51 protein-coding genes (1 of these 51 running past the window's edge) are annotated in these 57,671 nt (G+C 71.8%); 32 read left to right on the top strand and 19 right to left on the bottom strand.

Annotation, left to right across the window (positions count from 1 at the left end):
* Positions 1–13: 13 nt before the first annotated feature.
* The gene (locus QSK34_RS12875; protein WP_285583537.1) at positions 14–1,543 is read left to right on the top strand and encodes a S1 family serine peptidase; all 1,530 of its coding nucleotides are present in this window, start codon (positions 14–16) and stop codon (positions 1,541–1,543) included.
* 66 nt (positions 1,544–1,609) lie between these two features.
* Positions 1,610–2,062 carry a hypothetical protein gene (locus tag QSK34_RS12870; protein WP_285583536.1) on the top strand — a complete coding sequence of 151 codons (453 nt, stop codon included), beginning with the start codon at positions 1,610–1,612 and terminating at the stop codon, positions 2,060–2,062.
* Here the strand turns inward: QSK34_RS12870 and QSK34_RS12865 are convergent.
* Positions 2,059–3,240, bottom strand: a complete 1,182-nt coding sequence (locus QSK34_RS12865; RefSeq protein WP_285583534.1) for a hypothetical protein — start codon at positions 3,238–3,240, stop codon at positions 2,059–2,061. The genes QSK34_RS12870 and QSK34_RS12865 overlap by 4 nt on opposite strands.
* Positions 3,240–3,758, bottom strand: a complete 519-nt coding sequence (locus tag QSK34_RS12860) for a SigE family RNA polymerase sigma factor (RefSeq protein ID WP_285583532.1) — start codon at positions 3,756–3,758, stop codon at positions 3,240–3,242. Before QSK34_RS12860 ends, QSK34_RS12865 begins: the two co-directional genes overlap by 1 nt.
* 66 nt (positions 3,759–3,824) lie before the next feature.
* Here QSK34_RS12860 and QSK34_RS12855 point away from each other — a divergent pair, with 66 nt between their 5' ends.
* The 5 genes from QSK34_RS12855 to QSK34_RS12835 all read left to right on the top strand — a co-directional run bounded on the left by QSK34_RS12855 (position 3,825) and on the right by QSK34_RS12835 (position 11,851).
* Entirely contained in the window at positions 3,825–4,286 is a 462-nt protein-coding gene (locus QSK34_RS12855) for a nuclear transport factor 2 family protein (RefSeq protein ID WP_161478835.1), read from the top strand.
* Positions 4,287–4,338: 52 nt separating this feature from the next.
* Positions 4,339–6,666, top strand: coding sequence for an ABC transporter permease (locus QSK34_RS12850; protein WP_285583529.1), 2,328 nt, complete (start codon positions 4,339–4,341; stop codon positions 6,664–6,666).
* Between the two features lie 150 nt (positions 6,667–6,816).
* Positions 6,817–9,576, top strand: coding sequence for a glycoside hydrolase family 3 protein (locus QSK34_RS12845; RefSeq protein WP_285583527.1), 2,760 nt, complete (start codon positions 6,817–6,819; stop codon positions 9,574–9,576).
* A 5-nt stretch (positions 9,577–9,581) separates the two neighbouring features.
* Entirely contained in the window at positions 9,582–10,565 is a 984-nt protein-coding gene (locus QSK34_RS12840) for a LacI family DNA-binding transcriptional regulator (RefSeq protein ID WP_285584000.1), read from the top strand.
* Entirely contained in the window at positions 10,562–11,851 is a 1,290-nt protein-coding gene (locus QSK34_RS12835) for a GH1 family beta-glucosidase (protein ID WP_285583525.1), read from the top strand. The genes QSK34_RS12840 and QSK34_RS12835 overlap by 4 nt, the downstream gene beginning before the upstream one ends.
* On the opposite strand, the gene QSK34_RS12830 is transcribed toward QSK34_RS12835, so the two are convergent.
* The 4 genes from QSK34_RS12830 to QSK34_RS12815 all read right to left on the bottom strand — a co-directional run bounded on the left by QSK34_RS12830 (position 11,848) and on the right by QSK34_RS12815 (position 15,888).
* On the bottom strand, positions 11,848–12,294 hold the full coding sequence (locus tag QSK34_RS12830) for a hypothetical protein (RefSeq protein WP_285583523.1): 447 nt from the start codon (positions 12,292–12,294) through the stop codon (positions 11,848–11,850). The two genes, QSK34_RS12835 and QSK34_RS12830, sit on opposite strands and share 4 nt — an antisense overlap.
* Before the next feature lie 201 nt (positions 12,295–12,495).
* Positions 12,496–13,437 carry an isopenicillin N synthase family dioxygenase gene (locus tag QSK34_RS12825; RefSeq protein WP_285583521.1) on the bottom strand — a complete coding sequence of 314 codons (942 nt, stop codon included), beginning with the start codon at positions 13,435–13,437 and terminating at the stop codon, positions 12,496–12,498.
* A gap of 116 nt (positions 13,438–13,553) precedes the next feature.
* Positions 13,554–14,285, bottom strand: a complete 732-nt coding sequence (locus QSK34_RS12820) for a DoxX family protein (protein ID WP_161478842.1) — start codon at positions 14,283–14,285, stop codon at positions 13,554–13,556.
* A 67-nt stretch (positions 14,286–14,352) separates the two neighbouring features.
* A complete protein-coding gene (locus QSK34_RS12815; protein ID WP_285583517.1) occupies positions 14,353–15,888 on the bottom strand; it encodes an MFS transporter in 1,536 nt (511 codons plus the stop codon).
* A gap of 121 nt (positions 15,889–16,009) precedes the next feature.
* Between QSK34_RS12815 and QSK34_RS12810 the strand changes: the two genes are divergently transcribed.
* The 13 genes from QSK34_RS12810 (at position 16,010) to QSK34_RS12750 (ending at position 33,232) form a co-directional block, all read left to right on the top strand.
* Positions 16,010–17,020, top strand: coding sequence for an alpha/beta hydrolase (locus QSK34_RS12810; protein WP_285583514.1), 1,011 nt, complete (start codon positions 16,010–16,012; stop codon positions 17,018–17,020).
* A gap of 225 nt (positions 17,021–17,245) precedes the next feature.
* On the top strand, positions 17,246–18,904 hold the full coding sequence (locus tag QSK34_RS12805; protein ID WP_285583512.1) for a tetratricopeptide repeat protein: 1,659 nt from the start codon (positions 17,246–17,248) through the stop codon (positions 18,902–18,904).
* Positions 18,905–19,125: 221 nt separating this feature from the next.
* The gene (locus QSK34_RS12800; protein WP_407929400.1) at positions 19,126–21,309 is read left to right on the top strand and encodes an AAA family ATPase; all 2,184 of its coding nucleotides are present in this window, start codon (positions 19,126–19,128) and stop codon (positions 21,307–21,309) included.
* A gap of 59 nt (positions 21,310–21,368) precedes the next feature.
* The gene (locus QSK34_RS12795) at positions 21,369–23,114 is read left to right on the top strand and encodes an ABC transporter substrate-binding protein (RefSeq protein WP_285583508.1); all 1,746 of its coding nucleotides are present in this window, start codon (positions 21,369–21,371) and stop codon (positions 23,112–23,114) included.
* Positions 23,111–24,040 carry an ABC transporter ATP-binding protein gene (locus QSK34_RS12790; RefSeq protein WP_161478848.1) on the top strand — a complete coding sequence of 310 codons (930 nt, stop codon included), beginning with the start codon at positions 23,111–23,113 and terminating at the stop codon, positions 24,038–24,040. The genes QSK34_RS12795 and QSK34_RS12790 overlap by 4 nt, the downstream gene beginning before the upstream one ends.
* A complete protein-coding gene (locus tag QSK34_RS12785) occupies positions 24,037–25,014 on the top strand; it encodes an ABC transporter ATP-binding protein (protein ID WP_285583504.1) in 978 nt (325 codons plus the stop codon). Before QSK34_RS12790 ends, QSK34_RS12785 begins: the two co-directional genes overlap by 4 nt.
* Positions 25,011–25,931 (top strand): ABC transporter permease, encoded by a 921-nt coding sequence (locus QSK34_RS12780; RefSeq protein ID WP_161478850.1) that lies wholly within the window; start codon positions 25,011–25,013, stop codon positions 25,929–25,931. The genes QSK34_RS12785 and QSK34_RS12780 overlap by 4 nt, the downstream gene beginning before the upstream one ends.
* 3 nt (positions 25,932–25,934) lie before the next feature.
* Positions 25,935–26,888: an ABC transporter permease gene (locus QSK34_RS12775; protein ID WP_285583501.1), complete on the top strand. Its 954-nt coding sequence runs from the start codon at positions 25,935–25,937 to the stop codon at positions 26,886–26,888.
* Positions 26,889–26,938: 50 nt separating this feature from the next.
* Positions 26,939–27,883 (top strand): ABC transporter permease, encoded by a 945-nt coding sequence (locus QSK34_RS12770; protein ID WP_285583499.1) that lies wholly within the window; start codon positions 26,939–26,941, stop codon positions 27,881–27,883.
* Positions 27,880–28,752, top strand: coding sequence for an ABC transporter permease (locus QSK34_RS12765; RefSeq protein ID WP_285583497.1), 873 nt, complete (start codon positions 27,880–27,882; stop codon positions 28,750–28,752). Before QSK34_RS12770 ends, QSK34_RS12765 begins: the two co-directional genes overlap by 4 nt.
* Positions 28,749–30,428, top strand: a complete 1,680-nt coding sequence (locus tag QSK34_RS12760) for a dipeptide ABC transporter ATP-binding protein (protein WP_285583495.1) — start codon at positions 28,749–28,751, stop codon at positions 30,426–30,428. Before QSK34_RS12765 ends, QSK34_RS12760 begins: the two co-directional genes overlap by 4 nt.
* The gene (locus QSK34_RS12755) at positions 30,425–32,098 is read left to right on the top strand and encodes an ABC transporter family substrate-binding protein (RefSeq protein ID WP_285583492.1); all 1,674 of its coding nucleotides are present in this window, start codon (positions 30,425–30,427) and stop codon (positions 32,096–32,098) included. The genes QSK34_RS12760 and QSK34_RS12755 overlap by 4 nt, the downstream gene beginning before the upstream one ends.
* Positions 32,099–32,119: 21 nt before the next feature.
* Positions 32,120–33,232, top strand: a complete 1,113-nt coding sequence (locus tag QSK34_RS12750) for a DNA glycosylase AlkZ-like family protein (RefSeq protein ID WP_285583491.1) — start codon at positions 32,120–32,122, stop codon at positions 33,230–33,232.
* On the opposite strand, the gene QSK34_RS12745 is transcribed toward QSK34_RS12750, so the two are convergent.
* The 5 genes from QSK34_RS12745 to QSK34_RS12725 all read right to left on the bottom strand — a co-directional run bounded on the left by QSK34_RS12745 (position 33,186) and on the right by QSK34_RS12725 (position 37,240).
* Positions 33,186–34,037, bottom strand: a complete 852-nt coding sequence (locus QSK34_RS12745; protein ID WP_285583488.1) for a 5-oxoprolinase subunit C family protein — start codon at positions 34,035–34,037, stop codon at positions 33,186–33,188. The two genes, QSK34_RS12750 and QSK34_RS12745, sit on opposite strands and share 47 nt — an antisense overlap.
* Complete coding sequence (locus QSK34_RS12740; RefSeq protein WP_285583486.1) at positions 34,034–34,621, bottom strand: 5-oxoprolinase subunit B family protein; 588 nt, start codon at positions 34,619–34,621, stop codon at positions 34,034–34,036. The genes QSK34_RS12745 and QSK34_RS12740 overlap by 4 nt, the downstream gene beginning before the upstream one ends.
* Entirely contained in the window at positions 34,618–35,358 is a 741-nt protein-coding gene (locus QSK34_RS12735; protein WP_285583484.1) for a LamB/YcsF family protein, read from the bottom strand. Before QSK34_RS12735 ends, QSK34_RS12740 begins: the two co-directional genes overlap by 4 nt.
* 10 nt (positions 35,359–35,368) lie before the next feature.
* Positions 35,369–36,871, bottom strand: a complete 1,503-nt coding sequence (locus QSK34_RS12730; protein ID WP_285583482.1) for a hypothetical protein — start codon at positions 36,869–36,871, stop codon at positions 35,369–35,371.
* A gap of 126 nt (positions 36,872–36,997) precedes the next feature.
* A complete protein-coding gene (locus tag QSK34_RS12725; protein ID WP_161478857.1) occupies positions 36,998–37,240 on the bottom strand; it encodes a hypothetical protein in 243 nt (80 codons plus the stop codon).
* Between the two features lie 170 nt (positions 37,241–37,410).
* Here QSK34_RS12725 and QSK34_RS12720 point away from each other — a divergent pair, with 170 nt between their 5' ends.
* The 4 genes from QSK34_RS12720 to QSK34_RS12705 all read left to right on the top strand — a co-directional run bounded on the left by QSK34_RS12720 (position 37,411) and on the right by QSK34_RS12705 (position 43,240).
* Positions 37,411–37,977: an HhH-GPD-type base excision DNA repair protein gene (locus QSK34_RS12720; protein ID WP_285583481.1), complete on the top strand. Its 567-nt coding sequence runs from the start codon at positions 37,411–37,413 to the stop codon at positions 37,975–37,977.
* Between the two features lie 177 nt (positions 37,978–38,154).
* Positions 38,155–40,251 (top strand): SpoIIE family protein phosphatase, encoded by a 2,097-nt coding sequence (locus tag QSK34_RS12715; protein WP_285583479.1) that lies wholly within the window; start codon positions 38,155–38,157, stop codon positions 40,249–40,251.
* 218 nt (positions 40,252–40,469) lie between these two features.
* The gene (locus tag QSK34_RS12710; RefSeq protein ID WP_285583477.1) at positions 40,470–42,137 is read left to right on the top strand and encodes an RNA polymerase sigma factor; all 1,668 of its coding nucleotides are present in this window, start codon (positions 40,470–40,472) and stop codon (positions 42,135–42,137) included.
* A 200-nt stretch (positions 42,138–42,337) separates the two neighbouring features.
* Positions 42,338–43,240, top strand: coding sequence for a hypothetical protein (locus tag QSK34_RS12705; protein WP_285583475.1), 903 nt, complete (start codon positions 42,338–42,340; stop codon positions 43,238–43,240).
* Here the strand turns inward: QSK34_RS12705 and QSK34_RS12700 are convergent.
* From QSK34_RS12700 to QSK34_RS12690, 3 genes are read right to left on the bottom strand one after another with little or no spacing between them, the layout of a single operon-like run.
* On the bottom strand, positions 43,230–43,961 hold the full coding sequence (locus QSK34_RS12700; RefSeq protein ID WP_285583473.1) for a YaaA family protein: 732 nt from the start codon (positions 43,959–43,961) through the stop codon (positions 43,230–43,232). The genes QSK34_RS12705 and QSK34_RS12700 overlap by 11 nt on opposite strands.
* A complete protein-coding gene (locus tag QSK34_RS12695) occupies positions 43,955–44,119 on the bottom strand; it encodes a hypothetical protein (RefSeq protein WP_285583472.1) in 165 nt (54 codons plus the stop codon). Before QSK34_RS12695 ends, QSK34_RS12700 begins: the two co-directional genes overlap by 7 nt.
* A 28-nt stretch (positions 44,120–44,147) precedes the next feature.
* Entirely contained in the window at positions 44,148–44,378 is a 231-nt protein-coding gene (locus QSK34_RS12690; protein ID WP_030454612.1) for a DUF7455 domain-containing protein, read from the bottom strand.
* 236 nt (positions 44,379–44,614) lie between these two features.
* On the opposite strand from QSK34_RS12690, the gene QSK34_RS12685 reads away from it, so the two are divergent.
* Complete coding sequence (locus QSK34_RS12685) at positions 44,615–46,693, top strand: DNA gyrase/topoisomerase IV subunit B (protein WP_285583471.1); 2,079 nt, start codon at positions 44,615–44,617, stop codon at positions 46,691–46,693.
* Positions 46,694–46,960: 267 nt separating this feature from the next.
* Here QSK34_RS12685 and QSK34_RS12680 read toward each other — a convergent pair whose 3' ends face one another.
* The gene (locus QSK34_RS12680) at positions 46,961–47,710 is read right to left on the bottom strand and encodes a GNAT family N-acetyltransferase (RefSeq protein ID WP_285583469.1); all 750 of its coding nucleotides are present in this window, start codon (positions 47,708–47,710) and stop codon (positions 46,961–46,963) included.
* Entirely contained in the window at positions 47,710–48,228 is a 519-nt protein-coding gene (locus tag QSK34_RS12675; RefSeq protein WP_161478865.1) for a beta-class carbonic anhydrase, read from the bottom strand. The genes QSK34_RS12680 and QSK34_RS12675 overlap by 1 nt, the downstream gene beginning before the upstream one ends.
* A 137-nt stretch (positions 48,229–48,365) precedes the next feature.
* Between QSK34_RS12675 and QSK34_RS12670 the strand changes: the two genes are divergently transcribed.
* From QSK34_RS12670 to QSK34_RS12655, 4 genes are all read left to right on the top strand, one after another.
* Entirely contained in the window at positions 48,366–48,653 is a 288-nt protein-coding gene (locus QSK34_RS12670) for a hypothetical protein (RefSeq protein ID WP_285583466.1), read from the top strand.
* A gap of 380 nt (positions 48,654–49,033) precedes the next feature.
* Positions 49,034–49,396: a VOC family protein gene (locus tag QSK34_RS12665; protein WP_030454607.1), complete on the top strand. Its 363-nt coding sequence runs from the start codon at positions 49,034–49,036 to the stop codon at positions 49,394–49,396.
* A gap of 32 nt (positions 49,397–49,428) precedes the next feature.
* The gene (locus QSK34_RS12660; protein WP_030454606.1) at positions 49,429–49,731 is read left to right on the top strand and encodes an ArsR/SmtB family transcription factor; all 303 of its coding nucleotides are present in this window, start codon (positions 49,429–49,431) and stop codon (positions 49,729–49,731) included.
* Between the two features lie 3 nt (positions 49,732–49,734).
* Positions 49,735–50,226 (top strand): SRPBCC family protein, encoded by a 492-nt coding sequence (locus QSK34_RS12655; RefSeq protein WP_285583463.1) that lies wholly within the window; start codon positions 49,735–49,737, stop codon positions 50,224–50,226.
* Here the strand turns inward: QSK34_RS12655 and QSK34_RS12650 are convergent.
* Genes QSK34_RS12650 through QSK34_RS12640 form a run of 3 tightly spaced genes read right to left on the bottom strand, consistent with a single transcriptional unit; the run spans position 50,205 to position 53,339 of the window.
* On the bottom strand, positions 50,205–50,375 hold the full coding sequence (locus tag QSK34_RS12650; protein ID WP_285583461.1) for a hypothetical protein: 171 nt from the start codon (positions 50,373–50,375) through the stop codon (positions 50,205–50,207). The two genes, QSK34_RS12655 and QSK34_RS12650, sit on opposite strands and share 22 nt — an antisense overlap.
* Positions 50,372–52,813, bottom strand: a complete 2,442-nt coding sequence (locus tag QSK34_RS12645) for a DNA gyrase/topoisomerase IV subunit A (RefSeq protein WP_285583459.1) — start codon at positions 52,811–52,813, stop codon at positions 50,372–50,374. The genes QSK34_RS12650 and QSK34_RS12645 overlap by 4 nt, the downstream gene beginning before the upstream one ends.
* Before the next feature lie 37 nt (positions 52,814–52,850).
* Entirely contained in the window at positions 52,851–53,339 is a 489-nt protein-coding gene (locus QSK34_RS12640; RefSeq protein WP_285583457.1) for a GNAT family N-acetyltransferase, read from the bottom strand.
* A 44-nt stretch (positions 53,340–53,383) separates the two neighbouring features.
* On the opposite strand from QSK34_RS12640, the gene QSK34_RS12635 reads away from it, so the two are divergent.
* The 3 genes in view from QSK34_RS12635 to QSK34_RS12625 are tightly spaced (at most 13 nt apart) and all read left to right on the top strand, a layout consistent with a single transcriptional unit that may run on beyond the window.
* A complete protein-coding gene (locus QSK34_RS12635) occupies positions 53,384–55,441 on the top strand; it encodes a RecQ family ATP-dependent DNA helicase (protein WP_285583999.1) in 2,058 nt (685 codons plus the stop codon).
* Between the two features lie 13 nt (positions 55,442–55,454).
* Positions 55,455–56,645, top strand: coding sequence for an endo-1,4-beta-xylanase (locus QSK34_RS12630; protein WP_285583455.1), 1,191 nt, complete (start codon positions 55,455–55,457; stop codon positions 56,643–56,645).
* 4 nt (positions 56,646–56,649) lie between these two features.
* Positions 56,650–57,671: the 5' portion of a sensor histidine kinase gene (locus QSK34_RS12625; protein WP_285583454.1), read on the top strand. 49 nt of this gene lie beyond the right edge of the window; 1,022 of the gene's 1,071 nt are visible here — the first part of the coding sequence; the start codon lies at positions 56,650–56,652; its stop codon lies off the right edge, out of view.

Below are 57,671 nucleotides of genomic sequence, written 5' to 3'. Positions count from 1 at the left end.
CAGGGTGGGACGCATGCGAAAACGATCCCTCCTGGCCGGCGTGGTCCTCGCGCTGGCCGCGTCCCTCATGACCGTCACCCCGGCGCAGGCCGTCGTCGGCGGCGCCGAGTCGACCCGGGCCTACTCGTTCATGGGCTCCTTCCAGCCGTCCTATCCCGCGCCGCCGCGCCCCGACGGGCACGGGTGCGGGGTGGAGGTCCTGGCGCCGCAGTGGGTGCTGACCGCGAGCCACTGCGCCGGCAAGAACCCGACCGTCGCGAAAGTGGGCGTGCCGCGCGGCTGGAAGGTCCGGGTCGGGTCACTCGACACCACCTCCGGCGGCGAGGTCGCCGAGGTCGACCACTACTACCGGTTGTCGAACTTCCAGGAGGAGGGCGGCATCTGGGGCCGGGACCTCGCCCTGATGCACCTGCGGACCCCCGTCCGGGCCACGCCGGTGCGCATCGCCTCGGCCACACCCCCGGCCGGCACGCCCGTCCGCATCATGGGCTGGGGCATGACCTGCGACGACATCGCCGACCTCGCATGCTTCCCGACCCGGTTGCGGGAGGCCGACACCGTGGTGCAGCCGCTCTCGGCGTGCCCGTCGGCCGCCGAGGCCGGGGAGTTGTGCGTCGGCAGCCGTGACGGCGGCGTCGCCGCGAGCAACATGGACTCCGGCGGGCCCGTGCTCGTGCGCGAGGGTGGTCGGTGGGCGGTGGCCGGGGTGGTCAGCGGCCCCGGCGGTGACAAGGCGCCGACGTTGTACACCGACGCCACCAGGCACGCCGCGTGGATCAACGGCATCATCTCGGGCACCGACGTGCCCCCCGACGACCGCATCCCGAACGTGGAAGGGGCCGTGGACCTGGGCGACTGCGTGGGCTCCGTGGTCCGCGTCGCCGCCTCCCGCCCCGACGACCCGGCGCTGCTGCTCACCAACGGCCACTGCGTGCAGGGCAAGCGGCCCGCGCCCGGAACCGCGCTGGTGGACCGGCCCGCCGACCGCGAGGCGCCCGTCGCCGACCGCCAGGGCTATCCCCGGGTGACCGCCCGCGCGATCCGGCTGGTGTACGCGACCATGACCGGCACCGACATCGCCCTCTACCGCCTGAACATGACCTACGCGCAACTGGCGGCCAAGGGCGCGAAGGTCTTCCGGCTCGCCTCGGCTCCCGTGCGCGCGGGCGACCGGCTGTCCCTCGCGTACACCACCCGGCGCATGAAGTGCACCGCCGAAGCGGTGGTCGACCTGCGGGAGGGCGGCTACCGGCAGCACGACGCGATCCGCTACGCCACCGCCGAGGACTGTGTGCCCTTCCACGGCATGTCCGGGTCGGCGCTGCTGGCCCCCGGCGGCACCACGGTCGTGGGCGTCCACAACACCCACAACGAGGCGGGCGGCCGGTGCACCGACGACAACCCCTGCGAGGTGGGCCCGCACGGGAAGGTGACCTCGGTGAAGGGCCGGTCCTACGGCCAGCAGGTCCACCGGATCGCCGCCTGCCTGACCTCGGGATCGCGGCTGGACCTGACGCGCAGGGGCTGCTCTCTCAGCAGATAGACACGCCTTGTTTTAAGGTGTGGATTCCCCATTGACGGAGGTCCGGTCCGTACGGATATTCGGCCCATGGGTCGTTTATCGCGCATCATCGTCATCGCGCTGCTGGCCGTGCTCGCCACGCCGGCCGCCCCGGCGCGGGCCGCCTACGGGCCGGACCGCTCCGTCTCCATCGACGTGTACGGGCAGGGCGTCAAACTGTCCGGGGCCTACGGGTCGATCGCGTTCGACGACGGGAACGCCAAGTACCGCTACACGATCGCGGTCTGCTGGCAGTCCAGCTACAGCCGCCCCACCCTGTACGCCTCCGTCAACGGCGCCTGGCGCAGCCCGCTGCCCGTCACGCCCGGCACCTCGGTGTCGATCCCGCAGTGCACGGGCCAGGCCTCCCTGCTCTCGGGAGAGGTGACGCCCGGCGGGACCGTCGCCAACGTGACCATCACGGTCGACGGCGTGAAGTTCAACCCGCCGAACAGCACCTATCACACCAACTCCGCCTTCTACGACAACCCGTACAACTAGAAACCGGGCAGGACCAGCCCGCCGGCCCACGCGGGGAAGGAGTAGGTGTGCAGCTTGCGCGTCCTTCCCGTGGTGACGTCGATCGCGTAGGTGTCGAAGCCGAGGACGTTGCCCTCGCCCTTGGCCGGGCGGGCGTCGAGCTCCCTGGCGAGCATCGTGACCTCGGTCGGGTTGAGCCAGGGCCCGAGGCTCAGAGGGAGAAGATCCTCGGGCGCGTCCCGCAGCCGGACGCCGGTCCGGGCCTCGCCGGTGACGGCGTCCACGGTGGCGATCTCCGCGTCGAGGTCGGCCGGGTCGGTGGAGCCGCCGTTCTCGGGGTAGGCGCGGCTCAGATAGGCGATGGCCGTCCCGTCGGGGCTCGCCGGGCCGGGGGTGTGCCACGCCCGGCCGGCGAAGGGCGTCACCTCTCCGCCGGCGAACAGGCCGAGACGGCCGGTGTCGCCCACGACGACCGGGCCGCCGCCCGCGCCGACGTTGTGCACCGTCCAGCCCGCCGGGATCTCGGCGACGTCGCCGGTCTCCAGATCGGTCAGCGTGTTGAGCACGTCCGTCACGCTGACGGCCAGGTAGCGCCCGTCGGCCGACAACGCGATCTGCGCCGCGTTCCGCCGGATGTCGGGGTCGGCCACGACGGGCGGCGCCAGCAGGATCACGCCCGACTCCAGATCGCGGACCGCGAACCGGCGGTCCTTCTCGCTGTAATAGGCGATCTTCCGGCCGTCCGCGCTGATGCGCATCGGCGGTGCGTTGAGCATGTAGTCGTCGTCGGTCTTCCCGGCGTGGGCGCTCCTCGCCTCGGGCACGCGGTAGCGCTCGCCCGTCCGGGTGACCAGCTTCCACTGGAGGCAGTCGCGTCCGTGCAGGCGCGCGGTTCCGGAGGCCAGCTCGTCACCGCACCAGTCGTAATAGGCGTAGGCCGCCGGGCCCACCCCCTTGACGGGCAGTTCGCCCCGGCCCGGGGACGCGACCGGCGCGCCCGTCATCGGCGCCGCCTTCGGCCCCGCGCCGATCACGGTCAGAGTGATCATCGCGACGATCGTGACGGCTGCGGCCGTCACCACGGCGGCCGAGGCGAAGGCCGCGCGTCTGCGCCGGGCCCCGCGCAGCACGCGCTCGGTCAGGTCGACGTCGGGAGCGTGGTCGGCGATGCGTGCCAGTTCGTCGTGCAGCCGGCTCATCACTTCGCCTCCTGGGGGGCCGTGTCGGTGTCGTAGAGCAGTTCGGCGAGTTCCGGGGCGAGGGCGCGCAGCCGGGCGAGGGCGTGGCTGGTCTGGCTCTTGACCGTGCCCGGCGAGCAGCCGAGCAGGACGGCGGCCTCCTGGACGCTGCGGTCCTCGTAGAAGCGCAGCACCAGCACGGCCCGCTGCCGGGGCGTCAGCCGGGCCAGCGCCTGCCACAACACGATCCGGCTGACGCTCTCGTCGCCCGGATCGCGGCCCGTTCGCGGCGGCCCGGTGAACGCGAGGGCCCGCCGCTGCCGCCGCCACCACGAGATGTGCTCGTTGACGAGCGCCCGGCGCACATACGCCTCCGGGTTGTCCCCGGCGATCCCGCGCCAGTTCCCCGCCACCCTGACGAGCACGCTCTGCAACATCTCCTCGGCCTGGTGGGCGTCGCCGCAGAGCAGGTAGGAGGTCCGCATCAGCGCCATCTGCCGGGCGCGGAGGAACTCCCGGAAACCCTCGAATCGATCCACATCCTTAACGACGCCGAGGCAAGCACTCCGGTTGGAGGAAAGGCGATCTCGGGTACGCCCGACGCCATGACGACATCCGGCCCGCCCTTCACCAGGGAAAGCGCGCTAGAACGGGTCCGCCTTGCGGAGGACGCCTGGAACACCCGCGACCCCGAGCGGGTCTCGCACGGCTACTCCCTCGACAGCCACTGGCGCAACCGCGCCGAGTTCCTCACCGGCCGCGAGGCGATCGTCGCGTTCCTGACCCGCAAGTGGCGCCGGGAGCTCGAATACCGCCTCATCAAGGAGTTGTGGGCGTTCACCGGCAACCGGATCGCGGTGCGGTTCGCCTACGAGTGCCACGACGACTCCGGCCAGTGGTACCGCTCCTACGGCAACGAGCAGTGGGAGTTCGCCGACGACGGCCTGATGGCGTTCCGGCACGCCTCCATCAACGACCTCCCGATCGCCGAGCCGGAGCGGAAGTTCCACTGGCCCATCGGCCGCCGTCCCGACGACCACCCCGGGCTGAGCGACCTGGGCCTGTAACCGGGGGCCAGCACCCTTCGCGGCGGCCCTCCGGTGGAGCAGAGTCGGCGGTGTGGGATTTCTGACCGCCTGGTTCGGCGTCGAGGCCCGCCGCCGCGGGCGGGACCTGTGCGTCCTGGTGCTGCTGGTCGCGGCGGGGGTGAGCGTGGTGTCGGCCGCGCTGGCGGGGGCGCGGCGCGGCGAGAGCGCCCTCGACCGGCTGCGCGCGGTGACCCTGCCCGCCCACGCGCTGATCTCCAACCAGGATCCCGGCCTCGACTGGGACCGGGTGCGCGCCCTGCCCGGCGTCGAGGCGGTCGCCCCCTACGCCATCGCCGCGCTCTACGTCGACGACATGCCGCTGAACTGGCAGTGCGTCCCGCCCGTCGACGCCGCCCTGTGGCGCGACCTCGAACGGCCGGTGCTGCTGGCGGGCCGGCTGCCCGACCCGGCGCGGGCCGACGAGGTGGTCGTCCAGCACCGGTTCACGGTGCTCTACGGGAAGACCGTCGGCGACACCGTGACCATCAAGCTCAACACCCCCGAGGAGGCCGACCTCCTGGCGAACGCCGGCGGCGGCCTCGCGGGCGGCCACGGACCCCGGATCACCGCGCGCATCGTGGGCGTCATCCGGTCGCCGCGCTTCGCCGACGGGGTCGACGGCCCCGGTGTGGTGCTGCCCTCCTCCGGGCTCTACCAGACGTACCGCGACAACCTCATGGGCACCTCGGGCCGGGGCTTCTCGATCGCGCTGGCCCGGCTCACCGACGGCGCTGCCGGGGTGCCCCGGCTGCGCGCCCAGATGGCCGCCCTGACCGGGCAGCCCATGCAGGTGGACGACCTGGGCGCGACCGACCGCCACTACGACCGGCTCACCTCCTACCAGGCGCTCACCGTGCTCGCCTTCGGCCTGGCCGCGCTCGCCGTGGCCGCGGTGTCGACCGGCCTGTACGTCGCCCGCGTCGTCGAGTCGGCGCAGGCCGACCTGAGGGTGCTGCGGGCGGGCGGGCTGACCCCCCGGCAGGAGACGGCCGCCGCCGCGCTCGGCCCGGTCGCCGCCGCTCTGGCCGGGAGCGTGCTCGGCGTGGGCGCGGCGGCGGCGGCCTCCGTCTGGACGCCGATCGGGGCCGCCGCCGGTTTCGAGCCCGCGCCCGGCCTCGACGTCGACCTGCTGGTCCTGGCCCCGCCCCTCGTCGTGGTCCCGGTGCTGATCGCACTGGAGGTCGCGGTGCTCACCTGGGCCCGGCGCACCCCGCGCCCGCCCGCCGGGTCGGTCGTGGCGCCGGCCGTCGTCCGGCTGAACCTCCCGGTGCAGGTGGTCACCGGCCTGCGGCACGCCCTGAGCCGCTCGGTCACCGGCACCGTGACCGGCGTCTTCGGCCTGGTCGCGGCGCTGACCTTCTCGGCGGGGGTGGCCGACGCGTCGGGCGACCCGGCCCGCTTCGGCCAGACCCACCAGGCCATGGTGTTCCACGGCCAGAACGGCGAGCAGGTGGAGGGGGTGCTCGGGAAGGCGGCCCGGGATCCCGACGTGACCGGGGTGGCGGACGCCCGCGCCGCGATGGTCTCGGCCGGCGACGTGGTCTTCGTCGCCTACGGCGTCGCCCCGGTGTCCGGCCGGGTGCCGCCGATGGTGGTGCGGGGCAGGCCGCCGGCGACCGACGGCGAAGTGCTGCTGGCCGTCGGCACCGCGAACCGGATGGGCGCGGAGGTGGGCGACCGGGTCAGGCTCACCGGGCCCGACGGGGCGGGGGAGTTCCGCGTCTCGGCCGTCGGCCTGCTGCCCGTCGGGGTGTCCAACACCTACGACGACGGCGCGGTCCTCACCTCGGGCGGCTACGACCGGCTCTCCCGGTCGTTCGACCTCGGCCTCGGGCTGCTCGCCCTCCGGCCGGGGGCCGACGCGGGTGTGGTGCTGCGCCGCCTCCAGGAGGCGACGGGCCCGAGGGTCAGCGTGATCCCGGCCGTGCTGCCGCCGCAGTTCGCCGAGGTCCGGGACGTGCGGGTGCTGCCGATCGTGCTGGCGGGCTGCCTCGGGCTGCTCGCCGTGGCGACGCTGGCCCACGCGGTGGGCGCGACCGCGCGGCGGCGGCGGCACGACGTGGCGGTGCTGCGCGCGCTGGGCATGACGCCGGGGCAGGCGCGGTGGATCCCCCGCACCCAGGCGCTCGCGCTGGCGGGGGCGGGCCTGCTGGCCGGCGTGCCGCTCGGCGTGGCGGCCGGGCGCGCGCTCTGGCGGCTGGTGGCCGAGAGCACCCCGCTCGTGTACGTGCCGCCGACCCCGGTGGAGGCGCTCGTGCCGGCCGTGCCGGCCGCTCTGGTGGCCGCCCTCGTGCTGGCCGCGCTGCCCGGACGCCGGGCCGCGCGGCTCCACGTGGCGGGCACGCTGCGCGCGGAGTGACGTATTGGGTCTTGACCCCGAACCGGTTAAGCGGCACCCTTCGGATATGTCGGACTTAACACCGACGAAATGATTTCGAAGCGCTTCGACACCTGACCTCCAAGCGCTTCTTCCCGCGTAATTCGAAGCGCTTCGACCGAGGACGTGTCCATGAGCGAACCCTTCCGCGACCCCGCGCGCCCGGTCGCCGAACGCGTCGCCGACCTGGTGGCCCGGCTCACCGTCGACGAGAAGATCGCACTCCTGCACCAGTACCAGGCCCCCGTCGACCGGCTCGGCCTGGAGCCGTTCCGCACCGGCACCGAGGCCCTGCACGGCCTGGCCTGGCTCGGCCCGGCGACGGTGTTCCCGCAGGCCGTGGGCCTGGCCAGCACCTGGAACCCCGAGCTGGTCCGCCGGGTCGGCGCGGCCACCGCCGACGAGGTCGTCGCCTTCCACCGCAAGGACCGGTCGGGCGCCGGCCGCAACGTGTGGGCGCCGGTCGTGAACCCGTTACGCGACCCGCGCTGGGGCCGCAACGAGGAGGGCTACAGCGAGGACCCCTGGCTGACCGGCGTCATGGGCACCGCTTACGCCTCGGGCCTCAAGGGCGACGGCCGGGTGATGAAGACCGCCCCCACGCTGAAGCACTTTCTCGCGTACAACAACGAGACCGACCGCTGCTCGACCAGCAGCAACCTCCCGCCGAGGGTCCTGCACGAATACGAGCTGCGCGCCTTCCGCGCCCCCATCGAGGCGGGCGCGGCCGTGGCGGTGATGCCCAGCTACAACCTGGTGAACGGCCGCCCCGCCCACCTGTCGCCGCTGATCAACGACGTGCTGCGCACGTGGGCCCGCGACGACCTGCTGGTGGTCAGCGACGCCTACGCCCCCGCGAACCTTTTCGGCGTCCAGGCCTACTACGACGACCCGGCGGAGGCCTACGCCCACGCCCTGAAAGCCGGCCTCGACAGCTTCACCCAGGACGACGCCGACCCCGCCGCGACCCTGGGCCACCTGCGGGAGGCGCTGCGGCGCGGCCTGATCGACGAGTCCGACGTCGACACCGCCGTCCGGCACGCCCTGTCGATCCGGGTCCGGCTGGGGGAGTTCGACCCGAACGAGCCGTTCCTGGAGATCACCGAGGCGGTGGTCAACCGGCCCGAGCACCAGAGACTGGCCCGCGAGGCCGCCACCGAGTCGATGACGCTGCTGAAGAACGACGGCCTGCTGCCGCTGGCGGCGGCCACGAAGGTCGCCGTGGTCGGGCCGCTGTCCGACGTGCTGCTCGAAGACTGGTACAGCGGCACGCTGCCCTACCAGGTCACCGCCCGCGCGGGCCTGGCCGGGCGCACCGAGGTCCTGTGGTGCGAGGGCGTCGACCGGATCGTGCTGCGCGCCGAGGAGGGCTACGTCTCGGCCGGCGCGGAGACCACCGGTGGGCCGCTGACCATCGGCCCGTCGGCGGAGTTCGACCTGTTCGACTGGGGCGGCGGGGCGGTCGCGCTGCGCAGCGTGCCCAACGGCCGGCACGTCGGCGTCGGCGACGACGGCGTGCTCGTCAACGACCAGCCGGGGCCGAGCGGCTGGGAGGTCCGGCAGACGTTCCGGATGGAGGACCGCTTCAGGGGCGTGGTCCTCCGCCACATCTTCACCGGACGCTACGTCGGGATCAGCGACGGCGTTCTCGGACTCGCCGACGACCCCGAGAACGCCGCCGTCTTCGTCGTGGAGACGGTCGAGAGCGGCGCGGGCCGGGCCGCCCGGCTCGCCGCCGAGGCCGACGTCGCGGTCGTGGTGCTGGGCGACCATCCGCTGGTCAACGGCCGCGAGACCGAGGACCGCGCCGACCTCGCCCTCCCGCGGCTCCAGGAGGACCTGCTCAGGGCCGTGCACGCCGCCAACCCGCGCACCGTGCTCGTCGTCTCCAGCGGCTACCCGTTCGCGCTGAACTGGGCGCAGGAGCACGTGCCGGCGATCCTGTGGTCGTCGCACGGCGGCCAGGAGTACGGCCACGCCCTGGCCGACGTGGTCTTCGGCGACGCCGACCCCGGCGGGCGGCTCACCCAGACGTGGTACCGGTCGGCGTGCGAGCTCCCCGACCTGCTCGACTACGACATCATCACGACCGACGCCACCTACCTCTACTTCCGGGGCAGCCCCCTCTACCCGTTCGGCCACGGCCTCAGCTACACCACGTTCGGCTACTCCGACCTGACCGCCGTGCCGGGGGAGGAGACGCTGCGCCTGGAGGTGACCGTCGCCAACACCGGCGCCCGTCCGGGCGTGGAGGTCGTGCAGTTCTACACCCACCAGTGCCGCTCGCGGGTCAAGCAGCCGGTGCGGTCGCTGCGCGGGTTCGTGAAGGTCCGGCTCGCGCCCGGCGAGTCCCGCCGGGTCGGCGTCACCGTGCCGCTGCGCGACCTCGCCTTCTGGGACGTCACCCGCGACCGCTTCGTCGTCGAGGACGCCCCCTGCAAGGCCCAGGCGGGCCCGTCGAGCGGCGCGATCAGGGTGTGCGCGCGCTTCCACCTGCCGGGGGAGACCGTCCCGCCGCGCGACCCCTCCCTGCTCGACGCCGCCGCGTGCGACGAGTACGACGGCATGACCCTCTGCGAGGCCGCCCGCGACCGGGGCGACGCGGTCAGGTCGGCGGAGCCGGGGGCCTGGGTGCGGTTCCGCGACGTGGCCCTCGCGGGGGAGACGACGGCCGTCGTCACCGCCGCCGGCGACGAGGGCGGCATGGTCACCCTCCGGCTCGGCGACCCCCTCGGCGAGATCGCGGCCACCCTCGCGGTGCCCCGCACGACCTCCCGTTTTGATCCAGTCGAGACCCGGGCGCACCTTTCGCCGGTGACCGGAGTACGCGATGTTTATCTGGTGTGCGAGAACGAGGGAGTGACCGTGACCACGCTGAGGTTCCACGCGTGAGGACGGTGACGATCGCCGACGTCGCCCGGCACGCGGGGGTGGCGGTCTCCACGGTGTCGTACGTGCTGAGCGGCAAACGCGCCATCTCGGCCACCACCCGGCAGCGGGTGCTCGACAGCGTCCGGGTGCTCGGTTACCACCCGAACGCGGGCGCCCGCGCCCTCGCCAGCAAACGCGCCAACGTGATCGCCCTGGTCCTGCCGCTGCGGGCCGGGATGAACCTGCCGGTGCTGATGCAGTTCGCCACCTCGGTGGTCGCCACCGCGCGGCAGTACGACCACGACGTGCTGCTGATGACCGCCGACGAGGGCCCCGACGGCATCCGCCGGGTGGCCGCCAGCGCCATGGTCGACGGGCTGCTGCTGATGGACGTGGAGGTCCGCGACACGCGGGTCCCGCTGCTGCGCGACCTGGCCGAACCGAGTGTGCTCATCGGCTTCCCGGCCGACGCCGAGGGCCTGACCTGCGTCGACCTCGACTTCCACCGGGCGGGCGCCATCTGCGCCGCCCACCTGGCCGAGCGCGGGCACCGCGAGATCGCGCTGCTGGGCGCACCCGGGGTCGTCTACGAACGCGGCACGGGTTTCGCCGAACGGACCAGGGCAGGGTTCCTGGCGGAGGCGACCGAACGCGACCTCCACGCGGTCGCGGTGCCGTGCGCGGAGACCTACGACGAGGTCGCCTCGGCGGTGAAGCTGCTGTTCGACGCCCACCCCGGGCTGACCGGGGTGGTCGTGCACAACGAGGCGGCCGTCGGCCACGTGCTGGGGGCGCTGCGCGCCCTGGGCCGGGCCGTGCCGGAGGACGTGTCGGTCGTCGCGATCTGCCCCGACGACATCGCCGAGCGGGCCCGGCTCACCTCGGTCCTCATCCCGGCCGAGGAACTCGGCAGGGAGGCGGTCCGGTTGCTGATGGCCAAGCTCGACGGGTTGCCGGCGGGGTCGATCCTGCTGGAACCACGTCTCACGATCAGGGAGAGCACACGTTGATCACGTTTCCGGAGGGCTTCCGCTGGGGTGCGGCCACCGCGTCGTACCAGATCGAAGGAGCGGTGGACGAGGGCGGCCGAGGACCTTCCATCTGGGACGTCTTCTCGCACACCCCCGGGAAGACCGCCGACGGCCACACGGGTGACGTCGCCTGCGACCACTACCACCGTTATCCGGAAGACGTCGCGATCATGGCCGACCTCGGCCTGAAGGCCTACCGCTTCTCGATCGCGTGGCCGCGCGTCCAGCCCTCCGGAAGCGGTGACCCCAACCCGGCGGGCCTCGACTTCTACGACCGCCTCGTCGACGCCCTGCTCACCGCCGACATCGAACCGGTGGCCACCCTCTACCACTGGGACCTCCCGGCCGCCCTCGACTGGCGCGACCCGGCCACGCCCGAGCGCTTCGCCGAGTACACCGCGATCATGCACGCCCGCCTCGGCGACCGCGTCCGGACCTGGACCACCCTGAACGAGCCGTGGGTCTCCGCCTTCGTCGGCCACGGCTCCGGCCGCCACGCGCCCGGCGTCGCCGACCCGGCCGCCGCCTTCACCGTGGCCCACCACCTGCTCACGGCCCACATGCTCGGCGTGCGCGCCCTGCGCGCGGGCGGCGCGGAAGAGGTCAGCCTGACGCTCAACCTGACCCCGATGGTCGGCGACCCCGATGTGACGACGCTGCCCGACGGCCTGGCCAACCGCCTGTTCCTCGACCCCGCGCTGAAGGACGGCCGCTACCCCGACGACGTGGCCGCCCACATCGCCAAGTTCACCGACCTGGGCGACCTGCCCTACGAGCCGATCGACCTGCTGGGCGTGAACTACTACACCGTCAACCGCCTGGCCGCCGACCCGGCGTCGAAGGGCCACGACGAGTTCCCCGGCTGCGAGGGCATCGCCTGGTTGCCGCCGCGCGGCGAACCGACCGAGATGAACTGGGAGGTCATCCCGCAGGGCCTGGAAGATCTGCTGGTCCGCCTGTCGGTCGAGTACCCGGGCGTGCCGCTGATGATCACCGAGAACGGCGCCGCCTACCCCGACTCGGTCGACGACCAGGACCGGATCGCCTTCCTCGACGGCCACTTCCGCGCCGCCGCCAACGCCATCGAACGCGGCGCCGACCTGCGCGGCTACCTGGTCTGGTCGCTGCTCGACAACTTCGAGTGGGCCCGCGGCTACCACAAGCGCTTCGGCCTGGTCAGGGTCGACTACGACACCCTGGAGCGCACCCCGCGGTCCAGCGCTCACTGGTACCGCGAGGTGATCGCCCGCAACGGCCTGCTCTAGCTGAACGACACCGACGTCACGGTGCAGGTGGTGAGCCACGGGCCGGGGTTGACCGGCTGGGCCGAGCAGCCCCAGGTCGCCACGACGTTCGTCGTGCCGGCGGGGATGGTGAAGCCGCTCGACGACCCCGAGAAGTCGCCGTAGGGGTAGTGGCCGCTGCTGCACAGGGCGGTGACCCCGGCCGCGGTGGCCCCGGCCGGGAGCGTCTGGGTGAACGAGAAGGCCTTCGTGGCGGGCACGGCGACCAGGCTCGGCGCCGGAGTGGCCGGTGAGGTGTACAGGTTCACCGCCGAGGGATACCAGTCGCGGGTGTCCCCGTAGTTGTTGGAACTGGTGCAGTCCACCGTCCCCTGCAGGGTGACGGTGGACGCGGCGGCGGGTTGCGCCAGGCCCACGAGGGCCAGCGCGCCGGTGGTGACCAGTACGGATCCGAGCGTCGTCACTCGGCGAGCCAGTGTCGCGGCAGCTTTCACCGTTTCTCCTCAGCTTGGGACATCGGGCCACCGCGAATGCAGCATTCTCCGGGCGCCGCGGTCAAAGCCGGGCGGTTCCGGCGGGCCCGTAATCCGCCGGGCCGAAGGGGACCCCGGCCTGGTCCAGGGCCATCGGGCGAGGTTGCGGCCCGTCCGGGCCAGGTGAAAGGTTCAGATCACCTCGTCGCGCAGCTCCGGGAACACCTTGGAGACCTTGCCCAGGAGGTAGTCGCCGTAGGTGCCGGTGAACGCCCGCAGGTCCTGCCCGTCCCACCGCCGGAAGCCCTTGGCGGTGGGCGGCAGCGGCGGCAGCTCGCTGTCCCAGCCGGGGTCGAAGAAGAAGGGGAACGACAACCGGTCGCGGCCGGTCGCGTTGAACACCCGGTGCGGGGTCGAGCGGTAGTGGCCGCCGGTCAGCCGGTCGAGCATGTCGCCGATGTTGCACACGAACGTGCCGGGGATCGGCGGCGCGTCCACCCACCCCGTCGACGTGCGCACCTGCAACCCGGCGTTGGCGTCCTGCAGCAGCAGCGTCAGCAACCCGTAGTCGGTGTGCTCGCCGACGCCCCACGCGTCGTCGACGCCGGGCGGGTAGTGGAAGATTCGGAACAGGACGGTCGGATCGGCCGTCGACCCGGCCGAGAAGTGGTCGCGGGGCAGCCCGAGGCTCAGGGCCACCCCGCCCAGCACCGCCTGCGCCACCCGTTCGACCTCGGCGAGATAACGCAGCACCACGCCGCGCATCTCGGGGATCTCCTCGGGGAACAGGTTGCGCCCGTGCAGGGGCCGCCCGTCGGGCTCGCGCTCCGCGCCGAAGTAGAGGCCCTCCTTGAGGTCGGGCCTCCCCGAGGTGAGCTCACCGCCGACCGGGAAGAATCCCCGCCAGGCCCGGCCGCCGCGCGCCATGGCGATCTTGAGCTTGGCCTCCTCGGGCAGCGCGAAGAACCGCCGCGCGCAGTCGTCGAGCTCGCCGATCAGCCCGGCGGGGACGCCGTGCCCGGAGACGTAGAAGAAGCCGCTGTCGACACAGGCCGCCTCGATCTCGGCGGCCGTGCGCTCAGCGGGCCCGCCGTCGAGCAGCGGGCGCACGTCGATCACCGGAAGCGTCGTCATTCTCTCTCCGTTACGGCTCCGCCCACCCTGGCACCGCCCGCCGCCCCCGAACCGGCCGCACCCGGCGCCGGCCGGTCGCGCCCGCCTCGCGCCGCGACGACCGGGTGACCCGAAGCCTATTCGGGCTTGCCGCTCCGGCGGCCCGCGACCAGCGTGTCGCCCGGTTCGCCGCCGGCGGCCGGCTCGCTGCGGTTCTCGGTCGTGGTGTCCCGGCGGGGCTTGCGCGGCGCGGGCTTCGGCTTGGGATGCGGCGCGGTCGGCTCGTCGGGCTGGTTGGGGAAGGTGACCGGGCCCTTGTGCGCGTCGGTGCGCTCCGAATCCGGCGACGGCTTCGACTGCGCCGGCGCACCGGGCGTCGGTTCGCTGCGTTTGGGTTCACGCAGGGCGTTGATGACGGTGTCGGCCTCCATGTCGGCCGCCATCTCGTCGGCCGCCTCGGCGTCGCGCCGCTTGATGATCACCATGTGGTCGACCGAGAGCCGTCCGCCGCCGTTCACCGACAGCAGCACCGAGGCCGCGCCCAGCGCCACGACGAGCTGCACGCTGCCGCCCGTCAGGGGCAGGCCGGTGTCGCCGGCCGCCAGGATGAACACCGCGAGCGCCTCGGCGAACAGCAGCACGCCGACGACCGGCACGGCCAGCCCGGCGATGAGCAGCGCGCCGCCCAGCAGCTCGATGAGCATGGTGGCGGCCGCCCAGAACGACGGGATCGGCGCGTCGAGCTGGAGGAACTGCGTCTCGGTGGCGTCCAGGCCGGCCCGCAGCTTGGCCCAGCCGTTGGCGAAGAAGATCCCGCCGACGCCTATGCGGGCCGCGAGCGTGGCGAGGTCGATGAAGGTTTTCTTCACGGGACTCATTCTGGGGGGTTATGGGATGGCTTTACGAGGCAATTGCCCCATAACCAACCCTCATATGTCAGACGGGGAGACGTTCCTTTTCCCGCCGGCGTTCACGTCCGGGCACCAGCACCGCCACCACGAACGCGTTGGCCAGCAGCAACACGACGCTCACCCCGACGGCGGCGTGCAGCCCCGACACGAACGCCGACCGGGCCACCTGGAGCAGGGCCGCTCCGGCCGCGCCGCCCGCCTCCCCGGCCACGTGGGCGGCCGCCGCGAGCGACCCCCTGGCCTGCGCGAGCAGCCCTTCGGGCACTCCGGCGACGGCGGTGAGCCGGGGCGCGTACACGACGGTGGTGACCGTGCCCAGGACGGCGATGCCGAGGCCCGCGCCGAGCTCGTAGGCGGTCTCCTCGACGGCGGCGGCGCCGCCGGCGCGCGACTCGGGCGCGGCCGACATGATGGCGTCGGAGGCGGCCAGCAGGGCGACCTCGATGCCGAAGCCGATGCCGACGAAGCAGAGCGTCAGCGTGACGGGATGGTCTTCGACGCCCCAGCCGAGCGTGGGCGTGAGCGACAACGCGGTCAGCGCGAGCCCGCCGCTCATGGTGGCCCGCAGCCCGATCCGCTGCAGCACGTGGGCCGCCGCCAGGCCGCCGCAGATCGCCGCGACCATCAGCGGCACCATCCGCAGCGCGGCGTCGAGCGGCCGCAGCCCCAGTACGAGCTGGAGGTACTGCGCGAGCAGCAGCTCCAGCCCCACGAGCGCGAACACCGCGAACAACACGCACGCCACCCCGGTCGCGAACCCCCGGTTGGCGAACAGCCCGAGGTCGAGCAGCGGCGCGGCCAGCGCACGCTGGCGGGCCACGAACCACGCCAGCACCGCGATCCCGGCCAGCAGGATCAGCACGGCCGCGCCCCGGCCCACGGTGTGCCCGTAACCGGCCTCCTTGAGCCCGAAGGCCACAGCCAGCACGCCGACGACCGACAACAGCGCGCTCGGCCAGTCCCACGAGTGGCCGTGGCGTCCGGTGACCTCGGGGATCAGCCGGGCGGCCAGCGGCAGCGCGACCACCAGCAGCGGCACGTTGATCAGGAACACCGCGCCCCACCAGAAGTGCTCGACGAGCACCCCGCCGAGCACCGGCCCCACGGCCGCGCCCCCGGCCGCCACCGCGCTCCAGACGCCCAGGGCGACGGCCCGTTCGCGCCGGTCGGTGAAGACCTGCCGGATGATCGAGAGCGTCGCGGGCATGATCATCGCCCCGCCGACGCCGAGGAACGCCCGCGCCACGATCAAGGCCTCGGGTGTGGCCGCGAACGCCGCCGCCAGCGAGGCGATCCCGAACACCACGTAACCGAGCAGCACCAGCCGCCGCCGCCCGAACCGGTCGCCGAGCGTGCCGAACGTGACCAGCAGCGGCGCGACCACGAGCGAGTAGACGTCGATGATCCACAGGAGTTGCACACCCGTCGGTTCGAGCGCGGACGTCAGCGCCGGCACGGCGATGTGCAGCACGGTCGCGTCGACGGCGATCAGGAGCAGGCTGAAGCACAGCAGCGCGAGGATCGCCCACCGGTCCGCTCTCGGGTCGGCCCTCGGGAACATGAGGCGCAGCTTAGGTGATCCACCGAAGATCACTCAGGCGGTTGCCAAGACTCGGTCTCCACCCCAGTGTCCCGATAAGTCCCGTCATAGTGTGATGGGCATGCTGCCCTGGAATGCAGAAATGTCCGGACGTGTCGATCGAGTCACCGTGGTCAGCGAGGTCCTGCGCGACAACCCGCTCGGCGACCCGTACGAACGCCCCCTGTGGGTCTACCTCCCGCCCGGCTACGACGACGGCACGGCCGCCTACCCGACGATCTACGTCATCCAGGGCTACTCGGGCCAGGTCGTCATGTGGGGCAACCGCCAGCCCTGGCGGCGGACCGTGCCCGAGATGCTCGACCGGGTCTTCGCCGACGGCGAGGCGCCGCCCGCGATCGTCGTCTACGTCGACGCCTGGACCCGCCTCGGCGGCGGCCAGTTCGTCGACTCCCACGGCCACGGCGCCTACCACTCCTACCTCTGCGACGAGGTCGTGCCGTACGTCGACCGGCACTACCGCACCCTCGCCGCGCCCGGGCACCGCGCCGTCACCGGCAAGTCGAGCGGTGGCTACGGCGCCATGATCACCCCGATGCTGCGCCCGGACCTGTTCGGCGCCCTGGCCACCCACGCGGGCGACGCCCTGTTCGAGGTCCTCTACCCCCGGGAGTTCGGGCCCGCCGCCCGGATCCTGCGCGAGGAGTACGACGGCTCCTGGGAGAGGTTCCTCGACCGCTTCCACGCCACCGGCGGACGCTGCCCCGGCAGCGACATCGTCATCCTCTACGGCAACGCCGCCTCCTACTCCGCCAACCCCGGCGGCTCGGTTGACATGCCCTTCGACCATCTCGGGAGATTGGTTCCCGAGGTGTGGTCGAGGTGGCTGGAATATGACCCGGTCGTCATGGCCCCCAAGCACGCCGAGGCGCTCCGCGGCCTGCACAGCGTCTGGATCGACGCCGGACGAAACGACGAATACTTCCTCGATATGGGCGCCACCGCCTTCCACGAGGAGGTGCGGAAGGCCGGAGTGCCCGACGCGAACGTGTTCTTCGAGCTCTTCGACGGAACCCACGCCAACCTTGAACACCGCTACGTCATGGCGGTCAAGTGGCTGGCGCCGCGCTTGACTCAGGGGCGACCTCTCTAGAGAGATAGAGGTGTATTCCGGGCCCTAGCCACACCCTGTCCGGCACCAGATCATTCGGGGGTGGGGAGCGATGCCGAGGATCACCCTTCCCGTGCCCGGCGGGAACCCGGGTCCGAGGTGCCGCCCCCGAGCGACCGCGCCGATCCACGGGCCTGGTGTGGGGTCGCGGCGGCACGACTGCGCCGTGACCGGCCCGAAGAGGCGCTGGAGGCCGCTCGTCAGGCGGTGGATCGTGATCCGCACGGCGAGTGGGGGCATCGCCTGGCGAGCCTCGCTCTGGAACGTCTCGGCCGCGACTCCGAGGCGGTCGCGTCGGCCCAGGAGGCCGTTCGGCTCGCGCCGGGCTCCTGGGCCGCGCGACTCCGGCTGGCCGGCGCGCTCCGGCGGGTCCCGGCCCGCTGGCGGGAGGCGTGGGAGGAGGCCGGCCGCGCCGTCCGCTACGCCCCCGACGAGCCCGGCCCCCATGCCCTGTCCGGCGACCTGGCCCTGATCAGGGGAGACCACGACACCGCCGCCGCGAGCTACCGCGCGGCACTGCGCCGCGACCCCGCCCAGCCGGGGGCCCGCGTCAACCTGGGCCTCACCTTCCTGCGCTGGGACCGGCACCGCGACCACCACGACCCCGCCTGGGAGGCCGACCCGCGCGACACCGGCCGGGCCCGCCGCGCCCTGGATACGTGGTCGCGCCGGATCCGGCTGCTCCTGGCCGTCGCCCTGACGGCGGTCTCGGTCGCCGGGCTCGGCTTCGACCTCTATCAGGAGGCCAGAATCGCCGGATACGCCGTCCTCGCGGCGGTTCCGGTGATCACCTGGCGGCAGGCCGCCCGGATCACGGTGTGGCCGCTGGTCCCGGCCATGCTGGGGCGCGACCTGTGGCTGAGCGTGTCGGTGACCGTCGCGGTGATGACGGTGGCCGCCTATGTGATCGGCGTGGCCGGGATGCCCGCCCTGGAGATCACCCTGACCGGCTCGTTCCTCGCCCCGGCGGCCGGGGGAGAGTGGGCCGGGGCCCTCGGCTTCGTGCTGTTCAACGCGCCGGCCATTCTCGTGCTGCGGCTGCTGGTGGAGGCGTGGCGGGGCCGCCCGGTCCGGGCCCTCGCCGAGTTCGCCCGGGTGCCCGGCGACGCGACCGCCTGCCGCGACACCGACGTCACGCTGTGGGTGATCGCCGCACGCGCCTGGTGGACGATCCTCGCCCTCGCGGCACTGCCATGGCCCCGCGTGGCCCTCGCCGCCCTCGCCGTGCCGCTGTGGTTCGCCCTCGCCGGCCGCTGGCCCCGGCCGGACCGCAGTGCGGGACCGGTGCTGGGGCCGGTGTTGCGGCGCGATCGCTGGCTGGGCGCCGCCTTCGTGCTGCTCCTCGTCGCGGCCGGCTGTGTCGCCGCCGCAGGGGCCGTGCCCGGGTGGACGCGGGCCTGGCAGGCCGGCTGGGCCGCGCTCGGTCTGGTCGCCGCCGCGTTCGCGGTCAGGGCGGCGACCGCCTGGTGGCGCGGGGCCCCGGGGCCGACCCGGGCCTCGCTCGTGCCGCGTGACCACCCGCCCGCCGACCTCGGCCCGTCCTCAGGCCTCACCGACGACGTGCGCCACGCCGCCACCTTCTCCCGCAGCGTCGTCCTCTCCTACGCCGGGCCGGGCGGTCCCCGCTCCGTCGCGGTCAGCGCGGTGACGTCGGTCAGCCCGTCGGGCGAGATGCGGGTCATCGCCGGGGACGAGGCGTGGGAGGCCGTCGAGCGCGACCCGCGCGTGGCCGTGTTCGTCGGCGACCCCCGGTTCTGGGCCGAGGTGCGCGGAGTGGCGATCGCCGACCACGACGTTCTGCGGATCACCCCGCGTGAGGTTCTGGTCCGGGAATATCCCGGCCGCCACCAGGCTCGCACGCGCTAGGTCCACCCATTCGTCTTTCCCGTGCGGTATAACCGGGGGCGGACCGGGGAGGCAGGATGCGGGAGGACGGCCGAGCCCGCCCCACGGGGCGAGTGGCTGCGAGAAACGCTTTCGAGCAGGCGCGACAGCGCTATTTCGCTCTTCCTCCGGTCGCCCGAAGAGTCGTTTTCATCGGGTTACTGGTCGCTTCGGTGGCACTGGCCGCCGGACTCGGCTGGGATATGCTCTATACCTTTTTCGTCACGTTGACGATCCTGGCGTTCACGGTCCTGGCCCTGCATTTCCCCAGAGCCGCCGCGACGATGATCGTGGTCGCGGTGTGGACGCCGGTCTCGACGTTCACGCTTCAGATGGCCAACAGCCAGGCCGTGGGCACCCTCCTGCTCATCCCGATGTGGCTGCTGGGCTTCATCGTGGCGGCCATCGCCCATCTCATCCGCTGGGTGCCCCCGTGGCTGACCACCGCGCTGGCGCTGACCGCCGCGGCCGTCGCCGGCATGCTGCTGCGCCTGGTCAGCGACCCGGCCGCGCTCTACGGCGCCTACGGCGCCGCCTCCGTCGTGCTCGTGTGGCGGTTCGTGCTGGCCCGCCAGGCCAAGGCCCGGCAGGCGCCGCCCGAGGTGCCCGCCCAGCAGCGGGTGCGCGCGGGGGGCCCGCCGCCCCACCCCCACGCCCACGCCGACACCCAGACCAGGCCGCCGCAGATAACGGTCGAGCAGGCCCTCGCCCAGCTCGAAGGCATGATCGGCCTCGAACCGGTCAAGGAGCAGGTGCGGTCGATCGCGGCCTCCATCGAGGCGGCCCGGCTCCGCCGCGAGGCCGGGCTGACCTCCGACGCGCCGATGCGCCACTTCGTCTTCGTCGGCCCGCCCGGCACCGGCAAGACCAGCGTCGCCCGCAGCCTCGCCTCGATCTTCTACGCCTTCGGCCTGCTGGAGACGCCCTACGTCGTCGAGGCCCAGCGGGCCGACCTGGTCGGCGAGTTCCTGGGCGCGACCGCCATCAAGACCAACGAGCTCATCGACCGCGCCCTCGGCGGGGTGCTGTTCATCGACGAGGCCTACGCGCTCATCAACTCCGGCGACGGGCAGACCGACCGGTTCGGCCACGAGGCCGTGCAGACGCTGCTCAAGCGGGCCGAAGACGACCGCGAGCGGCTCATCATCATCCTGGCCGGATACGAGAAGGAGACGAACGCGTTCCTGGCCTCCAACCCGGGCCTGTCGAGCCGGTTCTCCACCCGTGTCCGGTTCCCCAGCTACCAGCCGGCCGAGCTGCTGGAGATCACCGAGGCGCTCCAGGCCAAACGCGGCGACCGGCTCGACCCGGCCGCGCGGCCGGTGCTGCTGGGGCTGTTCGACGACGTCCACCGGCGCGGCCTGGTCGACGAACTGGGCAACGCGCGGTTCGCGCGCAGCGTCGTGGAGGCGGCGGCGCAGGCCCGCGACGTGCGGGTGATCAGCGTCGGCGGAGCCCCCCGGGGCGAAGACCTGGTGACGACGACGGCCTCCGACGTGTCCAAGGCGTTCGGCGAGATCACCGCGCGGTTCCGCGGCTACCAGGCGACCCCCACGCTGGAGGACGCCTTGGCCGACCTCGACCGCATGGCCGGGCTCGAACCGGTGAAGCGGCAGGTCAGGGCCATCACCGCGCAGCTGCGGGTGGCCCGGATGCGGGAGGAGCAGGGGCTCCCGGTGCAGTCGCAGACCCGCCACTTCGTGTTCGTCGGGCCACCCGGGACCGGCAAGACGAGCGTGGCGCGCATCCTCGGCCGCATCTTCTCGGCGCTCGGCCTGCTGGCCCGGCCCGACGTGGTCGAGGCGTCCCGGCCCGACCTCGTGGGGCAACATCTGGGCGCGACCGCGATCAAGACCAACGAGCTGGTCGACCGGGCCCTCGGCGGGGTGCTGTTCATCGACGAGGCCTACGGGCTGGTCAACTCGGGATACTCGGGTGGTGACGCGTTCGGGGCGGAAGCCGTACAGACCCTCTTGAAGCGGGCCGAAGACGACCGCGACCGGCTCGTCATCATCCTGGCGGGCTACGAACGGGAGATGGACGCGCTGCTCGCCACCAACCCGGGGCTGGGCAGCCGGTTCAACAGCCGGGTCGTGTTCCCGAGCTACTCGCCGCAGGAGCTCTCGGCGATCGCCGAGATGACCGCCGCCGACGCCGGCGACCGGTTCGACGCCGCCGCCACGCGCGACCTCAACGACGTGTTCGGCTACGTCTGCCAGGAGCGCCTCATCGACGGCCTGGGCAACGGGCGGTTCGCCCGGTCCCTCTACGAGCGGGCGGCCATGCGGCGCGACGTCCGGCTGGCCGCGCAGGGCAGCGCGACCTCGGCCGAGCTGACCACCATCACCGGCGACGACGTGCGGTCGGCGGTCGACGAACTGTCCTGACCGACCCTTGGCACGGGTTTTGCGGCTCCATCGGTGGCGTGCTCACATGATGGAGTCCCATGAGGAAACGTGCCGGACTGCTGGTCGCGGCCCTCGCCATGGTTGTCGCGGCCTGTGGGGGCGGTCAGACCACCGCGACGGGGAGCGGGCCGCAGAAGGGCGGCATGCTCAGGGTCGTCGGCTCCGGCGACGTCGACCACCTCGACCCGTCGTCGTCCTACACGGTCGTCGCCTACAACCTCGGCCGCACCTGGACCCGGCAACTGGTCACCTATCCGGCCGGGAGCGGCATCTCGGTCGCCGGGACGGTGGTCCCCGACGTCGCCGCCGCGCTGCCGAAGGTGAGCGACGACGGGAAGACGTACACCTTCACGCTCCGGCCCGACGTCATGTGGAACACCAGCCCGCCGCGCCCGGTCGTGGCCGCCGACTTCGAGCGGGGGCTGAAACGGCTGGCCAACCCGGTGCAGCCGTCGGGCGGCATCTCCTATTACACGCAGACCATCGCGGGTTTCCAGGAGTTCTTCACCGCGTTCCAGAAACAGCCGAAGACGGCCGCCGGAATGGCGAAGTTCATGAACTCCACCCGCATCAAGGGCGTGCAGGCGGTGAATCCGACCACGCTGAAGATCCAGCTCACCGCGCCCGCCAGCGATTTCCTCAATATCATGGCCCTTGGTTTCGCCTCGGCCGCGCCGGTCGAATACGAGAAATACGTGCCCGACGGGCCGGACTTCCGGCAGAACACCATTTCCGCCGGGCCCTACCAGATCACCACCTATTTCGCCGGCCGGCAGATCATGCTGGAGCACAACCCCGTGTGGAAGCAGTCGAGTGATCCGGTACGCCACCGCTGGGTCGACCGCATCCTCGTCACCCTGGGCCAGGACAGCCCCGACGTCGTCCAGCAGCAGCTGGAGGCGGGCGTCGCCGACCTGTCGTGGGACCAGCCGGTGCCCACCTCGGCCATCCCGCGCCTGACCGGCAACCCGGACTACAAGGTCTACGAGGGCTCGACCCTGAACCCGTTCCTGGCGTTCAACATGCAGAGCCCCAACAACAACCGCGCCCTGGCCAACGTGAAGGTCCGTCAGGCGATCAACTACGTCGTCAACAAGGCGGCCATCGCCCAGATCTACGGCGGCACGAAGATCAACACCGTGCTCGACGGGGCGATCCCGCCCGGTTCCATCGGGTACGACAGCGCGGTCCGCCCCTACGCCACCCCCGGTGGCCGGGGCGACGTGAACAAGTGCAAGGCGCTGCTGGCCGAGGCCGGGGTCGCCAACCTGAACCTGCAGTTCCCCTACCGCACCAACGGCAACCACCCGAAGGTCGCCCAGTCGATCGCCGGCGACCTGACCAAGTGCGGCATCACCACTCAGCTCATCCCGACCGCCCCCGACGACTTCTACGGCCGCTACCTGTCGAGCGTCCAGAAGAGCCGCGAGGGCAAGTGGGACATCGGCGCGCCCGGCTGGATCCCCGACTGGTACGGCAACAACGCCCGCTCGATCGTGGTGCCGCTGTTCGACGGCCGGAACTACACCGAGGGCTCGACGAACTACGGCGCCTTCAACGACCCCGCCGTCAACGACCTCATCACCCGGGCGCTGACCGCCCCCGGCGTCGGCGAGGCGGAGGGCCTGTGGCGGCAGACCAACGCCCGCATCATGGCCGACGCCCCGATCGTGCCGCTGACCTCGCAGAACGTGCCGATCTTCCACTCGGCACGGGTGCGCAACGCCCTCTACACGCCGCTCACCCAGCAGTTCGACTACACCCAGCTCTGGCTGGCGTCATGAGTCTCCTGGAGGTCGCGGACCTGCGCGTGACGTTCCCGACGCCCGACGGCGACCTGCGGGCGGTGCGCGGCGTGTCGTTCGAGGTGCGGGCCGGGCAGACGCTCGGCGTCGTCGGCGAGTCGGGGTCGGGCAAGAGCGTCAGCGTCCAGGCGCTTCTCGGCCTGGTGCCCGGGGCGCGGGTCGAGGGCTCGGCCCTGTTCGACGGCGAGCAGCTGATCGGCATGCCGGCCGAGCGGCTGCGGCGCATCCGCGGCGCCCGGATCGGCATGGTCTTCCAGGACCCGCTCTCCAGCCTGCACCCGATGTACTCCGTCGGCCGGCAGATCGCCGAGGCGGTCCTGGTGCACCGCCGCGTCGGCAAGGAGCAGGCCTGGTCGGTGGCCCGGGAGCGGCTGGAACAGGTCGGCATCCCCGGCGCGCGGGCCCGCGACTACCCGCACCAGTTCTCCGGCGGCATGCGCCAGCGGGTGATGATCGCCATGGCGATGGCCCTCGACCCCGAACTGATCATCGCCGACGAGCCGACCACGGCGCTCGACGCGACGGTCCGCGCCCAGATCCTCGAACTCCTCGGGCGGCTGGGCTGCGCGCTGATCGTCATCACCCACGACCTGGGCGTCATCGCCGACATGGCCGACGACGTCATGGTCATGTACGCCGGCAAGCTGGTCGAGAAAGCCGGCCGCCGGGCGCTGTTCCGCGACCCGCGGCATCCGTACACCAGAGGCCTGCTCAACTCCCTGCCCAAGGGCAAGGAGCGCCTCACGCCCATCGAGGGCCGCCCCCCGAGCCTGCTCAGCCCGCCGGGCGGCTGTCCGTTCCATCCCCGCTGCCCGGTCCGCATCCCGCGCTGCCCGATCGAGGAGCCGCCGATGATCGGCCCAGAAGACCACCCCGACGCCTGCTGGCTGGAGGAGGGCCGATGAGCCTCCTCGAGGTCTCCGACGTGCGGAAGTACTTCCCGATCAAGTCGGGCGTCTTCTTCCGGCGCGAGGTCGGCCGGGTGCACGCCGTCGACGGCGTCAGCCTGTCGGTCGAGGCCGGGGAGACGCTCGGCGTGGTGGGCGAGTCGGGCTGCGGCAAGTCGACGCTGGCCCGGTGCATGACCGGCCTGTACGAGGTGACCTCCGGGAAGATCACCTTCGACGGCGACATGCGGCGCGACGTGCAGATGGTCTTCCAGGACCCCTACGGTTCGCTGAACCCCCGCCGCCGGATCGGCTCGATCATCGCCGACCCGCTGGTCATCCACCGCGAGGGCACCGCCGCGTCCCGGCGCGAGCGGGTCAGGGAGCTGATGGCGCTCGTGGGCCTCAACCCCGAGCACTACAACCGCTTCCCCGCCGAGTTCTCCGGCGGCCAGCGCCAGCGTGTCGGCATCGCCCGGGCGCTGGCGCTGAACCCGCGCCTGGTCGTCTGCGACGAGCCCGTCTCCGCCCTGGACGTCTCCATCCAGGCCCAGGTCGTGAACCTGCTCAAGGACCTGCAGACCGAACTCGGCCTGACCTACGTCTTCATCGCCCACGACCTGTCGGTGGTCCGGTACGTCAGCGACCGCGTGGCCGTCATGTACCTCGGCAAGATCGTCGAGATCGCCCCGGGCGAGGAGCTCTACGAACGCCCCCGGCACCCCTACACGGCGGCCCTGCTGTCGGCCGCCTCGGTCGCCGACCCCGACCGGCCGAGGGACCGGGTGGTCCTGCGGGGCGACGTGCCGTCACCGATCTCACCGCCGCCGGCCTGCCGCTTCCATCCGCGCTGCCCGAAGGCGCAGGAGAGGTGCACGGTCGAGGAGCCGCTGCTGCTGGGAGACGGCCACCAGTGGGCCTGCCACTTCCCCGTGGAACCGGGCGAACGCCTGCGGAGCGCGGAGCCGGGGCTTGAGGGGAGAACCGGGTGAGTCTCACCGACGCCGCCTTCGAGGCGGAGCCCGTCCACGTCGAGGTCGTGCACGGCAAGGGGCCGTGGCGGCTGGCCTGGGAGCGGTTGCGCCGGGACAAGGCGGCGGTCGCGTCGATGGTCGTGATCGTGCTGGTCGCCCTGCTGGCGATCCTCGCGCCGCTGTTCGCGCTGATCACCGGGCACGACCCGCTGACGCAGTACCCCTCGACCGCGCTGACGCCCGAAGGGCTGCCCGTCGGGCCGGGTGCCGACTTCTGGCTCGGGGCCGACAGCCTCGGGCGGGACCTGTTCGTCCGGCTCGCCTACGGGGCGCGGATCTCGTTGCTCGTCGGGCTGAGCGCCACCGTGCTGGCCACGGTGTTCGGGGTGGTCGTCGGGCTGCTCGCCGGGTTCTACGGCGGGTGGGTCGACGGGGTGCTCGCGCGGGTGCTCGACGTCGTGCTGAGCTTCCCCTACCTGCTGGTCGCGATCGTGCTGGTCGCCGCAGTGGGGGCGTCGGTGCCGCTGACGATCTTCGTCATCGCGTTCTTCTCGTTCGCGGCCATGGCGCGGGTGGTGCGGGGGCAGACGATCGGGTTCCGGGAGCGGGAGTTCACCGAGGCCGTCCGGTCGCTCGGCGCCTCGCCGCTGCGGATCATGGTCATCGACGTGCTGCCGAACCTGGTCGCGCCGGTCACCGTGCTCGCCTCGCTGCTCATCCCGACCTCGATCGTCTTCGAGGCCACGCTCAGCTTCCTGGGGCTCGGGGTCGACCCGCGCACCCCGAGCTGGGGCGCCATCCTGGCCGACTCGACCGACTTCTACCGGGTGGCCCCCGGATTGCTCGTCTTCCCGGCCGTGCTGCTGCTGCTCACCACGCTCGCGTTCAACCTCCTCGGGGACGGCATCCGCGACGCGCTCGACCCCAGGAGGTGACCTGTGTGGCGCTTTCTCATCCGGCGGATCGTCTTCGGGATCGTCGTGTTGTGGCTGGTCGCCACCACGGTGTTCCTGCTGTTCTTCGCCGGCCCGGCCGACAGCGTGGCGCGGCGGCTGGCCGGGCCCCGCGCGCCCATCGAGGTCGTCGAGCAGATCAAGGACACCCTCGGCCTCGACCGGCCGCTGTTCACCCAGTACGTCGGCTTCCTCGGCGGCCTGCTGCGCGGTGACCTCGGGACCTCGTTCATCAGCCAGACGCCCGTCTCCACGCTCATCCTCCAGAGCCTGCCCGGCACTTTGTGGCTGGTCTTCGGCGCGGCCGTGCTGTGGATGATCATGGGTGTGGGCGGCGGGGTGATCTCGGCGACCAAGCCGCGCAGCCTGCGCGACCGCACGCTCACCGTGCTGGTCCTGGCCGGGATCTCGTTGCCGACCTTCGTGCTCGGCATCCTGATGATCTATCTCGCCCTCTCGGTCTTCCCGGGGTCGGGGCTGCAACCCGGCCCCTACATCTCCCCGTTCATCGACGTCGGGGCGTTCCTGTCGACCATGGTCATGCCGTGGGTCTGCCTGGCGGTGGTCCAGGCGGCGGTCTACGTGCGGCTGACCCGGGGGTCGATGCTCGACACGCTGGGGGAGGACTTCATCCGTACGGCGCGGGCCAAGGGCGTGCCCGAGCGGTCGGTCACCTATCGGCACGGCCTGCGGGCCGCGCTGACGCCGGTGATCACCCAGTTCGGTGTGGACGTCGGGACCCTCCTCGGCGGCGTCGTCGTCACCGAATCGGTCTTCGGCCTGCAGGGGATCGGGCAGCTCATGATCCGGTCGGTGCGCGACGGCGACCTGCCCGTCATCATCGGCGCGGCAATCCTGGCCGCCGCGTTCATCGTGCTCGCCAACATTCTCGTGGACGTGGCGTACTCGTTCCTCGATCCACGCGTTCGGCTCGCCTGATTTGATCACGCTCTGCCACTACTCTGTGACGCGAGGTGGTGGTGGGAATCATGGTGCGACTGGTGAACTACACGGCGTTGATCGTCGTCGCCTCCAGCCTGGCGTGGCTGCTGGCCGCGGTGACGCTCGACCCCCGGGCCAACTACGCCGGCCGCACCCCCGCGCCGCCGGCCGCCGTGGTCGACGCCGCCCTGTCCGAGGTCAACCTCAACGACCGCGACCCGCTGCTCGACCGCTACCTCACCTGGGCCTCCGGCCTGGCGCGCGGCGACTTCGGCCGCACCTGGGACGGCCTCAGCGTCGGCGCCGACCTGGCCGAGCGCGCCGGGGTGACGCTCCGGCTGGTGACGGCGGGGCTGGTCGCCGGGGCCCTGATCGGGCTGATCGTGGGCACGCTGGCGGCCGTCCACCACCGCCGCTGGTTCGACCGGTTGTCGGGCGGGGTGGTGTTCGTGCTGCTGGCGGTGCCGGCGGTCGTGCTGGCCAACGTGCTCATCCTCGGCGCGATCTGGGTCAACGACACGACCGGCACCCGCTTCCTGATGGTCAGCGGCGAGAGCACCACCGGCGGCCTGCTCGACGGGCTCGGGCATCTGGTGCTGCCCGCGCTCACTCTCGCGCTGCCGCTGGCCGCGGTCGTCAGCCGCTACCAGCGCAACACGATGCTCGACGTGCTGAACGCCGACCACGTCCGCACCGCCCGCGCCAAGGGGCTGCCCCGGCGCACGGTCATCGTCAAACACGCGCTGCGGACCGCGCTGATCCCCACGTCGGCCTATCTGACCTTCACCTTCGGGGCGCTGCTGGTCGGCTCGACCGTCACCGAGACGGTCTTCGGCCGCCACGGCCTCGGGCAGCGCCTCATCACCGCGATCCGGACCGGCGACGTCAACACCGTCGCCGCGATCACCACCGTGGCCGCCGTGGCGCTGCTGCTGTCGGCCGTCGCGGCCGACGTGCTCCAGCGGGTGCTCAACCCCGGGAGGGCCCGATGAGCGCGACGCTCCCCGACATCGCCACACCGGTCGAGACGCCGCCCCCGGCCCGGCCGAGGATGTTCTCGGCCACCGGCGTCGCCGGGCTCGCCCTGCTCAGCTTCCTGGCCGCGCTCGCCGTCCTCGGGCCGATCCTGGTGCCCTGGACGGCGGCCGACCGCGACTTCGAGGCCTTCCTGTCGCCGCCGTCGGTTAACCACCCCTTCGGCACGACGCCCTCCGGCGGCGACATCCTCGTCCTCACCCTGCTGGGCCTGCGCAGGTCGCTGCTCATCGGGCTCGTCGTGGCCGTCGCGGCGACGACGGTGGCGGCGCTCGTGGGGGCGTTCGCGGGCTACTTCCTCGGCTGGGTCGACCGCACCCTGATGTGGGTCACCGACCTGCTGCTGGTGATCCCGGCGTTCCTCGTCGTCGCGGTCGTCTCGTCGGGGCAGGACGACTGGATCGCCCTGGTCGTGCTGCTGGCGGCGTTCATGTGGATGGTGACGGCGAAGGCGGTGCGCGGGGCCGCCATCGCGGCGCGCGACCGCGAATACGTGAAGGCGGCCCGGTTCATGGGCGTGCCGTCGCACCGCGTCGTGCTGCGCCACGTCGTGCCCAACCTCGCCTCGCTGCTGGTCGCCGACGCCACCGTGAACGTCAGCGCGGCGATCCTCGCCGAGACGTCGCTGGCCTACTTCGGGTTCGGAGTGGTGCCGCCCGACGTGTCGCTCGGATCGCTGATCGCCGACGGGGCGCCGACCGCGCTCTACGCGCCCTGGACCTTCTGGTGGGCGGCCGGGCTGCTCATCGCCCTGATCGTCGCGGTCAACCTGGTCGGCGACGACCTGCGCGACCGGTTCGACCCCTCCCTGCGAGCGCACTCATGATCGACGTCACCGACCTGTCCATCTCGTTCGGCACGACGCCGGCCGTGCGGAACCTGAGCTTCTCCGTCGCGCGGGGCGAGGTCCTCGGGCTCATCGGGGAGTCGGGCTCCGGGAAGTCGGCGACCGCGCTGGCCGTCATGGGACTGCTGCCGCGCACCGCGTCCACGACCGGGTCGATCCGGCTGGACGGCGAGGAGCTCACCACCGCCTCCGAGAAGCGGCTGACCGCGCTGCGGGGGCGGGCGATGGCCATCGTGTTCCAGGATCCGCTGCAGGCGTTCACGCCCGTCCACCGCGTCGGGGCGCAGATCGCCGAGGCGATCAGGGCCCACCAGCGGGTGCCCCGCAAGGTCGCCGCGCGGCGGGCGGTGGAGCTGCTCGACCTGGTCGGCATCCGCGACCCCCACCAGCGGGCCAGGTCCTACCCCCACGAGTTCTCCGGCGGCATGCGGCAGCGCGCGCTCATCGCGATGGCCATCGCCAACGGCCCCGACCTGCTCATCGCCGACGAGCCGACGACCGCGCTCGACGTGACCGTCCAGGCCCACGTGCTCGACGTGCTGACCACCGCGCGGCGCGAGACCGGCGCGGCGCTGCTGCTCATCACCCACGACCTGTCCGTGGTCGCCCGGGCCGCCGACCGCGTCCACGTCCTGCGGCACGGCCAGACCGTCGAGACGGGAACGGTCGACGAGGTGCTGCGCGCGCCGCGGGAGGCGTACACGAAGACCCTGATCGCGGCGGCGGAGGCCGGCGACCGGCCCGCGGCCGCGCGGCCGGTCCGGACCGTCCTGGAAGTCCGCGACCTGGTCAGGCACCACCCCGGCGTCAAGGCGGTCGACGGGGTCAGCTTCGACCTGCGCTCGGGCGAGACCCTCGGGCTGGTCGGCGAGTCGGGGTCGGGCAAGACCACCCTCCTCATGGAGATCATGGCGCTGGCCCGGCCGCAGCGGGGCCGCGTCACCGTGCTCGGCCGCGACACCGCCCACCTGTCCCGGCGCGACCGCCGGCGGATCCGGCGCGACCTGCAGATCGTCTTCCAGGACCCGTCGGCCTCCCTCGACCCGCGCATGACCGTCGGCGCGATCGTCGCCGAGCCGCTCACCACCCACGGCCGCTCACCCGACCGGGTCCCGGAGCTGCTGGAGCAGGTGGGCCTGCCTGCGGCGTACGCCGCCCGCCACCCCGTCCACCTCTCCGGCGGCCAGCGCCAGCGGGTGGCCATCGCCAGGGCCATCGCGCTCGACCCCGAGGTGCTGGTGCTCGACGAACCCGTCTCGTCCCTCGACCCGACCGTCCGCGCCGAGATCGTCGCGCTGCTGGAGGACCTGCGCGCCGAACGCGGCCTGTCCTACCTGTTCGTCGCCCACGACCTGCCGCTGATCCGGCGCGTCGCCGACCGCGTGGCGGTCATGTACCGGGGCCGGATCGCCGAGATCGGCCCGGCCCACCAGGTCTTCACCGCCCCCGGCCATCCGTACACGAGGGCGCTGCTGCGCGCCGCCGCCCTGCGCGACGACGACCCCACACCCGCCACGGGCTGCCGTTTCCGCCCCCGCTGTCCCCTGTACGCCGAGCTCCCCGCCGCCCCGAGATCCCGCTGCGTCACCGAGGAACCCGAGATCAGCGGCGAATCGGGAGCCGCCTGCCACCACCATCCAGGAGAAGCACCGTGAAACGCGCATGCGCCCTGCTACTGGCCCTGACCACCGCCGCCTGCGCGGCCCAGCCGGGCACGCCCGGCGAGCAGGCCGCCCCGGTCACCGCCGCCGACCTCAACCTGACCCCGCGCGCCGAGGTCAAGACCGGCGGCACCCTCCGCTGGGGCCTGACCGAATATCCGGCCCAGTGGAACCAGAACCACATCGACGGCAACCACACCAACGTCAAGACCGTCATGGACGCCCTCATGCCCCGCCCGTTCCGCGCCGACGAACACGGGGTGCTCGCGCTCGACCCCGACTACGTCGCCGCGGCCGACGTGACGTCGACCTCGCCGAAGCAGGTGGTGACGTACACGCTGAACCCGAAGGCCCGCTGGTCGACCGGCCAGCCGATCACCTGGGCCGACTACGACGCCCAGTGGAGGGCGCTGCGCGGCAAGGACCCGGCCTTCCACGTCGCCAACGTGACCGGCTACCAGGACATCGTGTCGGTCGCCCGGGGCCGGAACGACTTCCAGGTGGTGGTCACCTTCGCGCGGCCGTTCGGCGACTGGCGGTCGTTGTTCGCGCCGCTCTACCCGAAGAGCGCGACCGCCTCGCCGCAGGCCTTCAACGCGGGCTGGGTCGGCAAGATCCCGGCCACGGCGGGCCCCTTCCGATTCGGCGCCTTCGACACCCGGGCCAAGACGATCACGCTCAACCGCGACGAGAAGTGGTGGGGCGAGCCCGCCAAGCTCGACTCGATCGTGTTCCGCGGCCTGGAGTCCGACGCCCGCGTCGCCGCCTTCGCCAACGGCGAGCTCGACGTGTTCGACATCGGCCCGTCGGCGGCCGACCTCTCGCGCGCCAAGTCGGCCGAGGGCGCGGTGGTGCGCCAGGCGGCCGGTCCCGACTTCCGCCACTTCACCTTCAACGGCGAGAGCCCGATCCTGTCCGACATCCGGGTGCGCCAGGCCGTCGCCCTGGGCATCGACCGGGCCGTCATCGCCAAGAGCGACCTGAAGGGCCTCAACTGGCCGGTCACGCTGCTCGACAACCACTTCCTGATGAACAGCCAGCAGGGCTACCGCCCCAACGCGGGCGAGCTCGCCGGCCCCGACGCCGCCCGCGCCGGGGCGCTGCTCGACGCGGCCGGCTGGCGGATGCACGGCGCGGTCCGCCAGAAGGCCGGCAAGCAGCTCGACCTGCGCTTCGTCATCCCCTCGGGCCTGCAGCTCGCCCGCTCGGAGGGTGAGATCACCCAGGCCATGCTGGCCAAGCTCGGCATCAAGCTGACGATCGAGACCGTCCCGAGCAACGACTTCTTCACCAAGTACGTCATCCCCGGCAACTACGACATCGCGCCCTTCTCCTACGTCGGCACCCCGTTCCCGGTCTCGGCCTCCTACGGCACCTACGCCGACGGCGTGCGCTCCCAGGGCGACGACATCTCGTGGAACGCCAACCTCGGCCGCAGCGGCAACGCCGAGATCGACACGAAGCTGCGGGCGGCCATGGCCGAGCTCGACCCCGCCAAGGCGCTCAAACTGATCAACGAGGCCGACCGGCTGGTGTGGCGCGAGGTCAACGTCCTGCCCCTCTACCAGCGGCCGCAGACCGTGGCCGTCGACGCCAAGCTGGCCAACGTCGGGGCCCGCGGGTTCCGCGACCTCGAATACGCCGACATCGGATTCGTGTCGTAGCCGTCCGATAGCGTGCGGGCCATGGACCTGACCTGGCCCCAAGTGCTGGCCTGGCGGCTCGGCCGCCAGTTCGTGACCTCTCCCGGCCCCGGCGCGGTGGCCGTGGCCGAACGGCTCTGCGGGGTGCAGGCCCAGGTCGCGTCCTCGGCCGAGCTGGCGATCTCGCTCCGGCTCGGCCGCCCGGCCGGGCCGGAGATCGAACAGGCGCTCTGGACCGACCAGACCCTCATCAAGACGTGGTCGATCCGGGGCACCCTCCATCTGCTGCCGACCGCCTCGTGGCCGGTCTACCGCGCGGTGCTCGGCACCCTCCGCTACTGGGACAAACCCTCCTGGCACCGCGGCAGCGGCGTGTCGGCGGGCGAGCTCGACGCCATCATCGGCGCAGTGCCCCAGGCGCTCGCCGGAGGGCCGCTGACCAGGGAGGAGCTGGTCGACGCCGTGATCACGGTGACCGGCGACGAGCACCTGCGCGAGAAGCTGGCCTCCGGCTGGGGCCAGCTCTTCAAACCGCTGAGCTTCCTCGGCGAGCTCTGCCACGGGGTGCCGCGCGGCGGCAAGGTGACGTTCACCGTGCCGCCGAGGGTGGGGGAGACGTCGCCTGAGGAGGGCGGCGTCGAGCTGCTGCGGGCCTTCCTGGGCGCCCACGGCCCGGCGAGCATGGCCGCCTTCGACGGGTGGTTGTTCCGGGGGCTGACCCGGCGCGCGGTCCTCCGGCGGTGGTTCGCCGACCTCGCGCCCGCGACGATCAGCGTCGAGGGCGAGGAGCTGTTCGTCCTGCCCGAACACGTCGACGACCTGAAAGCGGCCCGCCCGTCCGAGGAGACCTTCCTGCTGGCCGGTTTCGACCAATACGTGATGGGCGCGCCCCGCGATCTGGAGCCCCTCCTGCCGGCGGCGGCGAAGGCGGCGGTCAGCAGAACGGCCGGCTGGATCTCCCCGGTCGTCGTCCACGGGGGCCGCGTGGTCGGCACCTGGGACGCCCGCGACGGCGTGCTGACCGCGACCATGCTGGAGGAGGCGCCCGGCGTGGAGAAGGCGGCCGAGAAGGTCGTCGCCGTCTGGGGCCGACCCTTCGACGTGGTGGTCAGCCGCCCCGGCGCGGCCGGAACCGGAGCAGGTCGCCCGGCCTGAGCTGGGCCACCTTCGGCAGGTCCGCCGTGGTGACCACCCCGATGACCGGATAGCCCCCGGTCGGCGGATGGTCGGCGAGGAAGACGATGGGCTGGCCGTCCGGCGGCACCTGGATCGCGCCCGCGACCATGCCCTCACTCGGCAGTTCCCCGGTCCGCGCCCGCCTGAGCGCCGTCCCGGCCAGCCGCGCCCCCACCCGGTTGCTGTCCTGGCTCACCCTGTACGCCCCCGCGCACAACGTCGCGAAGGCGTCGCCGGTGAACCAGTCGTCCCGGGGCCCGCGCACGACCTCGACGACCGGGCCGGCCGAGATCGGGCGCTGCGGCGCGACGTCGGCGTGCAGCCCGGACATCGGCTCGCCCAGCTCCAGGACCGTTCCCGCCGTCAGCGGCGGCGGCCCGAGCCCGGACAACGAGTCGGTCGACATGCTGCCCAGCACCGGCGTCACCTTGATCCCGCCCCGGACCGCCACATAGGTCCGCAGCCCCTCGTAGGGCACGCCGATCTCCAGCGACCGCCCGGCGGCCACCCAGAACGGCGCCCACATCCCGCCCGGCGACGCGGGGACCGGCGCCCCGGTCAGCGCCACCCACACGCCGCGCCCGAACCGGAGCACCGCCCCGCCGAACGTCAGCTCGATCGCGGCGGCGTCCTCCGCGTTCCCCACCAGCCGGTTGGCCAGCCGCAGACTCGGCAGGTCGGCCGCCCCGGAGCGGGGGACGCCGAGATGGGCGTAACCCCGCCGCCCGAAGTCCTGGACGGTGGCGTAGGGCCCCGGGGCGACGACCTCCACGGCCGGGGTCACGTGGCGACCATCCTGACCCGGGTGCCCGGCGTGAGCAGGGCGGGGGAGTCGCTCGTCACGTCCCACACCGAGAGGGTGGTGTGGCCCAGCAGACGCCAGCCCCCCGGCGAGGCGGCGGGATACACCGCCGAGTAGGCCCCGGCGATCGCCACCGCCCCGGCGGGCACGGCGGTCCGGGGGCGGTCGAGCCGCGAGACGTGAAGGGTGGGATCGAGGCCCACCAGGTAGGCGAACCCCGGCGCGAAGCCCAGCCATCCGGCCACGAACTCCGAGGCGGTGTGGCGGGCGATCACCTCGTCGGCGGAGATCCCCGCCAGGGCCGCGACGTCGGCGAGGTCGGCGCCGTCGTACACGACCGGGATCTCGACCGTCTCCCCGCCCGCGTCGGGCATCGGGGCGTGGTCGAGCTGCTCGATCAGGGGGATGAGCTGGTCGGCCCGGCCGCCGACCACCAGCACCGTCTCGGGGCCCGGCACGATCTCCTCCACGTCGGTGAGCAGCCGCAGGCGGGCGTCGAGCCGGTGGGAGGCGGCCAGCGAGCCGGTCTCGACGAGCAGGGCGTGCTCGCCCACCCGCCGGATCACGCGAACGCCTCCACGGCCATACCCGCGTCGGCGAGCGCGTCGTGGACGGCACGCGCGATGCGCACCGCCCCGGGGGTGTCGCCGTGCACGCAGATCGACCGCGCCTCCACCCGCACCCGCGACCCGTCGACGGCGGTCACGACGCCGTCGCGGGCCATCACGACCGCCCGCGCGGCCACCTCATCGGGATCGTGCAGCACCGAACCGGGTTCGCGCCGGGACACCAACGTGCCCTCGGGGGTGTAGGCCCGGTCGGCGAAACACTCGGCCACGGTCGGCACGCCCATTCCGTGGACGACCGACCCGGGCAGCGTCAGCACGGGCAGCCCGCCGTAGTCGGCGACCGCGTCGACCACCGCGCGCGCCTGGACGCGATCCCGGACCACCCGGTTGTAGAGCGCTCCATGGGGCTTCACGTAGGCGACCCGGCCGCCGACCGCCCGCGCGATCCCGTCGACCGCCGCCAGCTGGTAGAGGACCTCGGCCCGCAGCTCCTCGGCCGGCACGTCCATCTCCCGCCGCCCGAACCCCGCCAGGTCGCGGTAGGAGACCTGCGCGCCGATCGTCACGCCGCGGGCGACCGCCGCCTCGCACACCCGGCGGATCGTCAGGGGATCCCCCGCGTGGAAGCCGCAGGCCACGTTGGCGCTGGTGACGATCTCCAGGAGAGCGTCGTCGTCGCCCAGCTTCCAGGCCCCGAACCCCTCGCCGAGGTCGGCGTTCAGGTCGATCCTCATGATCCCCAGCCTAGAGGGGCGGCTCGTCGGGGATGTCGGCGATGTCGTCGAGGGCGGCGGCGAGCTCGTCGGGGTGGTCGCCGATGCGCTCGGCGATCTCGATCAGCACGTGTAAGACGTCGTGGCGGTCGTGGCCGAGGTCGATCAGGCGCTGGGCCGCCTCCCACATCTGGGGCGGGTCGCCGTCCCACAGGCGCTTGGCGATCTCCTCGTGCCAGGCCAGGTGTTCGGCGAAGTCGGGGCGCGACAACTCCCCGGCGTGGTCCATCTCCAGCAGGATCCGCCGGTCGGCCTCGTCGGCCGGGTTGAGCCGGTCGAGCTCGACGTCGCCGTACGTGCCCTGGAGGACCGGGAACACGAACGCCCGCCGGGCCAGCGCGGACAGGTCGCCGTCGGGCAGGAGCCGTTCGACCAGCTCGCGGTCGAGCCCGAACGACGTCGGGTCGCGGTAGGCCACGCCGAACCGGGCGGTCGCCTCCCAGACGGCGTCGAGCGTCGCCCGGATCGCCTGGTCGGGCAGGCCGATGCGGGAGCCCGCGAAGCGCACCCAGGCGGCCAGCACATGGGGCATGGCGTCCTGCTGCGCCGGGGTCAGCATGATCTTGCGGGGCAGCCAGTCGAGCAGGAACGTCTCGCACTTGGCCGGGCTGACCCGGTGGGGACGGCCGAAATCCTGGTCGCAGCCGTAGTCGATGATGTGGTCGGCGCAGCGCGAGGCCGCCGACGGGTCGCTCAGGTTCTCGGCGGCGTCGCTGGCCAGGAACTCGGCCGCGAGCATGGCCCGGCGTTCCCTCGTGTAGGGCGCCTCGCTGTGGGCCGGGGCCGGGCGCTTGCGGCCGGGAGGCAGCGCCTTGATCCGGGAGCGCGCGAAGGCGTGGTAGGCGGAGTAGCTGTCGCTGACGACCTTGGGCGCCTTGCGGTCGTAGGCCTCTTCCCTGGCCGCCTTCATGGCGAACTCCAGCAGCGCCCGCGCCTGCTGCGGCTCGATCTCCTCGAACCGGAGCATCGGGTTGCCCGCGGCCTCCAGGCCGGCCTGCTCCAGCAGCTTGTCGACCTGCGTGGAGACCCAGGCGTCGCGGGCCATGCCGCGCATGTTGTAGTCGACGACCAGCACCAGGGCGTGGGTGTCGTCGCCGTTGTAGGCGAAGGTGCTGACCACCGTGTCCTGGTCGCCGTAGATGTCGCGGGAGACGTAGCAGCCCTGCGGCTTGACCGCGCCGACGCGGTCGGCCCAGCCGGGGCGGGCGACGTCGGACTCCATGAGGGCCAGCGCGGCGCCCTCGGCCTTGGCGGCCTGCCGGGCGGTGCCGAGGTAGGCGACCGAGATGAGCAGCGTGAGCGCGGCGGGGGTGCCCGCCTTGGCGGCGTAGTCGACGAGGCCCTCTCCGAGGATCTGCTCCACGTCGCCGCCGCGAAGCCGCTTCCCCCACCAGGCGCCCAGCATGTCGGACACCATGAGCTCGGCGTCCAGCGGACTCCTGACGGCGAGGAGCTCGCGGGCCGCGAGGAGCATCTCCGCGAAGACGTCGTCCGGCGGATTTTCCCGGGGATCTCGTCTCCGTCTTCGACTCACTGTTCTACCTTCTCGCATTACGACCCCAAAAGGCACCGTAACGCGGCCCGGTGACTACCCCGTTATTTATCTCCTGCTCGGAGGCGCGGAGTTGACCAGGGCGAGAAGGTGCTCCCGGGCGATGCGTTCGATGCTCACGGGAGTGACGTCGACGCCGAGGTGCTCGGTGCAGGCGCAGACGTCGTCGACGCACCGTTCGACGGTGACCAGGGGGACGGTGATGAATTCCTCGGCGAGCCGTGCGGTGACGGCCTCACGTGTTCCAGCGCGTGTTCCGGCGGCTGTGGAGCTCGTGGCGAGTGTAGGCATGGAGGCAGGCATCCTCGCTGAATGTGGGAATTCCGGTGCTCGGTGGGGCACCGGTTGTCGGGCGAAAGTGCCGTCTCTCATTCCATAACTTTCCGCGCTGGTGTCAACCCTCCGCGTGGTTTTGTTACATGAGCCAAACACACCAGGGTGACGCGTGCGAAGCTGGAAACATGTACATCCGGCTAACACAGCGTCCCGAGGCCGACGAACTCCTCGGGCGCAGTGGCCTGGCCCTGCTCGTCGGCATGCTGCTCGACCAGCAGATCCCGATGGAATGGGCGTTCCAGGGTCCCTACACGATCTCCGAGCGGCTGGGCCACGACCTCGACGCCCACGAGATCGCCGCGATGGACCCGGAGGCCTTCGCCGCGATACTTTCGGCGAAACCGGCCGTGCACCGTTATCCCGGCTCGATGGCCGGGCGGATCAGGCAACTGGCGGCCCATCTGGTGGACCACTACGATGGCGACGCCGAGCGGGTCTGGACCGACGCGGGCAGCGGAGCCGAATTGCTGCGCCGCCTGACCGGCCTTCCCGGGTTCGGCAAGCAGAAGGCGCAGATCTTCCTGGCGCTGCTGGGCAAACAGCTCGGCGTGCAGCCGCCGGGCTGGCGCGAGGCCGCGGGGGCTTACGGCGAGGAGGGGGCGTTCCGGTCGGTCGCCGACGTGGTCGACGCCGGCAGTCTCGCGAAAGTGCGGGCGACCAAGCAGGAAGCGAAGAAGGCCGCCAAAAAGTAAGTGAGATCTTGCTGCGCGAGGTGGCGCTTTTTTGACAGGATGCGTTGACCGCATGCCGGGCGGGGCTTCCGTCCGTGCGTGCCCATCGCCGATGATGTAGGGCAGAACTGCGCTACTCAATACAGTTATGGAGATGTGCCTCGTGGGAGACCCTGGCACGCGACGGAGGTGCCGACCATGAGCGCCGAAACCTCCGTGCCCCGTCCCCGGGAGTCGGGTTTGGACATCTCAGACTCTGCCCTGTTCAAGGGCCTCATGGCCGAGGCGCCGTACGCCTTCGCCTTCTTCGACACCACTGGCCGTTTTGTCCGTGTCAACTCCACCTTTACCGAGCTGACGGGGCTCGCTGTCGACCGGCATATCGACCGCCTCCCCGCCGACATCCTGTCGGCCGACCTCGCCACCGTGATCGACTCCGCCCTGCGCAGGATCAACGACGACCGTCTCCCCGTCACCGACCAGCGGCTGCGCACCCGCGCCGAGAACGGCGACGCCCGCCACTGGACCATCTCGTTCTTCCCGCTCCACGACGACGAGGGCGCCGCCATCGGCACCTCCCTGTTCGGCGTCGACCTCACCGAGCGCCAGACCACCGAAGAAGAGCTGCGCCGCAGCGAGGAGCGCTACCGCTCGCTCGTCGAGTCGCAGCAGCAGCTCGTCTGGATCACCTCGCCCAGCGGCGCCGTCGTCGAAGACGCCCCGCAGTGGCGCGCCATCACCGGCCAGGGGCTGGAGGAATACCTCGCCCACGGCTGGCTAGACGCCGTCCACCCCGACGACCGCCCCGCCGCCGAGGAGGCCTGGCGCGAGGCCCTGCGCGGCCGGACGATGTTCGAGTGGAGCTACCGCGTCCGCACCCGCGCCAGCGGCTACCGCGACTTCGAGGTCCGGGCCGTGCCGATCATCCGCCACGGCCGCGTGGTCGAGTGGGTCGGCGCCAACTCCGACGTCACCGCCCAGCGTGAGGCCGAGGAGATGCGGGGCCGGCTGACCGACCAGCTCGGCGCCGCCGCCCTGCGCACCGCCCGGCTCCAGGGCGCGACGGCCATACTGGCCGAGGCGCTCACGGTCGAGCAGGTCGTCCAGGTCATCATCGACGTCGGCCGCACCGCCCTGGCCGCCGACCACTCCGCCGTCGCGCTGCTCGACCCCGACCGCGGCACCCTCAAGGTGATCAACTCCGGCGCCATCCCCGACGCGGGCGGCGCCCCCGGCGAGGACATCTCGCTGTCGCGCTCCAGCGTGATGACCATGGCCGTGAACAGCCGCCGGCCGGTCTTCGCCGAGTCGCCTGAAAGCCTGCGCGCCCAGCTCACCGACGCCGGCGGCGAGACCGACCAGATCAACGGCTTCCTCGCCCACACCCAGGAGCGGGCCTGGGTGGGCCTCCCGCTGCTGGCCGCCGGACGCGCGCTGGGAGCGCTCCGTTTCTCCTTCACCCGCCCCCAGAAGATCTCCCAGGAAGACGGGGTGTTCCTGGAGGCCCTGGCCGGTCAGTGCGCGCTGGCCGTCGAGCGGGCCACCCTGTTCGAGCGTGAGCACCGCACCGCCGAGACGCTCCAGCGCAGCCTGCTCCCCGAGCGGCTGCCGGTCGTGCGCGGCCTGGTGCTGGCCCAGCGGTTCCGCTCGGGCTCGCGCCACGTCCAGGTCGGCGGCGACTGGTACGACGCCTTCGTGCTCCAGGACGGCCGGGTGGCCGCCGTGGTCGGCGACGTCATGGGCAAGGGCGTCAAGGCCGCCGCCGGAATGGGCCGCATCCGCAACGCGATGCGCGCTCTCGCGCTGACCAACCCGCCGCCCGCGGCGGTGCTCACCGGCCTCGACCGCGTCTTCGAGGCCACCGAGGAGGAAGAGCAGGTCACGACGCTGGCCTACATGGTCGTCGAGCCGACCACAGGCGAGGGCACCCTCGCGCTGGCCGGTCACCCGCCGCCCCTGCTGGTCTCGCCGCAGGGCACCGCGATCCTCCAGGAGAGCGACCAGCCCGGCACCCCGCTCGGGTGGGCCACCAGCCGCAAGCAGTTCCGGTTCGCCGTGCCGCCCGGCCACACGGCGGTGCTCTACTCCGACGGTCTCGTCGAAAACCGCAAGCGGGGCCTGGACGCGGGTCTGCGGGAACTCTCCGCGGTCGTCGCCGAAGCTCCTGAGGAGATCTTGACAAGTCCCCATATGTTGCTTGATTTCCTGGTGGACCGGATGTTGTCCGGGTATGAACAGGATGATGACGTCACGGTGCTTGCGGTTCATGTCCCCGCTGCCACGAAGAGTGACTGAATGAATCAGTCATAACGGTTGCTTTCGGGTATCGGTGACCGGCTTCCGTACGCACCAGTGTCTCGGTCGGCCTAGGGTGGAGGGCAACCGGCCGGAGGTGGCCGTACGGGGTGTCGCGGCGTGCCAGAATGGTTTGTCGCCCTCCGCGCGGCCTCGCCATCGGAAAAGAAGCAACCACCTGGGTCCATTCTCGCCATGCGTTCGTTCGAGAGGTGTTCGTGTCGCCTGCAAGTTCGACTCGCTCGAAGCCGTCGGAGCTGAACGAGCCAGTGATTCAGCAGCTCCTCGAGCGTGGGCGCTCGCAGGGTTTCCTCGAAGCCGAGGATGTCCGCCGGGCGGTCGAGGAAGCGGACATTCCGGTACCGCAAGTCGCTGGAATCCTGCGCAGCCTCAGCAAAGAGGGCATCATCGTCAGGCTCACCGCCGAAGACTCCGCGGGGCCCAAGAAGGCGAAGCCCCCCGCGAAGAGCCGTGCCAAGGCCGCGCCCGTCAAGAAGACGTCCACCAAGGCCGCCGCCGCCAAGGAGTCGCAGCCCGAGACCGTCACCGCCGTGGTGACCGATCCGGCGCCCGCTCCGGCCGCGAAGAAGCCGGCCGCCAAGAAGGCCGCCCCGGCTGCGAAGCCCGCCGCGTCCGCGAAGAAGACCGCCCCCGCCGGGAAGCCCAAGGCCGATGCGCCGGCCACGGGTCCCGCCGCCCCCGCAGGTAAGGCCGAGCCGAAGCCCAAGTCGGCCGACCTGTCCGAAGACGACGACGACATCGAAGACGTCGACATCGAAGACTTCGACATCGAGGACATCGAAGACGTCGAGGTCGACGTGGAGAGCGACGAGTCCGAGGGTGAGGGCGACTCCGAAGAGGAGACGACCGACGAGCCCAAGGGCGCCGAGGTCGTCGCCAAGGTCGAAGAAGAGGTCCTGATCCTCACCGACGACGACGATGACGCTCCCGTGGCGCAGGTCGCCGCCGCCGGCGCCACCGCCGACCCGGTGAAGGACTATCTGAAGCAGATCGGCAAGGTCCCCCTGCTCAACGCCGAGCAGGAGGTCGAGCTAGCCAAGCGCATCGAGGCCGGCCTGTTCGCCGAGGAGCAGCTGGGCACCGACGGTGACCAGCTCCCCGTCGACGTCCGAGCCGAGCTCGAGTGGATCGCCGAAGACGGCCGCCGGGCCAAGAACCACCTGCTGGAGGCCAACCTCCGTCTGGTGGTCTCGCTGGCCAAGCGCTACACCGGCCGCGGCATGCTGTTCCTGGACCTGATCCAGGAGGGCAACCTCGGTCTGATCCGCGCCGTCGAGAAGTTCGACTACACCAAGGGCTACAAGTTCTCGACCTACGCCACGTGGTGGATCCGGCAGGCGATCACCCGGGCCATGGCCGACCAGGCGCGGACCATCCGCATCCCGGTCCACATGGTCGAAGTGATCAACAAGCTGGCCCGCGTGCAGCGCCAGATGCTCCAGGACCTGGGCCGCGAGCCCACCCCGGAGGAGCTGGCCCGCGAGCTCGACATGACCCCCGAGAAGGTCATCGAGGTCCAGAAGTACGGCCGCGAGCCGATCTCGCTGCACACCCCCCTCGGCGAGGAGGGCGACAGCGAGTTCGGTGACCTGATCGAAGACTCCGAGGCCATCGTCCCGGCCGACGCCGTCAGCTTCACGCTGCTCCAGGAGCAGCTCCACAGCGTTCTGGACACCCTGTCCGAGCGCGAGGCGGGCGTCGTCTCGATGCGGTTCGGTCTGACCGACGGTCAGCCCAAGACCCTCGACGAGATCGGCAAGGTCTACGGCGTGACGCGCGAGCGCATCCGCCAGATCGAGTCGAAGACGATGTCGAAGCTGCGTCACCCGTCGCGTTCGCAGGTCCTGCGCGACTACCTCGACTAACGGATATCCGTAAATACGGCCCGGTATGCGATATTGCGTACCGGGCCGTATTAACGTGCTGTTTTTACTTGGGCGTAACACGAAAGTTGCGCGTGACCAACTCGTCACTTCTATGCTGCCGCCCCATGGGAGTAATCGAAGTGGATCGAGCACGTGCTCGGGGGCCACGAGTGATCCCGGACCGCCCATGGGCGGACATCATGCTGGACGAGGCCGTTTTGGCCGTTCAGCGCCGTAACGTCGAGGCGGCCGTGCCCCTCCTGGCCGCCACCAGAGGCGATCCCGAAGTCCGCGCGCTGCGGATCGAGGCCCTCTCCCGCGCGGCGGTCGGAATGAGCCGCGGCATCGAAAGCCTCATCGCCCGGGATCAGTCGAATCCCGATCTGTGGTTGTGGCTGGGCCGGACCAGAATCGAGGAGGCCTTCGAGATAAAACCCGAAGTGAAGGCGCGGGCCGTGCAGGCCCGCCGGCTGGAGGCCTACCACTCCGCCATGGAGTCGGCCCGTCAGCCGCTGGTGACCGCGGCCGGCCTGATGCCCGCCGACCCGGTCCCGTGGGAGTCGATGCTCTGGCTCGCGGTCGGCCTCGAACGGCCGCGCGGCGACAAGGACTCCGTCTGGTACGAATGCGCCCGTCGCTGGCCGACGCTCTATCCGGCCAACGTGGCCCGGTTGATCACGTTGTCGCCCGGCTGGGGCGGCACCGCGACCGAAATGCTGGAATTCGCCCGTACGGTGGTCGCCAAGGCCCCCGAGGGCAGCCCCCTGCCGGCCCTCATCCCGCTGGCCCACTTCGAGAACGTCGCCGCGGAACGTACTCCCATGTCACGTGGCGGCTGGTTCGGCTTCGACGCCCAACGGGAGATCGTCGCCGCGGCGGGCCAGTGGTCGCAGCGCCGGATCGGCCCCGCCCACCCGCGATCGATCGAGGCCCACAACGCCTTCGGAGCCGCCTTCTTCCTGTCCGACCTGCGACGTCCGGCGAGGGGACATCTCACGCGGACGGGCGGCCGGTTCAGCAGACTGCCGTGGTCACACCTCGGCGGGGAACCGGAGAACCAGTTTCAGCGGGCCTGCAGCAAGCTGAACGTGATCACGAACTGAGCACCACGTCGAGCCTGCCCGGGTGGAGCTCGACGGCATGACCGAGCCGGGTCAGCAGGTGGGCGAGCTCGCCGGCGTCCTTCGCCGAGGCGGGGCTCTCCACCAGCGACCGGGCGATCCGACCCCGGGTCAGTTTGGCCATGTGGCTGACGACGGTGCCGTCGTGCCTGAGGACCCTGACCGCGACCGTCTCCCTTCTGGGCTTCCAGGCCGCCGCGTAGGTCGACGACCGGAGGTCGACCACGAGGCCCGCGCCCTCGTCGAGGACCGGGGCGAGGCTGGGCCTCCAGAACGCCGCCAGGCCGCCGACGGGCGGGAGGCGGACCCCCATCGAGAGCCGGTAGGGCGGGATCCGGTCGCCGAGCCTGAGCGCGCCCCAGAGCCCCGAGAAGACCACGATCCGCTTCGTGGCGCGGGCCCTGGCCTTGGAGTCGAGTGTGGCGAGGCTGAGGGCGTCGTAGAGGACGCCGGTGTAGAGGTCGGAGACCTTGACGGTGCGGGCTGATCGCAGGCCGCGGTTGCGGCCGACCTCGTCGGCGAGGCCGGGGGGCAGGCCGAGGACCTGGTGGGCCTGCTCGGGGGTGTGGCAGAGGTCGATGAGCGCGTCGAGGACCTTCTCGCGGGAGGAGGTCAGCTCGGGGAAGCTCAGCGAGTCGAGATCGACGGGACGACCCCGGCCGGAGGCCGCCTTGCCCTCCGAGGGCGGCAGGAGGATCAGCACGCGCCCAGCCTAGGGGGAATCCGCACGTCGTCGCGGCGCGGGAGCGGCGCGGCCGGTCGGCGCCGGATGCGGGGGGTGCGGGGGCGGCGGGCGGTGCCGGGGTGGGCGGAGCCGTAACGGAGAAAAGACGACGGCGTGACCAGGGAGAGCCTGGTCACGCCGTCGTCGTCGATTTCGGCCGCCGGATCACCGCTCGTCGGGAGCGGCGGAGGCGGGGGTTGAACTGAGTCGGGCCGACTCGTCCTGGATCTCAGCGCCCTTGTCGCGCAGTGCGGCCACGTGCTGTCGGCCGTGGTGTGCGCAGAACAGGAGTTCGGCGCCTACCGGAAGAGTCGCGCGAATGTAGGCCTGAGCGCCGCATCGGTCGCAGCGGTCTAGGGCGGTCAGCGGCTTGGTGGGGGCGAGAGCTCCAGTCACGTATCGCCTTTCGGGTCACCCCGTTGACCGGGGATGTTGGCGTCACAGTCACTTGGGACAACATCTAACCGGATGCGGGCGTTCCCAATCACCTCCTGACTACGCCGAGAGCGGAATGTTCCGAAAGGTGACGTGGATCACACCGCAGGTAACGAGAAGCCCTCGACAGCTGGCAAGCTGGTAGGCGTAAAACCACGCCTAGCGCTAAGCTGCGTACGCGTGTTCGACTGTTGAGCGTGGGAGCTGGAGTGACGGTAGCGGAGACGGGTTACACGGCTCGTCATCTGTCGGTTCTGGAAGGTCTCGAAGCCGTCCGCAAGCGCCCAGGTATGTACATCGGGTCGACCGACAGCCGCGGGCTCATGCACTGCCTGTGGGAGATCGTCGACAACTGCGTCGACGAGGCGCTGGCCGGATACTGCTCCCTCATCGAGGTGGAGCTCCATCCAGACGGCTCGATCGAGGTGCGTGACGACGGCCGCGGCATCCCCGTGGACGTCGAGCCCAAGAGCGGCCTCGCGGGTGTCGAGCTGGTCTACACCAAGCTCCACGCCGGCGGGAAGTTCGGCGGCGGGTCCTACGGCGCCTCCGGCGGCCTCCACGGCGTGGGCGCCTCGGTGGTGAACGCCCTGTCCTCCCGGCTCGACGTCGAGGTCGACCGCGACGGGCGGGTCCACGAGATCAGCTTCCGGCGCGGCGTGCCCGGGATCTTCGACGGCGCGGGCCCGTCGGCCAAGTTCAAGAAGAAGTCCGGCCTGCGCGACGGCGGGCCGCTCGGGTCCCGGGTCACGGGCACGCGGGTGCGGTTCTGGGCCGACCGGCAGATCTTCCTGCCCGAGGCGGAGGTCTCGCTCGACGAGATCCACGTCCGGCTGCGGCAGACCGCGTTCCTGGTGCCCGGCCTGACGTTGTCGGTGCGCGACAGCCGTACCGAGGAGGGCTCCGAGGAGACCTTCCGGTTCGACGGCGGGATCAGCGAGTTCACCGAGTTCCTGGCCCGCGACGAGGCCGTCTGCGACGTGCTGCGCATGCAGGGCCAGGGCCACTTCCACGAGACCGTGCCGGTGCTCGACGAGCAGGGCCACATGACGCCGACCAAGGTCGAGCGCGAGATGGTCGTCGACGTCGCGGTGCGCTGGGGCAAGGGCTACGACTCGACCGTGCGGTCGTTCGTGAACGTGATCGCCACGCCCAAGGGCGGCACCCACGTGCTCGGCTTCGAGCGGGCGCTGGTCCGGACCATGAACGAGTTACTGCGTGAGTCCCGGCTGCTCAGGGCCAACGACGACGGCGTGACCAAGGAAGACATCCTCGAAGGTCTGACCGGCGTGGTGACCGTGCGGGTGGCCGAGCCGCAGTTCGAGGGCCAGACCAAGGAGGTGCTCGGCACCTCCGCGGCGACCCGCATCGTCTCGACGGTCGTCTCGCGGGAGCTCCGCGAGACCTTCACCAACCCGCCGCGCGGGGCCAAGCAGCAGCTCAGGGCCGTCCTGGAGAAGATCGTCGCGGCGGCCAAGGCGCGCATCGCGGCCCGCGAACACCGCGACAACCAGCGGCGCAAGACCGCGCTCGAGAGCTCGGCGCTGCCGGCGAAGCTGGTCGACTGCCGCAGCGACGGCGTCGACCGCAGCGAGCTGTTCATCGTCGAGGGAGACTCGGCGCTGGGCACCGCCAAGCTGGCCCGCGACTCGGAGTTCCAGGCGCTGCTGCCCATCCGGGGCAAGATCCTCAACGTGCAGAAGGCGTCGGTCAGCGACATGCTGAAGAACGCCGAGTGCGCGGCGATCATCCAGGTCGTGGGGGCCGGGTCGGGCCGCACGTTCGACATCGAGCAGGCGCGCTACGGCAAGATCATCCTGATGGCCGACGCCGACGTCGACGGCGCCCACATCCGGTGCCTGCTGCTGACGCTGTTCCACCGCTACATGCGGCCGATGGTGGAGGCCGGGCGGGTGTTCGCCGCCGTGCCGCCGCTGCACCGGGTGGAGCTGACCAATCCCGGGCGGGGGCAGGAGAAGTACATCTACTGCTACTCCGACGCCGAACTGCACAAGGTGCTGGCCGGGCTGCGCAAGCGGAACAAGAAGTGGAAGGAACCGCCCCAGCGCTACAAGGGCCTCGGCGAGATGGACGCCGACCAGCTGGCGGAGACGACCATGGACCCGCGCCACCGGGTGCTGCGGCGGATCCGGATCGAAGACGTGGAGGAGGGCGAGCGCATCTTCGACCTGCTGATGGGGAGCGATGTGGCGCCCCGGCGCGAGTTCATCGTCAGCTCGGCCTCCGACATCGACCGCGACCACATCGACGCCTGACCCCGGCTCGACGCCTGTGACGACCTGGATCGCCCTCTGCCGGGCGGCCAGGTCTTCGCTTTATGCGGGCGGCCGCCTGACGTCGGGGTCCTGCGTCGAGGTGGGCGGGCCATCGCCGAGTTGATCGGGTCGCCACCGAGATCGACAGGCCGCACCCGAAGCAGGCTGAGGGCTTTGGCGGGCTGCTCCGGTCCGCGCCGGCCGTCGGGATCGGTCAGGGGCCTGGGCTTGGAGACGGGGCCGCTCCCCGGTGAGCGGCCCGTCGGGTTACGACATTCGGCGGAAGTGGTGGGTGCGGCCGACCGGGGTGAAGCCCAGGCGGCCGTAGAAGTCCTTGGGCCAGTCGGTCTCGTCGGCCTCCAGGAACAGGGTCAGGTCGCCCGCTCGGCGGATCGCCTCCGTCACCACGGCTCGGGCGTGGCCCCGGCGCTGGTGGTCCGGGTGGGTCGACAGGTCCTCGAACTGGGCGGTGCCCGACGGCCGGTGGATGTAGAGGTCGCCGTGGCAGACGATGGTCCCTCCGTCCCGCACGGCCAGGAAGGTGGTCTCGTAGCCGTCCTGGAGGAGGGTGGCGCGGCGTTCGGTGAGCTGGTCGAGTTCCTCCGGGGTCAGTTGGGGGAGTTCGGCGGCCCAGCTCGCCCGTACGGGCTCGTGGAGGTCGGCCAGGGTCACGGTCTCCACGCCGGGCGCCGGAGGCGGTGGGGCGCCCTGGTGGAGCATCAGCAGGTTCGACTCGTGGTCGTAGCCCGCTTCGGCCAGTGCCCCGGCCACGGCCAGTGCCGTGGGCTCGTGGTGGATCTCCACCAGGCGGTGGGCCGCCCCGCCGAGGGCGTGGTCGGCCAGGGTCAGGATCTCCGGCGCGTCCGCCGGGCCGGTGATCACGACCTTGTTGTGGTGGTGCGAGGCGGCGTACCGGAGATTGCGGACCGCGAAACCGAAGAGGTGCTCCTGGACGTCGTCGGCCTGGGAGCGGATGTGATCCTCTTTGAACCGGAGGATCCGGTCGAGTTCCGTCATTACGCGGCGGCGTCCCGGCGGAGCTCCTCGATCGGCGTCAGTTTCCCGGTCCGGACGTCGTAGATCGCGCCCCCGACGGACACCACGCCGTCGAGGAACGGGCTGGTGCGGATGCGGATCAGGTCGTGCCGCAGGGCGGCGTTCTGGTCGGGCACGGTGTGGAAGTCGAGGCTCCGGGTGTCGACACCCTGGGCCAGGGCCAGGTCGTGGATGTCGTCGTCGGTGACCTTCGTCATGCCGCAGTCGGTGTGCGGCATCACGAGGACGCGGTTGACGCCGAGCACGAACACGGCGACGACGAGGGTACGCAGCACGTCGTCGGTCACGCGGGCCCCCGCGTTGCGGAGGATCTTGGCGTCGCCCGGCTTGAGGCCCAGCAGGCCGAGCGGGTCGATGCGGGAGTCCATGCACGTGACGACGGCCAGTCCGCGGGCGGCGGTACCGGTCAGGCCGGAACCCGTGAACGTGGCGGAGTAGGTCTCGTTGGCCGAGAGCAGATCATCGAAGGCACCGTTCATGTACCGAATGTTCCCGCAGACCGCATTCGTGACCTTTCCCGGGGTCTACCAATGCGATGAAGCACTCCCGAACTCGTGTCACCCTAGGTAATTATCCGTGACGTAAAGTCGCCGACCGTCTGAGGAGACCCGAGAGCATGAGCACCACCGCGCCCCTGTCCGACCATCTCCGCGCCCGCGCCCGGCACCGCCTCGACCGCGTGGAGCCGTCCGACGAGGGCCGCAACGCCCGCCTGGCCCTCGCGCTCATCGACGCCGCCTGTTATGTCGACACGCTGCCGGAGGACGACCCGTTGATCGTGGCGCTGCGCGAGACGGGCATGCTGAAGCCCGACGCGTTCGAACCGGGTGACCGCGAAGCGCAGTTGCTGGCGGAGTGGGCGGGTGGCGACCCGGCGCAACTCCTGGAGGCCCTGGCGAGGTAGCGCGGCACGCGTGGTCGAGGCGCGGGGGCGGTTCGGCGCCGGTGTCTGGTCGGCGGCTCGATTTCCCGGGCGGTGGGCATGGTGGGTCCGTGTTCGCGAGTTCGGAGAGCCCCGGGGTGCGCATCGGAGCCGGCGAAGGACGCAAGAAGTCGGGCGGGGCCGGGGCGTGTCGCGAATCGACGCCTCGAAGCGGGTGACCCTTCCCGGAGCCGCTGGGCGGGGGAGCGTGCATCTGAGGTGGTGACCATCGGGGCGGTGGGGGCAGGCGGGACGGGGAACCGGCGTGCGCCTCGACGGGTGGGGTAATTGCCTGGCTTATCCGGCGACACCGGTATAAGTTCTTAGCCGGTTACATCGTTACGGGAAAGCAGGAGACGTCCATGGCCATCGCCACCCTCCATTCGTTCGTGTACGACTGCCCCGACCCCAAGGCCCTCGCCGACTTCTACGCCGAACTCCTCGGCTGGGAGATCGTGAAGAACGACGGCGACTGGGTCACCATCGGTGACGGCGGCCCGGTCCACATGGCGTTCCAGCACGCCCCCAACTACGTCCCCCCGGTGTGGCCGCAGCCCGACCACCCGCAGCAGGCCCACCTCGACGTCGTCGTCGACGACCTGGCCGAGGCCGGGAAGAAGGTCGTCGCGCTGGGGGCGGTCAAGCACCACCACCAGCCGGGGAACGAGGAGGGTTTCGTCGTCTACCTCGACCCGGCCGGCCACCTGTTCTGCCTCTGTGATTGACAGCTTATATTCCTGAAGGGGAATATAAGCGGGTGGACGTGTTCGCCGTGCTCGCCGAGCCGGCCCGCCGCCGCATTCTCGACCGGCTGCGCCGGTCGGAGAGCAGCGTCGGGGAGCTCGTGCGGGAGTTGTCGATGGGCCAGCCCGCCGTCTCCAAGCACCTCAAGGTGCTCAGGGAGGCCGGGCTGGTCTCCTCGCGCACGGCCGCGCAGCAGCGCATCTACCGCGTCGAGCCGCGTCCGCTGGCGGCCCTGGACGAATGGCTGGCGCCCTACCGCCGCCTCTGGGACGACCGCCTCGACGCCCTCGAAGCCCACCTCGACCGGCAGGAGTAGGCCATGGAACTCGCAGACGTCACGGCCCACCCGGCAGACGACGGCCGCTGGACCCTCGTCTTCACCCGCGACCTCCGCCACCCGCCCGAGAAGGTCTGGGCCGCGCTGACCGAACCCGGTCAGCTCAGGGAATGGGCCCCCTTCGAGCCCGACCGCGACCTCGCCACACCCGGCGCCGCCACCCTGGTCATGGACGGCGCCGGCACCGAGGAGACCATCCTCAAGGCCGACCGCCCCCACCTGCTCGAATACACGTGGGGCGGCGACCTCCTGCGCTGGGAGCTGGAGCCGACGGAGTCGGGCACCCGCCTACGCCTCTCCCACACCATGCCCGGCCCGGACTGGGCGGCCCGCAACGCGGCCGGCTGGCACGTCTGCCTCGACACCGCCGACCTCCTCCTCACGGGCACCCCGAAGGGCCGCGTCGTCGGCGACGACGCCCTGGCCCACGGCTGGCAGGACCTCCGCGACGCCTACGAGACCAAGCTGTCCTGACCCGCCGGTCTCGACCAGCCTGTCTGGCCGGCGACCTCGACACCTGCCGGGACCACCGCCGTGGACAGGCGGGGCGTGCTGGTCAGCGCCTCGGCGTGAGCCCGGATGGCCGCGCACAGGCGGTCGGCGGCCTCCAGGAACTCGGTCACAAGGCGCCGCCGATCGCCGCCACCGTGTGGGTCAGCCGCACGCCCGAGCCGTCGCGCCGGCCGATCTCCTCGGGCAGGGGCACCGGCTTGCCGACCGACGAGACGGCCTTCGCGGGGCCGGGACCGGCCCAGGCCAGCAGGAGCACGTCTTCGCCCTTCAGGAAACGCTGGGCGCGGACGCCGCCCGTGGCGCGGCCCTTCGGGGGGAACTCGGCGTAGTCGGAGATCTTGCCGCCGCCGATCTGGGTGCCGGGCAGGGCGGTGGACGAACCGGCGATGGTCACCACGCGGGACTCGCGCGCGGGGTCGATCGCGCCGAACCAGATGACCTTGGCGCCGGGCTCCACCCGGATGCCGGCCATGCCGCCCGCCGGGCGGCCCTGGGGGCGGACGTTGGTCGCGGAGTAGCGCAGCAGCTGGGCGTCGGAGGTGATGAACACCAGGTCGTGGTCTTCGGAGGTCAGCTCGACCGCGCCCACGACCGTGTCGCCGTCGCGCAGGGTGATGATCTCGAACTCGTCGCGGTTGGCCGGGTAGTCGGGGACCACCCGCTTCACGACGCCCTGTTCGGTGCCCAGGGCCAGGCCGGGGCCGTCGGGGTCGAGGGAGCCGATGCCCACCACGGTCTCGTCGGCGGCCAGGGAGACGTATTCGGCCACCGGGTGGCCGCCCGCCAGCGACGGCGGGTTGGCCGAGGCCGGGAGGGTCGGGAGGTCGACCACGCTGACCCGGATCATGCGGCCGAGCGAGGTCACCACCCCGACCTCGCCCCGGACGGTCGAGCGCACGGCCGACACGAGCACGTCGTGGACGGTGCGCTCACCCGTGGCGGGCAGCGGCGAGGCGTCGGCCGTGCGGGCCAGCAGACCCGTGGAGGAGAGCAGGACCAGGCACGGGTCGTCGGCGACCTCCAGGGGCACCGGCGCGAGCGCGGCCACCCCGCCCTCCAGCAGGAGCGTGCGCCGGGGGGTGCCGTAGGTCTTGGCGACCTGGGCGAGCTCGTCGGAGACGACCTTCCGGAGCTTCAGATCGGAGGAGAGGATCTCGGTGAGCTCGGCGATCTCGCGGGTCAGCGTCGCCTTCTCCTTGTCGAGCTCCAGGTTGTCGTAGCGGGTCAGGCGGCGCAGTGGGGTGTCGAGGATGTAGTTGGCCTGGATCTCGCTGAGCGAGAAGCGCTCCATCAGGCCGCCGCGGGCCGCCGCCGAGTCGTCGGAGGTGCGGATGACCTGGATGACCTCGTCGATGTTCAGCAGGGCGACGATCAGGCCCTCGACCAGGTGGAGGCGCTCCTCGCGCTTGCGCCTGCGGTGGAGGGAGCGGCGGCGGACGACGTCGAGGCGGTGCTCGACGTACACGGAGAGGAGTTCGCGCAGCCCCAGGGTGCGCGGCTGGCCGTCGACGAGGGCCACGTTGTTGATGCCGAAGGTCTCCTCCATCGGCGTCAGCCGGTAGAGCTCCTCGAGCACCGCCTCGGGGTTGAAGCCGTTCTTGATCTCGATGACCAGCTGGAGGCCCTTGTGCCGGTCGGTGAGGTCTTTGAGGTCGGCGATGCCGGTCAGCTTCTTGGCCGTCACCAGTTCCTTGATCTTGGTGACGACACGCTCGGGGCCCACGTTGTAGGGGAGCGCGGTGACGACCAGGCCCTTGCGGCGCGGGGTGACGTTCTCGATCGTCGCGGTGGCCCGCATCTTGAAGGTGCCGCGGCCGGTCCGGTAGGCGTCGTGGATGCCCGACAGGCCGTTGATGTAGCCGCCCGTGGGCAGGTCGGGGCCCGGGATGAAGTTCATCAGGTCGTCGAGCGTCGCGTCGGGGTGCTTGAGCAGGTGCCGCGCGGCCGCCACGACCTCGACGAGGTTGTGGGGGGCCATGTTGGTCGCCATGCCGACCGCGATGCCCGTCGAGCCGTTGACCAGCAGGTTGGGGAACGCCGAGCCCAGGACCGAGGGCTCGGTCTCCTGGCCGTCGTAGTTGGGCTTGAAGTCGACCGTGTCCTCGTCGATCGACTGCACCATCAGCATCGCCGCGTCGGACAGGCGGGCCTCGGTGTAGCGCATGGCGGCCGGCAGGTCGTCGGGTGAGCCGAAGTTGCCGTGGCCGTCGACCAGGGGCAGCCGCATCGAGAACGGCTGGGCCTGGCGGACCAGCGCGTCGTAGATCGCGCCGTCGCCGTGGGGGTGGAGCTTGCCCATGACCTCGCCGACGACGCGGGACGACTTCACGTGGCCCCGGTCGGGGCGCAGCCCCATCTCGTTCATCGAGTAGAGGATGCGGCGCTGCACGGGCTTGAGCCCGTCGCGGGCGTCGGGGAGCGCACGCTGGTAGATGACGCTGTAGGCGTATTCCAGGAAGCTGGTGCGCATCTCCGCGGACACGTCGATGTCGACGATCCGCTCCTCGAAGTCCTCGTCGGGCGGGGGGCTGGTGGTTCGTCGGGCCATGTCGAACATTTTGCCGGTCCCCACCGACGCCCGCGACTCAGACCTTCGAGACTTCCGTCTTGTACAGGCGGAATCCCCTGGCCTCGTAGTTTCCCCGGGCCGCCGGGGAGTCGAGGGAACAGGTGTGCACCCAGACCCGCTCGGAGGCGAGCTGCCAGGCCCTTGCGACACCGGTGTGCAGGAGGTGCCCGCCGATGCCCCGGCCGATGGCGAAGGGGAGAAGCCCGAAATAGGCGACCTCCACCGAGGAGCCCTGCGGCTCCAGGGCGATGTACCCCGCGGGCGTCCCGCGCAGATAGGCCACCCAGGTCTCCACGCCCAGGTCGAGCCAGGTGAGCCACTGGTCGTCGGTCCAGTCGCGGCGGTCGGTCCACTGCCAGCCGCCGCCCACGGCGGAATAGAGGAAGCGGTGGAAATCGGCTGAGGGGATCTCGGCCCGGACGACGTCGACGTGGTCGCGCGGAGGCCGGGCGGGGCGCAGATCGGAGGGGTCGGTCTGTTCGAGGTACCAGGTGGTGACGTCCACATGGGGAATTTACTGGTACTAAGGACACCGTGAGCGAAGAGGAGATGCTGCGCGAGGAGGCCGAGGAGCGCCTCCGGGCCCTCGCGGGCGACCACGCGACCCTGCGCGACGACCAGTGGACCGCCATCAAGTCGCTGGTCCTCGACCGCCGGCGCACGCTGGTGGTGCAGCGCACCGGCTGGGGCAAGTCGGCGGTCTACTTCATCGCCACCGCGCTGCTGCGCGAGCTCGGCGAGGGGCCGACGGTGATCGTCTCGCCGCTGCTGGCGCTGATGCGCAACCAGATCGCCGCCGCCGAGCGGGCCGGGATCCACGCCGTCAGCGTGAACTCGGTCAACCCGGGTGAGTGGGAGAAGATCTACGGCCAGGTCGCCGAAGGGCTCGTCGACGTGCTGCTGGTCAGCCCCGAGCGGCTCAACAACCCCGAGTTCCGCGACCAGGTGCTGCCCGAGCTGGCCGAGTCGGCCGGGCTCGTGGTGGTCGACGAGGCCCACTGCATCTCCGACTGGGGCCACGACTTCCGGCCCGACTACCGCAGACTGCGCACCCTCCTGGAGGAGCTGCCGCCCGGCGTGCCGGTGCTGGCGACGACCGCGACCGCCAACGCGCGGGTGACCCGCGACGTCGCCGAGCAGCTCGGCGACGCGCTCGTGCTCCGGGGGCCGCTCGAACGCGACAGCCTGCGCCTGTCCGTCGTCACCCCCGGCGGGCCCGAGAAGCGGCTGGCCTGGCTGGCCACCGCGCTCAAGGAGCTGCCGGGCTCGGGGATCATCTACACGCTGACCGTCGCCGCCGCCTCCGAGATCGCCGCCTACCTGCGCGAACAGGGGTTCCCGGTGGCGGCCTACTCGGGGCAGACCGAGCCGTCGGAGCGGCTCGCCGCCGAAGACGACCTGCTGGCCAACCGGGTCAAGGCGCTCGTGGCCACCTCGGCGCTCGGGATGGGGTTCGACAAGCCCGACCTCGGGTTCGTCGTCCACGTCGGGGCGCCGCCGTCGCCGGTCGCCTACTACCAGCAGGTCGGCCGCGCCGGGCGCGGGGTGGCGCGGGCCGAGGTCATCCTGCTGCCCGGCACCGAAGACCGCGACATCTGGGCCTATTTCGGCTCGCTGGCGTTCCCGCCGGAGCACCAGGTCAGGGCCGCGCTGGCCGCGCTCGGCGACCAGACCCTCTCGACGGCCGCGCTGGAGAGCCGGGTCGACCTCAGCCGCACCCGGCTGGAGATGATGCTCAAGGTGCTCGACGTCGACGGCGCGGTCCGCCGGGTCAAGGGCGGGTGGGAGGCCACCGGCGAAGAGTGGGCCTACGACGCCGACCGCTACAAGCGGGTCGCCGCCGAGCGCACCGCCGAGCAGGAGGCCATGCTCGCCTACCTCACCACCGACGGCTGCCGCGAGATGTTCCTGCGCCGCCACCTCGACGACGACACCGCCACCCCCTGCGGCCGCTGCGACAACTGCACCGGCGCCTGGTGGGACGCCGGCGTCGCCGAGACCGCCGTGAAGAGCGCCCACGACCGGCTGGTCCGGCCCGGCGTCGACCTCGAACCCCGGCGCCAGTGGCCGACCGGCCTCGACGACCTCAAGGGCCGCATCAAGCCGGAACTGTCGGCCGGCACCGGCCGCGCGCTCGGCCGGCTGACCGACATCGGCTGGGGCACCCGGCTCAGGGAACTGCTCGCCGGGCCCGACCAGGACGTGCCCGACGACGTCTTCGCCGCTGTCGTCGAGGTGCTGAAGGGCTGGAGCTGGGAGCAGCGGCCGGTCGCCGTCGTCAGTGTGCCCTCGGTCTCCAAACCCCGGTTGGTACGCAGCCTCGCCGAGCGCCTCGCGCAGGTGGGCCGCCTGTCCTACCTGGGAGAACTGGGCTACCGCGACGGCGCTCCGGGCCGGCAGTTCAACAGCAACCAGCGGGTCCAGGCGATCAGGGGAACCCTGGCCATGCCGCGCGACCTCGCCGTGAAGATCGCCGAGGCCCAGGGGCCGGTCCTGCTGGTCGACGACCGGTCCGACACCGGCTGGACGCTGACGCTGGCCGCCGCACAGATCCGCCACGCGGGCGCACCGGTCGTGCTCCCCCTGGTGTTGGCGGCCGCCACGTAGGTATAGGGGAGGGGTGCTTCCCTCCCACCGCGTCGCGGACGCCCTCGTCACCGTCACCGCCGACCAGACCCCCGTCGCCGGGCAGGACGTTCTCGTCAGGCAGACCGATCACGAGTTCCTGTTCGGCTGCACCGGATTCGAACGCGACATCCCCTTGGCCGACCACTGGTTCGGGTTGTTCAACTTCGCCACGCTGCCCTTCTACTGGGCCCAGTTCGAGGGCGACATGGGCAACCCGCAGACCGAGAAGCTGATGGGGATGGCCTCGTTCTTCAAGGACCGCGGGGTGCCCGTGAAAGGCCACCCGCTGGCCTGGCACACCCTCGCCCCCGACTGGCTGCTCGGCCTCAACAACGGCGAGATCGCCGCCGCCCAGGTCGCCCGCATCACCCGCGAGGTCACCGACTTCGCCGGCGTGATCGACATGTGGGACGTGATCAACGAGGTCGTCATCATGCCGATCTTCGACAGGTACGACAACGGCATCACCCGCCTGTGCCGCGACATCGGCCGCATCCCCATGATCCGGATGGTGTTCGACGCCGCCCGCCACGCCAACCCCGGCGCGACCCTGCTGCTCAACGACTTCGACATGTCGGCCGCCTACGAGTGCCTCATCGAGGGCGTGCTCGAGGCGGGCGTCCGCATCGACGCGCTCGGCCTCCAGAGCCACATGCACCAGGGCTACTGGGGCGAGGAGCGCACCCTGGAGACCCTCGACCGCTTCTCCCGGTACGGCCTGCCGATCCACTTCACCGAGACGACCATCGTGTCCGGGCACCTGATGCCCCCCGAGATCGTCGACCTGAACGACTACCAGATCGACGACTGGCCCTCCACGCCCGAGGGCGAGGAGCGGCAGGCCGACGAGATCGTGCGCCACTACCGCACGCTGGTCGGCCACCCGGCCGTCCGGGCGATCACCTACTGGGGCATCCAGGACGGCGAGTGGCTGGGCGCGCCCGGCGGCTTCGTCCGGGCCGACGGCAGCCCCAAGCCCTCCTATCACGCCCTCCACAACCTGGTCAGGGGCGAGTGGTGGCTGCCCGAGACGACCATGCGGACCGACGAGGAGGGCCGGATCCCGCTGACGGGCTTCCGGGGGACGTACACGATCGAACACCAGGGCCGGACGGGCACGGTGACCCTCGGAAACGGTAGTACTTCGGGCCGATCCGCGATCGAGTGCGAACTCGTACCATGACGGCGTGTGGAACGAGCCGCGTCCTGTTCCGCCTCCCCCCAAGCGGGTCTGGCGTGACCACGCGCTGATCGCCCTGCTGGTGCCGGCCGTGGTGCTCGAAGGGGTGCTGCGGCCGGAGCTGCCCCGGCCGGTGGTCGCGCTGACGCTCGTGCTGGTGGCGACGTTGTGGTGGCGGCGGGCCCGTCCGCTGCTCATGGTGGTGCTCGCCTTCGGCGGCACCCTCGTGGCCGACGTGCTGATGGGCCGCCCCGACGACACCCACACGGCGGTGTTCCTGCTGATCCTGCCCTACACGCTGGGCCGGTGGGGGTCGGGGCGCGAGGTCCTGGCGGGCGCGGCCGTCATGCTCGGCAACGTCGCCCTGTCGGTCCCGGGGCCCGCCGACCTGGTGGGCGCCGCCGCCGTCGTCTCGATCGCGCTGCTCGCCGGGATCGCCGTCCGGTTCCGGGTGCGGGTCCAGCAGCGCGACCGCGAGCAGGTGAAGCTGCTCGAACGCGAACGGCTGGCCCGCGACCTGCACGACACCGTCGCCCACCACGTGTCGGCGATGGCGATCCGGGCCCAGGCCGGGCTCGCCCGCGCCCACAAGGACCCGGACGCGGCCGTGGAGGCGCTGAAGGTCATCGAGGCCGAGGCGTCGCGGGCGCTGGCCGAGATGCGGACCATGGTCCGGGTGCTGCGCCACCCCGCCGACCTCGACCCGGCCCGGGGCGTCGCCGATCTGGCGGAGCTCCAGAAGGGCTCCGGCGTCCCCGTCGACGTCGAGGTGCGCGGCGACCTCGGCGCCCTCCCGCCCCCGACCGACGCCGCGATCTTCCGGCTGGCCCAGGAGTCGGTCACCAACGCCCGGCGGCACGCCCGCCACGCCACCCGCATCCACGTGCTCGTCGCGGCCGACGGCGACCGGGTCACGCTGCGGGTCACCGACGACGGGGAGGTGCCCGCGCCGGGTGCGAACGGTTATGGTCTCCTCGGCATGGCCGAACGGGCCACCCTCCTCGGCGGCACCTGCGAGGCGGGCCCTGC

Origin of the sequence: Herbidospora sp. NBRC 101105 (genome assembly GCF_030269205.1) — a bacterium.
GTDB classification, from domain to species: Bacteria; Actinomycetota; Actinomycetes; order Streptosporangiales; family Streptosporangiaceae; genus Herbidospora; species Herbidospora solisilvae.
Note: the sequence above shows the minus strand (reverse complement) of the source record. Positions and strands in the feature narration are given on the sequence as shown.

Excerpts from the sequence above, each read along its gene's own strand:
- QSK34_RS12875 (WP_285583537.1), top strand. The coding sequence starts at position 14 with ATGCGAAAACGATCCCTCCTGGCCGGCGTGGTCCTCGCGCTGGCCGCG.
- QSK34_RS12870 (WP_285583536.1), top strand. The coding sequence starts at position 1,610 with ATGGGTCGTTTATCGCGCATCATCGTCATCGCGCTGCTGGCCGTGCTC.
- QSK34_RS12865 (WP_285583534.1), bottom strand. The coding sequence starts at position 3,240 with ATGAGCCGGCTGCACGACGAACTGGCACGCATCGCCGACCACGCTCCC.
- QSK34_RS12855 (WP_161478835.1), top strand. The coding sequence starts at position 3,825 with ATGACGACATCCGGCCCGCCCTTCACCAGGGAAAGCGCGCTAGAACGG.
- QSK34_RS12845 (WP_285583527.1), top strand. The coding sequence starts at position 6,817 with ATGAGCGAACCCTTCCGCGACCCCGCGCGCCCGGTCGCCGAACGCGTC.
- QSK34_RS12825 (WP_285583521.1), bottom strand. The coding sequence starts at position 13,437 with ATGACGACGCTTCCGGTGATCGACGTGCGCCCGCTGCTCGACGGCGGG.
- QSK34_RS12815 (WP_285583517.1), bottom strand. The coding sequence starts at position 15,888 with ATGTTCCCGAGGGCCGACCCGAGAGCGGACCGGTGGGCGATCCTCGCG.
- QSK34_RS12810 (WP_285583514.1), top strand. The coding sequence starts at position 16,010 with ATGTCCGGACGTGTCGATCGAGTCACCGTGGTCAGCGAGGTCCTGCGC.
- QSK34_RS12800 (WP_407929400.1), top strand. The coding sequence starts at position 19,126 with ATGCTCTATACCTTTTTCGTCACGTTGACGATCCTGGCGTTCACGGTC.
- QSK34_RS12795 (WP_285583508.1), top strand. The coding sequence starts at position 21,369 with ATGAGGAAACGTGCCGGACTGCTGGTCGCGGCCCTCGCCATGGTTGTC.
- QSK34_RS12790 (WP_161478848.1), top strand. The coding sequence starts at position 23,111 with ATGAGTCTCCTGGAGGTCGCGGACCTGCGCGTGACGTTCCCGACGCCC.
- QSK34_RS12785 (WP_285583504.1), top strand. The coding sequence starts at position 24,037 with ATGAGCCTCCTCGAGGTCTCCGACGTGCGGAAGTACTTCCCGATCAAG.
- QSK34_RS12770 (WP_285583499.1), top strand. The coding sequence starts at position 26,939 with ATGGTGCGACTGGTGAACTACACGGCGTTGATCGTCGTCGCCTCCAGC.
- QSK34_RS12765 (WP_285583497.1), top strand. The coding sequence starts at position 27,880 with ATGAGCGCGACGCTCCCCGACATCGCCACACCGGTCGAGACGCCGCCC.
- QSK34_RS12760 (WP_285583495.1), top strand. The coding sequence starts at position 28,749 with ATGATCGACGTCACCGACCTGTCCATCTCGTTCGGCACGACGCCGGCC.
- QSK34_RS12750 (WP_285583491.1), top strand. The coding sequence starts at position 32,120 with ATGGACCTGACCTGGCCCCAAGTGCTGGCCTGGCGGCTCGGCCGCCAG.
- QSK34_RS12735 (WP_285583484.1), bottom strand. The coding sequence starts at position 35,358 with ATGAGGATCGACCTGAACGCCGACCTCGGCGAGGGGTTCGGGGCCTGG.
- QSK34_RS12730 (WP_285583482.1), bottom strand. The coding sequence starts at position 36,871 with ATGCTCCTCGCGGCCCGCGAGCTCCTCGCCGTCAGGAGTCCGCTGGAC.
- QSK34_RS12725 (WP_161478857.1), bottom strand. The coding sequence starts at position 37,240 with ATGCCTACACTCGCCACGAGCTCCACAGCCGCCGGAACACGCGCTGGA.
- QSK34_RS12720 (WP_285583481.1), top strand. The coding sequence starts at position 37,411 with ATGTACATCCGGCTAACACAGCGTCCCGAGGCCGACGAACTCCTCGGG.
- QSK34_RS12715 (WP_285583479.1), top strand. The coding sequence starts at position 38,155 with ATGAGCGCCGAAACCTCCGTGCCCCGTCCCCGGGAGTCGGGTTTGGAC.
- QSK34_RS12705 (WP_285583475.1), top strand. The coding sequence starts at position 42,338 with ATGCTGGACGAGGCCGTTTTGGCCGTTCAGCGCCGTAACGTCGAGGCG.
- QSK34_RS12680 (WP_285583469.1), bottom strand. The coding sequence starts at position 47,710 with ATGACGGAACTCGACCGGATCCTCCGGTTCAAAGAGGATCACATCCGC.
- QSK34_RS12675 (WP_161478865.1), bottom strand. The coding sequence starts at position 48,228 with ATGAACGGTGCCTTCGATGATCTGCTCTCGGCCAACGAGACCTACTCC.
- QSK34_RS12670 (WP_285583466.1), top strand. The coding sequence starts at position 48,366 with ATGAGCACCACCGCGCCCCTGTCCGACCATCTCCGCGCCCGCGCCCGG.
- QSK34_RS12665 (WP_030454607.1), top strand. The coding sequence starts at position 49,034 with ATGGCCATCGCCACCCTCCATTCGTTCGTGTACGACTGCCCCGACCCC.
- QSK34_RS12655 (WP_285583463.1), top strand. The coding sequence starts at position 49,735 with ATGGAACTCGCAGACGTCACGGCCCACCCGGCAGACGACGGCCGCTGG.
- QSK34_RS12645 (WP_285583459.1), bottom strand. The coding sequence starts at position 52,813 with ATGGCCCGACGAACCACCAGCCCCCCGCCCGACGAGGACTTCGAGGAG.
- QSK34_RS12635 (WP_285583999.1), top strand. The coding sequence starts at position 53,384 with ATGCTGCGCGAGGAGGCCGAGGAGCGCCTCCGGGCCCTCGCGGGCGAC.